This is a genomic window from Marinomonas sp. SBI8L (assembly GCF_001624705.1).
GTDB lineage: Bacteria > Pseudomonadota > Gammaproteobacteria > Pseudomonadales > Marinomonadaceae > Marinomonas.
Genome location: NZ_JSEO01000004.1, coordinates 346,028 through 403,255, shown reverse-complemented (window position 1 = coordinate 403,255; position 57,228 = coordinate 346,028). Strand labels below are relative to the sequence as shown.

The 57,228-nt window shown below is 40.8% G+C and carries 58 protein-coding genes (2 of these 58 only partly in view); 33 read left to right on the top strand and 25 right to left on the bottom strand.

The genetic code is table 11. The features are described 5' to 3' along the window. Window positions 1–473, top strand: the 3' end of a protein-coding gene (locus OA91_RS08140; RefSeq protein WP_063337537.1) for an aminotransferase class III-fold pyridoxal phosphate-dependent enzyme. It extends 2,542 nt beyond the left edge of the window; 473 of the gene's 3,015 nt are visible here — the last part of the coding sequence; its start codon lies off the left edge, out of view; it ends in the stop codon at window positions 471–473. A 245-nt stretch (window positions 474–718) separates the two neighbouring features. Here OA91_RS08140 and OA91_RS08135 read toward each other — a convergent pair whose 3' ends face one another. Next, on the bottom strand, window positions 719–1,684 hold the full coding sequence (locus tag OA91_RS08135) for a carbohydrate porin (RefSeq protein WP_063337536.1): 966 nt from the start codon (window positions 1,682–1,684) through the stop codon (window positions 719–721). Between the two features lie 557 nt (window positions 1,685–2,241). Continuing rightward, window positions 2,242–2,565 (bottom strand): N(4)-acetylcytidine aminohydrolase, encoded by a 324-nt coding sequence (gene yqfB, locus OA91_RS08130; RefSeq protein ID WP_197477770.1) that lies wholly within the window; start codon window positions 2,563–2,565, stop codon window positions 2,242–2,244. Window positions 2,566–2,686: 121 nt separating this feature from the next. On the opposite strand from yqfB, the gene OA91_RS08125 reads away from it, so the two are divergent. The 7 genes from OA91_RS08125 (at window position 2,687) to hpt (ending at window position 6,439) form a co-directional block, all read left to right on the top strand. After that, window positions 2,687–3,133, top strand: coding sequence for a GNAT family N-acetyltransferase (locus OA91_RS08125; protein ID WP_063337535.1), 447 nt, complete (start codon window positions 2,687–2,689; stop codon window positions 3,131–3,133). Between the two features lie 152 nt (window positions 3,134–3,285). Beyond that, on the top strand, window positions 3,286–3,747 hold the full coding sequence (locus OA91_RS08120; RefSeq protein WP_063337534.1) for a hypothetical protein: 462 nt from the start codon (window positions 3,286–3,288) through the stop codon (window positions 3,745–3,747). Between the two features lie 28 nt (window positions 3,748–3,775). Beyond that, entirely contained in the window at window positions 3,776–3,970 is a 195-nt protein-coding gene (locus tag OA91_RS08115) for a hypothetical protein (RefSeq protein WP_052702153.1), read from the top strand. A gap of 2 nt (window positions 3,971–3,972) precedes the next feature. After that, a complete protein-coding gene (sodN, locus tag OA91_RS08110; protein ID WP_063337533.1) occupies window positions 3,973–4,479 on the top strand; it encodes a superoxide dismutase, Ni in 507 nt (168 codons plus the stop codon). Between the two features lie 15 nt (window positions 4,480–4,494). Beyond that, on the top strand, window positions 4,495–4,788 hold the full coding sequence (locus OA91_RS08105; RefSeq protein WP_082827828.1) for a S24/S26 family peptidase: 294 nt from the start codon (window positions 4,495–4,497) through the stop codon (window positions 4,786–4,788). A gap of 433 nt (window positions 4,789–5,221) precedes the next feature. Next, entirely contained in the window at window positions 5,222–5,704 is a 483-nt protein-coding gene (locus OA91_RS08100) for a GNAT family N-acetyltransferase (RefSeq protein WP_063337532.1), read from the top strand. Between the two features lie 201 nt (window positions 5,705–5,905). Beyond that, entirely contained in the window at window positions 5,906–6,439 is a 534-nt protein-coding gene (hpt, locus tag OA91_RS08095) for a hypoxanthine phosphoribosyltransferase (protein ID WP_046017550.1), read from the top strand. 75 nt (window positions 6,440–6,514) lie between these two features. Here the strand turns inward: hpt and maiA are convergent, their stop codons facing one another. The 5 genes from maiA to OA91_RS08070 form a co-directional block, all read right to left on the bottom strand. After that, a complete protein-coding gene (gene maiA, locus OA91_RS08090; RefSeq protein ID WP_063337531.1) occupies window positions 6,515–7,156 on the bottom strand; it encodes a maleylacetoacetate isomerase in 642 nt (213 codons plus the stop codon). Between the two features lie 88 nt (window positions 7,157–7,244). Further along, on the bottom strand, window positions 7,245–8,237 hold the full coding sequence (locus OA91_RS08085; protein ID WP_063337530.1) for a fumarylacetoacetate hydrolase family protein: 993 nt from the start codon (window positions 8,235–8,237) through the stop codon (window positions 7,245–7,247). 87 nt (window positions 8,238–8,324) lie between these two features. Further along, window positions 8,325–9,452, bottom strand: a complete 1,128-nt coding sequence (locus OA91_RS08080; RefSeq protein WP_063337529.1) for a homogentisate 1,2-dioxygenase — start codon at window positions 9,450–9,452, stop codon at window positions 8,325–8,327. Continuing rightward, entirely contained in the window at window positions 9,445–10,536 is a 1,092-nt protein-coding gene (gene hppD / locus OA91_RS08075) for a 4-hydroxyphenylpyruvate dioxygenase (RefSeq protein WP_063337528.1), read from the bottom strand. The genes OA91_RS08080 and hppD overlap by 8 nt, the downstream gene beginning before the upstream one ends. 367 nt (window positions 10,537–10,903) lie before the next feature. Continuing rightward, entirely contained in the window at window positions 10,904–12,448 is a 1,545-nt protein-coding gene (locus tag OA91_RS08070) for a sigma 54-interacting transcriptional regulator (RefSeq protein WP_063337527.1), read from the bottom strand. Between the two features lie 301 nt (window positions 12,449–12,749). Here OA91_RS08070 and OA91_RS08065 point away from each other — a divergent pair, with 301 nt between their 5' ends. Further along, on the top strand, window positions 12,750–14,351 hold the full coding sequence (locus OA91_RS08065; RefSeq protein ID WP_063337526.1) for a methyl-accepting chemotaxis protein: 1,602 nt from the start codon (window positions 12,750–12,752) through the stop codon (window positions 14,349–14,351). Window positions 14,352–14,416: 65 nt separating this feature from the next. Here OA91_RS08065 and OA91_RS08060 read toward each other — a convergent pair whose 3' ends face one another. Continuing rightward, window positions 14,417–15,211, bottom strand: coding sequence for a crotonase/enoyl-CoA hydratase family protein (locus tag OA91_RS08060; protein WP_063337525.1), 795 nt, complete (start codon window positions 15,209–15,211; stop codon window positions 14,417–14,419). Window positions 15,212–15,936: 725 nt separating this feature from the next. On the opposite strand from OA91_RS08060, the gene OA91_RS08055 reads away from it, so the two are divergent. Beyond that, window positions 15,937–16,707 (top strand): siderophore-interacting protein, encoded by a 771-nt coding sequence (locus OA91_RS08055; protein WP_063337524.1) that lies wholly within the window; start codon window positions 15,937–15,939, stop codon window positions 16,705–16,707. Window positions 16,708–16,831: 124 nt separating this feature from the next. Here OA91_RS08055 and OA91_RS08050 read toward each other — a convergent pair whose 3' ends face one another. From OA91_RS08050 to OA91_RS08040, 3 genes are all read right to left on the bottom strand, one after another. Continuing rightward, window positions 16,832–17,755 carry a DUF2608 domain-containing protein gene (locus OA91_RS08050; protein ID WP_063337523.1) on the bottom strand — a complete coding sequence of 308 codons (924 nt, stop codon included), beginning with the start codon at window positions 17,753–17,755 and terminating at the stop codon, window positions 16,832–16,834. Between the two features lie 93 nt (window positions 17,756–17,848). Next, window positions 17,849–19,585 (bottom strand): GMC oxidoreductase, encoded by a 1,737-nt coding sequence (locus OA91_RS08045; RefSeq protein WP_063337522.1) that lies wholly within the window; start codon window positions 19,583–19,585, stop codon window positions 17,849–17,851. A 302-nt stretch (window positions 19,586–19,887) separates the two neighbouring features. Further along, the gene (locus tag OA91_RS08040; protein ID WP_063337521.1) at window positions 19,888–20,580 is read right to left on the bottom strand and encodes an SDR family oxidoreductase; all 693 of its coding nucleotides are present in this window, start codon (window positions 20,578–20,580) and stop codon (window positions 19,888–19,890) included. A gap of 290 nt (window positions 20,581–20,870) precedes the next feature. Between OA91_RS08040 and OA91_RS08035 the strand changes: the two genes are divergently transcribed. From OA91_RS08035 to OA91_RS08025, 3 genes are all read left to right on the top strand, one after another. After that, the gene (locus tag OA91_RS08035; RefSeq protein WP_063337520.1) at window positions 20,871–22,880 is read left to right on the top strand and encodes a DUF294 nucleotidyltransferase-like domain-containing protein; all 2,010 of its coding nucleotides are present in this window, start codon (window positions 20,871–20,873) and stop codon (window positions 22,878–22,880) included. Then, the gene (locus OA91_RS08030) at window positions 22,880–23,566 is read left to right on the top strand and encodes a 3'-5' exonuclease (protein WP_063337519.1); all 687 of its coding nucleotides are present in this window, start codon (window positions 22,880–22,882) and stop codon (window positions 23,564–23,566) included. Before OA91_RS08035 ends, OA91_RS08030 begins: the two co-directional genes overlap by 1 nt. A 148-nt stretch (window positions 23,567–23,714) precedes the next feature. Further along, window positions 23,715–24,449 carry a substrate-binding periplasmic protein gene (locus OA91_RS08025; RefSeq protein ID WP_063337518.1) on the top strand — a complete coding sequence of 245 codons (735 nt, stop codon included), beginning with the start codon at window positions 23,715–23,717 and terminating at the stop codon, window positions 24,447–24,449. A gap of 18 nt (window positions 24,450–24,467) precedes the next feature. On the opposite strand, the gene OA91_RS08020 is transcribed toward OA91_RS08025, so the two are convergent. After that, the gene (locus tag OA91_RS08020; RefSeq protein WP_082827827.1) at window positions 24,468–25,748 is read right to left on the bottom strand and encodes an MFS transporter; all 1,281 of its coding nucleotides are present in this window, start codon (window positions 25,746–25,748) and stop codon (window positions 24,468–24,470) included. Between the two features lie 158 nt (window positions 25,749–25,906). Between OA91_RS08020 and OA91_RS08015 the strand changes: the two genes are divergently transcribed. The 6 genes from OA91_RS08015 (at window position 25,907) to OA91_RS07990 (ending at window position 29,699) form a co-directional block, all read left to right on the top strand. Continuing rightward, window positions 25,907–26,380 (top strand): methyltransferase family protein, encoded by a 474-nt coding sequence (locus OA91_RS08015; protein WP_063337517.1) that lies wholly within the window; start codon window positions 25,907–25,909, stop codon window positions 26,378–26,380. A 4-nt stretch (window positions 26,381–26,384) separates the two neighbouring features. Continuing rightward, window positions 26,385–26,789: a hypothetical protein gene (locus OA91_RS08010; protein ID WP_063337516.1), complete on the top strand. Its 405-nt coding sequence runs from the start codon at window positions 26,385–26,387 to the stop codon at window positions 26,787–26,789. 205 nt (window positions 26,790–26,994) lie between these two features. Then, window positions 26,995–27,258 carry a hypothetical protein gene (locus OA91_RS08005; protein WP_063337515.1) on the top strand — a complete coding sequence of 88 codons (264 nt, stop codon included), beginning with the start codon at window positions 26,995–26,997 and terminating at the stop codon, window positions 27,256–27,258. A gap of 220 nt (window positions 27,259–27,478) precedes the next feature. Next, window positions 27,479–28,843 carry a dicarboxylate/amino acid:cation symporter gene (locus tag OA91_RS08000; RefSeq protein ID WP_063337514.1) on the top strand — a complete coding sequence of 455 codons (1,365 nt, stop codon included), beginning with the start codon at window positions 27,479–27,481 and terminating at the stop codon, window positions 28,841–28,843. 101 nt (window positions 28,844–28,944) lie between these two features. Then, window positions 28,945–29,301, top strand: a complete 357-nt coding sequence (locus tag OA91_RS07995; protein WP_063337513.1) for a VOC family protein — start codon at window positions 28,945–28,947, stop codon at window positions 29,299–29,301. A 110-nt stretch (window positions 29,302–29,411) separates the two neighbouring features. Further along, the gene (locus OA91_RS07990; RefSeq protein ID WP_063337512.1) at window positions 29,412–29,699 is read left to right on the top strand and encodes a hypothetical protein; all 288 of its coding nucleotides are present in this window, start codon (window positions 29,412–29,414) and stop codon (window positions 29,697–29,699) included. Window positions 29,700–29,910: 211 nt separating this feature from the next. On the opposite strand, the gene fdhA is transcribed toward OA91_RS07990, so the two are convergent. Continuing rightward, the gene (gene fdhA, locus OA91_RS07985; RefSeq protein WP_046017531.1) at window positions 29,911–31,107 is read right to left on the bottom strand and encodes a formaldehyde dehydrogenase, glutathione-independent; all 1,197 of its coding nucleotides are present in this window, start codon (window positions 31,105–31,107) and stop codon (window positions 29,911–29,913) included. A gap of 182 nt (window positions 31,108–31,289) precedes the next feature. Then, window positions 31,290–32,207, bottom strand: a complete 918-nt coding sequence (locus OA91_RS07980; protein WP_063337511.1) for an EamA family transporter — start codon at window positions 32,205–32,207, stop codon at window positions 31,290–31,292. 161 nt (window positions 32,208–32,368) lie between these two features. On the opposite strand from OA91_RS07980, the gene OA91_RS07975 reads away from it, so the two are divergent. Continuing rightward, the gene (locus OA91_RS07975; protein ID WP_063337510.1) at window positions 32,369–33,793 is read left to right on the top strand and encodes an aminotransferase-like domain-containing protein; all 1,425 of its coding nucleotides are present in this window, start codon (window positions 32,369–32,371) and stop codon (window positions 33,791–33,793) included. A gap of 282 nt (window positions 33,794–34,075) precedes the next feature. Here the strand turns inward: OA91_RS07975 and OA91_RS07970 are convergent, their stop codons facing one another. Further along, on the bottom strand, window positions 34,076–34,945 hold the full coding sequence (locus tag OA91_RS07970) for a LysR family transcriptional regulator (RefSeq protein ID WP_063337509.1): 870 nt from the start codon (window positions 34,943–34,945) through the stop codon (window positions 34,076–34,078). A gap of 145 nt (window positions 34,946–35,090) precedes the next feature. On the opposite strand from OA91_RS07970, the gene astA reads away from it, so the two are divergent. Both astA and ctlX read left to right on the top strand, forming a co-directional pair. Next, window positions 35,091–36,140 carry an arginine N-succinyltransferase gene (gene astA / locus OA91_RS07965; RefSeq protein WP_063337508.1) on the top strand — a complete coding sequence of 350 codons (1,050 nt, stop codon included), beginning with the start codon at window positions 35,091–35,093 and terminating at the stop codon, window positions 36,138–36,140. Next, window positions 36,137–37,117 (top strand): citrulline utilization hydrolase CtlX, encoded by a 981-nt coding sequence (gene ctlX, locus OA91_RS07960; protein WP_063337507.1) that lies wholly within the window; start codon window positions 36,137–36,139, stop codon window positions 37,115–37,117. Before astA ends, ctlX begins: the two co-directional genes overlap by 4 nt. A gap of 107 nt (window positions 37,118–37,224) precedes the next feature. Here ctlX and OA91_RS07955 read toward each other — a convergent pair whose 3' ends face one another. Then, on the bottom strand, window positions 37,225–37,695 hold the full coding sequence (locus OA91_RS07955) for an acyl-CoA thioesterase (RefSeq protein ID WP_082827826.1): 471 nt from the start codon (window positions 37,693–37,695) through the stop codon (window positions 37,225–37,227). A gap of 165 nt (window positions 37,696–37,860) precedes the next feature. Between OA91_RS07955 and OA91_RS07950 the strand changes: the two genes are divergently transcribed. Next, the gene (locus OA91_RS07950; RefSeq protein WP_231870338.1) at window positions 37,861–38,811 is read left to right on the top strand and encodes an AEC family transporter; all 951 of its coding nucleotides are present in this window, start codon (window positions 37,861–37,863) and stop codon (window positions 38,809–38,811) included. Between the two features lie 29 nt (window positions 38,812–38,840). Here OA91_RS07950 and OA91_RS07945 read toward each other — a convergent pair whose 3' ends face one another. Continuing rightward, entirely contained in the window at window positions 38,841–39,782 is a 942-nt protein-coding gene (locus OA91_RS07945) for a LysR family transcriptional regulator (protein WP_063337506.1), read from the bottom strand. 160 nt (window positions 39,783–39,942) lie between these two features. Here OA91_RS07945 and OA91_RS07940 point away from each other — a divergent pair, with 160 nt between their 5' ends. Then, the gene (locus OA91_RS07940; RefSeq protein WP_063337505.1) at window positions 39,943–40,803 is read left to right on the top strand and encodes a DMT family transporter; all 861 of its coding nucleotides are present in this window, start codon (window positions 39,943–39,945) and stop codon (window positions 40,801–40,803) included. 82 nt (window positions 40,804–40,885) lie between these two features. Here the strand turns inward: OA91_RS07940 and OA91_RS07935 are convergent, their stop codons facing one another. Beyond that, on the bottom strand, window positions 40,886–41,488 hold the full coding sequence (locus OA91_RS07935) for a TetR/AcrR family transcriptional regulator (protein WP_046017524.1): 603 nt from the start codon (window positions 41,486–41,488) through the stop codon (window positions 40,886–40,888). Window positions 41,489–41,637: 149 nt separating this feature from the next. Between OA91_RS07935 and OA91_RS07930 the strand changes: the two genes are divergently transcribed. Beyond that, entirely contained in the window at window positions 41,638–43,674 is a 2,037-nt protein-coding gene (locus tag OA91_RS07930) for an oxidoreductase (RefSeq protein ID WP_063337504.1), read from the top strand. A gap of 123 nt (window positions 43,675–43,797) precedes the next feature. Here the strand turns inward: OA91_RS07930 and OA91_RS07925 are convergent, their stop codons facing one another. From OA91_RS07925 to OA91_RS07915, 3 genes are all read right to left on the bottom strand, one after another. Next, a complete protein-coding gene (locus OA91_RS07925; protein WP_063337503.1) occupies window positions 43,798–44,340 on the bottom strand; it encodes a hypothetical protein in 543 nt (180 codons plus the stop codon). Between the two features lie 285 nt (window positions 44,341–44,625). After that, complete coding sequence (locus OA91_RS07920; RefSeq protein ID WP_063337502.1) at window positions 44,626–45,180, bottom strand: hypothetical protein; 555 nt, start codon at window positions 45,178–45,180, stop codon at window positions 44,626–44,628. Between the two features lie 534 nt (window positions 45,181–45,714). Beyond that, window positions 45,715–46,281: a hypothetical protein gene (locus OA91_RS07915; protein WP_052702146.1), complete on the bottom strand. Its 567-nt coding sequence runs from the start codon at window positions 46,279–46,281 to the stop codon at window positions 45,715–45,717. A 410-nt stretch (window positions 46,282–46,691) separates the two neighbouring features. On the opposite strand from OA91_RS07915, the gene OA91_RS07910 reads away from it, so the two are divergent. Then, a complete protein-coding gene (locus OA91_RS07910; protein ID WP_197477769.1) occupies window positions 46,692–47,561 on the top strand; it encodes a LysR family transcriptional regulator in 870 nt (289 codons plus the stop codon). A 66-nt stretch (window positions 47,562–47,627) separates the two neighbouring features. On the opposite strand, the gene OA91_RS07905 is transcribed toward OA91_RS07910, so the two are convergent. From OA91_RS07905 to kynA, 4 genes are all read right to left on the bottom strand, one after another. Further along, window positions 47,628–47,954 carry an Lrp/AsnC ligand binding domain-containing protein gene (locus OA91_RS07905; RefSeq protein WP_231870337.1) on the bottom strand — a complete coding sequence of 109 codons (327 nt, stop codon included), beginning with the start codon at window positions 47,952–47,954 and terminating at the stop codon, window positions 47,628–47,630. 68 nt (window positions 47,955–48,022) lie between these two features. Then, a complete protein-coding gene (kynU, locus tag OA91_RS07900) occupies window positions 48,023–49,291 on the bottom strand; it encodes a kynureninase (protein WP_063337499.1) in 1,269 nt (422 codons plus the stop codon). A 13-nt stretch (window positions 49,292–49,304) separates the two neighbouring features. Further along, window positions 49,305–50,000, bottom strand: coding sequence for an arylformamidase (kynB, locus tag OA91_RS07895; protein ID WP_063337498.1), 696 nt, complete (start codon window positions 49,998–50,000; stop codon window positions 49,305–49,307). 1 nt (window position 50,001) lies between these two features. Further along, a complete protein-coding gene (gene kynA, locus OA91_RS07890) occupies window positions 50,002–50,850 on the bottom strand; it encodes a tryptophan 2,3-dioxygenase (RefSeq protein WP_063337497.1) in 849 nt (282 codons plus the stop codon). Between the two features lie 298 nt (window positions 50,851–51,148). Between kynA and iscR the strand changes: the two genes are divergently transcribed. The 7 genes from iscR to sufT form a co-directional block, all read left to right on the top strand. After that, window positions 51,149–51,646, top strand: a complete 498-nt coding sequence (iscR, locus tag OA91_RS07885) for a Fe-S cluster assembly transcriptional regulator IscR (protein WP_046017515.1) — start codon at window positions 51,149–51,151, stop codon at window positions 51,644–51,646. 112 nt (window positions 51,647–51,758) lie between these two features. Further along, window positions 51,759–53,195 (top strand): Fe-S cluster assembly protein SufB, encoded by a 1,437-nt coding sequence (gene sufB / locus OA91_RS07880; protein ID WP_009832352.1) that lies wholly within the window; start codon window positions 51,759–51,761, stop codon window positions 53,193–53,195. Between the two features lie 12 nt (window positions 53,196–53,207). Then, entirely contained in the window at window positions 53,208–54,005 is a 798-nt protein-coding gene (sufC, locus tag OA91_RS07875) for a Fe-S cluster assembly ATPase SufC (RefSeq protein WP_063337496.1), read from the top strand. Then, on the top strand, window positions 54,002–55,264 hold the full coding sequence (sufD, locus tag OA91_RS07870) for a Fe-S cluster assembly protein SufD (RefSeq protein WP_063337495.1): 1,263 nt from the start codon (window positions 54,002–54,004) through the stop codon (window positions 55,262–55,264). The genes sufC and sufD overlap by 4 nt, the downstream gene beginning before the upstream one ends. Window positions 55,265–55,273: 9 nt before the next feature. Then, window positions 55,274–56,491: an aminotransferase class V-fold PLP-dependent enzyme gene (locus OA91_RS07865; protein WP_063337494.1), complete on the top strand. Its 1,218-nt coding sequence runs from the start codon at window positions 55,274–55,276 to the stop codon at window positions 56,489–56,491. Window positions 56,492–56,500: 9 nt separating this feature from the next. Continuing rightward, the gene (locus OA91_RS07860) at window positions 56,501–56,866 is read left to right on the top strand and encodes a HesB/IscA family protein (RefSeq protein ID WP_046017511.1); all 366 of its coding nucleotides are present in this window, start codon (window positions 56,501–56,503) and stop codon (window positions 56,864–56,866) included. 47 nt (window positions 56,867–56,913) lie between these two features. Continuing rightward, window positions 56,914–57,228 carry the 5' portion of a putative Fe-S cluster assembly protein SufT gene (sufT, locus tag OA91_RS07855; RefSeq protein WP_063337493.1) on the top strand. 216 nt of this gene lie beyond the right edge of the window, so the window shows 315 of its 531 coding nt (coding positions 1–315); it begins with the start codon at window positions 56,914–56,916; the stop codon falls past the right edge of the window.

Here is a 57,228-nt window from a genome sequence, read left to right as displayed (position 1 = left end):
CCATTGGTGTTTTGGTAACTCGCCGTGATATCGCAGAAAGTTTTGCAAAAGGACCGGAGTATTTTTCAACATTTGGTGGATCTAATCTGTCTTGCCGTATTGGTAAGGAAGTGCTGGATATCGTTGATGATGAGGGGTTAATGGAGAATGCGAGACTCATGGGGAATGCGTTGATTAATGGCCTTAAAGGTTTGCAAGAAAAACATGCGTTAATAGGTGATGTTAGAGGGTGTGGTTTGTTTATCGGCTTGGATCTGGTGACCGACCGAGAAACACGAGAGCCTGCAACACAAGTGGCTGATTATGTTAAAAATCGCATGCGAGAAGAGCGAATCTTAATGGGGACGGAGGGGGCTGCTGATAACATCTTAAAAATTAGACCGCCTTTGACGATAGAGGCTTTAGATGTAGAGATGATTCTAACCGTCATGGATCAGGTGTTAGATGAGGCGCAATCTTTGTTGTCTCACTAAACGCTAAAGTAGAAGGCTTCGGTTGCTTTGAGTTAATGCATGTTTTGGGTTGATAGTTCTTTAGTTGAGAAGCTTTTAGTTAATCGCTATTTAGTTTAAACAAGCTCAGTATCTGGCCAAAAGGGGTAAGGCCAGATACTGCTCTTACGCGTTCTATGTATTGCTTATACAAATTCAAATAACAGCGTGTTAAGGTGCGAAAACGTCAATGGTTTTTTACGCTTTAACAGTGCTGCTAAGAATACTTAGAAGGCATAGTTGAAACGAACCCTTGTTGCTAGCGTTGTGTCATTTGTACCTGAAGAAACATCGCTTGCTTTAGAGTAGGAGCCTGCCAAAGTAACGCTGGCATCATCAATATCAAATACTGGCAGAGTGTAGGCAAGGTAGGTTGTTAGTACGCTAGGGTCGTTGCCAGTAGCATTGTCTTCATCTGATGCAATAACACCAATACCAAAGTCGTCTTGAGTTAGGTTGGCTGAATATGAGGTAACAGTTTGATTTGACTCATCGTCATCCATGTTAGCGAAAGAAACATTGATATCAGCATCGCCCAGTTCAAAAGCAGCAGTGACAGATACGCCTGACTTGTTCACATCAGATGCTGTTGTCGTGCCATCGTATTTTACCTGCTCAAAACCTGCGGATAGGATAACGCTTTCTGTTTCATAAGTTACTGTTGGGCGAATGCCAGAGAAAGCTGTCTTGTTATCACCGTTAGAGTCATCATCGCCGTAAATGGTGTTTATTTGAAAAGATAATGCTTCGCTTGATGTAATGTTTATTGCGATTTGTCCACCGTCATCACCCGCGCGGCCTCTAGCCATGCTACCTTGGTAAACGCTCACATCACCAGCATGTTCTACTATCGTGTCTTTCCCTAGAGGAAAGAGGTTGATTGCTTCGAAACGACCCACTTGAATGTCGTAAGTGCTATTACCTATTTGTATGTAAGAATCATCAACAGAGATGGTGCCATCGGTTGAGAGAAGTACTGCGCCTTTGGCACTAATGAAGTTCTCACCAGATGTTTTTGAGTCAGATACATAGAGAGCAACTCGACCGTTTTGGTCAAAAGTAGTGCCACCAGTGTCGGCGTTCACTCGGTCTGTATCTATCTCGATATCGGCGTCGAATGTAGGGGCTGCGGATGCATATCCAAAAGTTAATAAGCAGCTAGCGACAGCAAGATTAAGGGCAGTTTTTTTCATTTCTATGTTACCTCGGTATGTATTTTTATTATGTTTTATTGGTTGTTATTATTTTTCTAGCAACCTGCCCTTATTAAATTTACATAATGAAAATTCTTAAACAATCTTATTTATTACTTATTTTCTTCTTAATTTTTCCTTTTAAATTAAAGGCTTACCTTAATTGCTTCTTAACTGTATAATTTCCAAAGATAATTTATGAGCTTGATTCAGTATTTTGAGATGTCTATTTTGTTGTAAAATTACTACTTAATTTTCTCTTAACTTGCTTTTTTATTTTTTAGATGGGGTTTTGAGCTATATCTGAGTAAGTTTCAGGTTGGATAAAATCAATTTAAATAAAGCGAATAAAAACAGAGGGGAATATAGGTAGATACGGATTTAAAGCGTGAAGAATAAGTAAGTTAGCGACAGCAAGAATAGGCTTATGTTCGTGAACTTAATAAAGAGAGTAGGTTAAGAGGAGAAAGAATACATTTACCACAAAGCGCCTTGATGAATGGCGCTACCGGTCGCGATAATAGTTATCAATTTATCGAATTAAATTGTGCTTTTGCTTAAGCTTCTAGTTGATAACTAATCATATAAAGCTGACTAATACCTGGGTAAATATCTTGGATAACGGATTTAAGTTGATCCAACGACATGTTTTCTTGATTAGCATGGAAATCACTTAGTTCGTCAAAAAGCACAGGCGTTACTTCTAGAATATGTAATCTGCAAAAGTAACGACCCTCTTCTAATGTCTTAACATTCACTATGCTGTTAACTTGATAGTCGGATTCAGACTCATCTCTTAATGTGATAGTTTTTTTGCCTGAGAGGATATCAGCTTCAAAACGTTCAAAAAAAGTCATTTCTGTTGGTATATTTGTGTTCATGTTAATTTTCCCTAATTAAAAAATACTGATATATCTTAATCTGAATACTTCAAATTATTAATATAAAACAATAGTTTAAAGTGATTGTAAAACAAGCAAACGCAAGGAGCAAAAGACCAGAATGAGCATTAGGACTCAAGTTGTAAAAGAAAGTGAGTTCCAGCAGGTTTTCTTAAGCGTCAAACAAGCTTTGTTTGACTATGTTGAGGCTGTCTATGGTTGGGATGATGACTTTCAGCAAGACCGTTTACGAAATGATTATGATCCAGTTTGGTATCATTGGTTGTATGAAAAGCACACTAGAATCGGCCTAGTTTGTTATCGTAAAAAAGAGAACAGTTTACACCTACATTTGATGATTATTTTTCCTCAATTTCAAGGCAATGGAATGGGGCGTCATGCTATGGATTTTTTAATTCACGAAGCTCGGCGTATGGCTTGTGACCAAATCTCATTATCTAGTTTTACCCAAAATAAAAGAGCCTTAGCTTTTTATAATAGCCTTGGTTTTATAATTGATTCTTTAGAAGATCATTTTATAAATATGTCGTTAGAAATTAATCTTTAGGTTAGTGAATAAACAGTATTAGTTTTTATTCTTTTAGTGTAACGAAATAGCTGAACTTAAGTGCTTTCCTTATATTCATCAATTTGAATCTTGTACTTGCTAGTATTATATATAATAATGATTCTCGTTATCATTTGTTTTGGTGAGTTGTTATGGATGTACCTATTACCCATTGGGAAGAGCTAATGCGACATGCTAGAAGGGCATTTCAAGAGAGTGCTTATCGAGAAGCGCTTGATTTAAATACCTCAGCATTACTTTTTTCAAAGCGACATTTTAATCAGCTATTTGAACTAGATGCAGATAGAGCCATAGCGGCGGTGTTAGTGAGTTATTTTAATGCGATAGATAACCATCTCGCACTGTATGATTTTATTAAAGCAAGGGAGTGTTTTGATAATGCATTGAGCTTTTTGATTTCGGCGAATGCCAAACCCCAGATATCAGAAAAGCAAACCCATGCCATTTTACATGGCGCATCTCATCTACATAACGAATGGTGCCGCTTTTTGGAAGCGAATCAAAATGAAGTATCTGATCTTAAATTGTCAGCATTTCAGGCGTCATTAGCGGCTTTGTCCGCTCAAAATCATCATGGAATGTCACTTCATTAATTATCAAACACTCTAAAGGAGTTCTATTTTGCGTACTAAATTGATCGCGCTTGCTGCGTTAGTTTCTTCCAGTGCTTTTGCTCATCCTGGCCATGATCATAGCCATTGGTTAAGTGATCCTATTCATGTATTGACTGTAGTTGCCATTCTTGGTGTCGCGGCTGTTGGCGTATTTTTGTCTGTTAAGAATAAATTTTCACAATCTAATAAAAAGGAAGACTAGTTATGTTGCATACCATTACTAAAAAGCTAGTGGGTAAGGCAAAAGTTGCAACTGTCTCTGCCCATTGTGATATCCCTTGTAAAATTTATGATCCAGCGACAGCGCAAATTGCGGCATTAACTGTGATTCGTATGGTTGATCTAATCAATGAGTTGGACGCAAAAGAGAGTTTATCCATCAAGGATCAAGCTCAGCTGATTCGCCTAGTAAATGAAAAAGAAGCACATGGCCTTAAAGTGAAAGAAGAGGTTCGTGTCATTTGGGGTGACTATTTTAAGCAACCTCAATTTGATCAAGTGCCGAATACCCATGAGTTAGTTCATAAAATCATGCTGCAGGCTTCTAAAGCAAAACAAGGTGTGTCTCGTGATGATGCTCTGGGTTTGCTTGAGTTAGTCAATGAGTTTGCCGAAGCATTTTGGTTAACTAAAGGCGTGGCAACTTATAAAGCGATCGCGCCTTATTTACCTTCTGAAGCTGTTGTTTATCCTAAGTTAGATGCAATTTAAGCCGAATTGTATCTAATGGGCATATTCTGCTTCCATAAAGTCGAGGGTGACAGCATGTTTCCCTCGTTACGCTCTGGTGACTTTGTTATCGCCACTCGTCTATATATTTCTATTTCTGTGAACGACATTATTCTGGTGAGGCATCCAGAATATGGCTATATAATAAAACGCGTTACTCAACTGTGTTTAGAGAAAGGGGCTTGGTTAGTGGGTGATGGCCAGCGTAGTGTGTCATCCGAACAAATGGGTTGGATAAGCCTCGACCTCATCGATGCGAAAGTTATTTTCTCTATTAAGCGCAAAGCTTAAGGAGCCTTCGATTAAGTCACCTGTTCTCAGTCTGCTCTTCTAAGATATATGGGAAAAATTATCACACAGACTTTGACGCTTTTTTCCGATAAGAGCTATAGGTACCTTTCAAAAAGTCACAACGGGTGAGGACTTTTTTCCTGTAAGACCCGTAGGGCGTGGCCTAAAAGCCCTATCTTTATGTTGAGGCGCTGATCAATAGAATAACTATTAAGTTGCGCACCTCGCCTTCAATCTAGGTTACTTTTATCCACCCGCTGAGGCGGGTGGACTTATTCGCAGGTTCCTTAACTCTGTCATTTTAGTTACTTCTTTTCTCCATCTCTTTCCTAAAGAGGCGATTTACCTCTCTTTTACTCTTCATTTATTGAGTCTTTATTCTTAGCTAACGTACACTTAAAAGCTGACATATGACTATAAAAGGAGGTTGATTATGGAGTATCGGCTAGCCAAAGAAAGTGATCTCGACTCTTTATCTAAGCTATTTCACGAATACCGTAGTACATCTATTAGTTTACAAAATCTGGCAGAGCTAGCAGATAGTCAGGCTTGGATTAAGGCGAGATATGATCACCAAGATGCGGTATTTATCTTGGCAATAGAAGACGAAAAAATAGAGGCTTTTATTACCCTTTATCAGGGCTTTAGCTCAGTGTCCTTGCAGAAATATTGGATTCTGAATGACCTTTATGTGCGAATGTCTGCCAGAGGAAAAGGCTGTGCAAAGGAACTTATGGTGTTTGCACATGATTATGCGGTGACAACCGGTGCTAAAGGTATAGAGCTGGAGACGGGTGAGCATAATATGATAGCGCAGAACTTGTACTCAGCTTTAGGCTATGAAGAAAACACCCACTATAAGCATTATTTCTGGCATGCACAGAGACCTAAAATAGACGAAGATACAGAGGGTTAGCTGTTAGATTTAGAGTGATTTTCATTTTAAAAACTTACATGATGAAATTTATTGCTCATGAAATTCCCATTTAACAAAAACAAACCCGCTTGGTGATGTTAGAATGGTGAGGATTCGAACAAGTGGACAGACTTTTCGTATTTTCCTAAGACAGTGATACACAAATTAATGATGGCCAGCCTCGTTATCAGTGGAGAAGCAATGAAACACCGCGTAGATGTGATGATTTCTGAACAGGAAGTTCAGCAAAGAATTAATGAATTAGGTAAGGAAATTAGTGAGTACTATAAAGACAGCAGCAACCTCGTCATGGTGGGTTTGCTACGTGGATCTTTTGTTTTTATGGCGGATTTAGCTCGCGCAATTGATGTTCCTCACCAGATCGATTTCATGACTGCTTCAAGTTATGGCAATGATATGACCACATCTCATGATGTTCGTATCCTTAAAGACTTGGATGATGATATTAAAGGTAAGGATGTTTTCCTTGTCGAAGATATTATCGATACAGGTAATACCCTGAATAAGGTCTGCGAGATTCTTTCCATTCGTGAACCTAACTCTATCAATATCTGTACATTATTAGATAAGCCATCACGCCGTGAAGTGGAAGTAGATGTTAAGTGGGTTGGCTTCCCTATCCCTGATGAGTTTGTAGTGGGTGTCGGTATTGATTACGCTCAAAATTATCGTCACTTACCTTACATTGGTAAGGTTGTTCCATTAGAAGACTAAACTGTCTTTAAAGGAATAAAAAAACCGCCACTCATGAGTGGCGGTTTTTTTTGTATCTTGCCAAACATTAAAACGCTAATTTGCGTCTTCTTGTTGCTCTGGCGCTGCTTTGAAAAACGCTTCTAACGACAAGCAATTCTCATAAACGTCTAGAATTTTAGGGTAAGCTTTCATATCTAATTGATACCTGATGGCATTATAAACTTGAGGCACAAGTACTAGATCCGCCATTGAGATTTGATCAGCGAAACAATACTTGCCACCATGAGATGCTAAACGTGTTTCTAATGTATCAAAGCCTATTTTTAGCCAGTGTCTATACCAATTTTCGGTTTCTTCTTGAGTGTGCCCCAACGAAGATTTTAAATGCTGTAATACTCTTAAATTATTAATTGGGTGCATCTCACAGGCAATATCTGATGCGAAGGCTAAAATCTTGGCTTTCTGTATTTTATCCTCAGGCAGAAGGGAATACTGAGGATAAACATCGTCTAAATATTGCAAGATAGCCATAGACTGATTTAGCACAAATTCGCCATCAACTAAGGTTGGGACAAGCTCTGAGGGGTTAAGCGATTGATAGCTTTCTGAATGTTGCTGGCCACCGTCTTTTACAAGATGAACAGATTCAGAGTGATACTCCAAACCTTTAAGGTTAAGGGCAATTCTGACGCGATATGCCGCTGAACTGCGCCAATAACCATAGAGAGTTAGCATGCTTTTCCCTTGTATTTATTCGTTTTGTTTTAATGAAAATAGGTCTAAATAAAAGGGCCCAATTAAATAGGCCCTAATCGTCAAAGTGCTAAGGTGCTGGCTTGTAAGCCACAACATTCTGCTCGATAGCGCTAAAAATGCTCTTACCTTCTGGGTCAAACATCTCAATGCGTACCTTATCACCAACCTTCATAAAGGCGGTTTCAGGCTTGCCCAGTTCGATTGTTTCTAACATGCGTTTTTCCGCAAGGCAGCTAGAACCTAAACTACGATCATAGTTTGATACTGTGCCAGAGCCGATAATGCAACCTGCACCTAGAGGGCGACTTTTTGCTGCATGGCTAACCAAAGTAGGGAAGTCGAAAGTCATATCAACACCGGCTTCAGGTTTGCCGAATAATTCGCCATTTAAATGGGTCACTAAAGGAAGGTGAAGTTTCTTACCATCCCAAGCTTCGCCCAGCTCATCTGGCGTAACTGCAACTGGAGAAAACGCACTAGAAGGCTTGCTCTGGAAAAAGCCAAAGCCTTTTGCTAACTCACCTGGAATCAGGTTACGCAGAGACACGTCGTTGACTAACATGAATAAACAAATACTTTCCGAAGCAGCTTGAGTGTTCGCGCCCATGGCAAGATCTTGAGTGACAACTGCGATTTCAGATTCGAAATCTAATCCCCAAGCTTCATCGGTTAATTGGATATCGTCGTATGGGCCAATAAATTGGTCGCTGCCACCTTGGTACATCAGTGGGTCATGCCAAAAAGTTTCTGGCATCTCAGCATTTCTTGCTTTTCGTACTAATTCCACGTGGTTAACATAGGCGCTGCCATCGGCCCATTGATAAGCTCTTGGTAGAGGAGATTCGCAAGCTGTTGCATCAAAGGCAAAACTGTTTGGTGCTTCGCCTTGGCAAAGAGCAACATATCTGTGCTCTAGTCTAGGTTTTATTTCATTCCAATTATCAATGGCTGCTTGCAGGGTTGGGGCAATATCACTGGCATCAACCGCAGCGCTAAGGTCACGGCTAACAATAATAAGTTTACCATCGCGGCTGTTATTTTTTAATGTGGCTAGTTTCATAGGATTAACCTTTATTCTCTGACCTAGACCAAAAGTTTGGTCTAGGTCTTTTTCTCTATAGGGTCTTTGATCGTTTGTAATATCTGGCTATTTCTCTTGCCAGCTATAAACATAATTAGGGTTTTCTACTTGATGAGCTATCTCACCAATTTCTAGAGAATCCCTTGTATCTATCATGACTGCGACTTCATCAGTAAATTTCTTCTTATGCTCACGGCCTGCTTTAAATGCCTTGGGATGAGGGCCATGGGTAAAGCCTGCAGGATGAAATGTCATCATGCCTGCATCGATATTGTCACGGCTGAAGAAATCTCCCGCATGGTAGAAAAGCACTTCATCATAATCATCATTGTTATGATAAAAAGGTACTTTCAATGCACCAGGGTCACTTTCAATAGGGCGAGGTGCAAAGGTACAAATAACAAAGCGTTCAGCCACAAAAGTTGTATGGGCAGATGGGGGTAAGTGATATCTATGACTCATTAATGGACGAATCTCACGCCAGTTAATAGCTAATACACTTAAATCACCATGCCAGCCTTGGGCATCTAGTGGATTAAAAGGATAGGTAATCGTTGAAACCTGATTGTGTCGTTTGATCTCAACCTGCCAAGTATTCTCATCTTGCTGATCTAAAAAGGCTTGGTTGATCGCAGGAATACGAAGGGCTGCAGGATCAAAAATAGCATGGTTACCCACTAGACCTTTTTCAGGTAGTTGATAGCTATCATTAGTCGCTTCAATCATTAAGATATGTGCTGCTTCTTCTAGTTCTAAACGCCATTTAGTTGAGCGTGGGATGACAATGTAATCCCCTTCGCTGAAAGTGAGGTGGCCATAATCACTCCAGATAATGCCTTGTCCTTGGTGAATAAATAGCAACTCATCACCGTCGGCATTACTGACTAAATAATCCATGCTAGACGCAAGTTGCCACATACGCATTTTACAGTGGACATTACTAAGAACAGGCTTTTGCTGCCAAGGATTAGCACTGCTGAGATCCAACTTATTTAGATCAAATGCTCTGGGCTTTAGTGGCCCAGTCCACTCACTCCAACCTGTTGGCGCATGTTTATGATGGAATTGAGTAGCAGGGCCAAAAAAGCCACTGCGACCTGCTTCTCTCTCATAAATCGCCTCTTCTGGGAAGTCCGCATGGGCCTGATTTGAAGTAATACCTTCCTTGTGGGGAAAGCTCGCAGGTTTACGCATCGTTTAATACCCCGCGACGAATTTGGTCTTCTTCGATACTTTCAAACAAGGCCTTAAAGTTACCTTCGCCAAAGCCTTCGTTACCTTTACGTTGAATGATTTCAAAGAAGACAGGGCCAATTACAGTATCAGTAAAGATCTGCAGCAAGGTACCATCTTTAAGTGGTGCCCCATCGATCAAAATATTTAAATCTTGTAGGTCTGCAAGGTTTTCACCATGACCTACCACTCTGTCATTTACTTTTGCGTAGTAAGTATCTGGTGTGCTCATGAACTTAAGGCCACCTGCTTTAAGCTGACGAACTGTTTCATAGATATCAGAGCTAGACATGGCGATGTGTTGAATGCCTTCGCCATTGTACTGGTTTAGGAACTCTTCAATTTGAGATTTATCGTCTGAAGACTCATTGATGGGAATACGGATTTTACCGCAAGGGCTAGTCATAGCGCGGCTAACTAGTCCTGTTAGTTTGCCTTCAATATCAAAGTAACGAATTTCGCGGAAGTTACCGATATTTTCATAGAAGTCAGCCCAGTGGTCCATATTGCCACGCATGACGTTATGGGTAAGGTGATCTACTTCATACAAGCCAGCTTGGTGAGATAGCATTTTTTCTTGATAGTCATCGTAGAAGTTAAAGTCCACGTCATAAATGCTCTTATCACCGTAGCGATCGATAAAGTACAGAGTACTTTCGCCAATACCATATACAGCGGGTAGTTTTAGCTCCATTGCACCTAGGTTGCCGCTAAACTCTTTTGCGCCATTAGCAAGGGCGTGTTGCATGGCTACTGTTGCATCTTTCACTCTAAATGCCATGCCACAAACACTTGGCCCATGGATACGAGCAAAAGCTTCTGATTGAGAGTTTGGTTCAGAGTTAACGATAAAGTTGATATCGTTTTGACGGTATAACCAAACTTCTTTGGATCTATGTTTGGCCACTTCAGTAAAACCAAGGGAAACAAATAGGGCTTTAAGGTCAGCAATGCCTTTTTCATCTGCTGCTGTGTACTCAACAAATTCAAATCCATCTGTGCCTAGTGGGTTGATGCTGTAATCAATTTTTAAAGCCGTGTTCATGTCTATCTCCTGCAATATTTTGTTTTTGTTTTTTGTAGTTGTTTTTAAATAAACCGAATTTATGAGTAAAAAAAAAGTAATGGCTAGGAGGTGGATACAGGGTGAAAAAGTACTTGGTTGTAAGCTTGGCTTTACGCTTGGTTGAATTTTAATCAAGTTACTTTAAAAGGTGAGTGAAGAGTGAATAAAAACTAAGATGAAAACTGAGTTTGAATCAGGAAATTTGAGCTGAGTCAGTTTATTAAAGGCGTTAATATAACTGTAAGCTTAAGTTTACAAATGCTGTAAATTAGAAAGTACACACCTAAATGTTGACCTATTTAAGGTGTGCTTCTTTTTTGATATCAGGTATTAAACTGGGAGATGTTTAAGAAAGCTTACCTTTAGTAATACCATGCTCTTTTAGTTTATTTGCGATGGCAGTATGACTAAGGCCTAATTTCTTAGCGAGCAGGCGTGAACTGGGGTAACTTGGGTATAAACTTTTTAATAGTTGGCTTTCAAACTGTTTCATAGCTTGTTCTAGGCTACCTTCGAATTCAGCTAGTTCTAAGGCCTGCATTTGAGTTGCTTGCTGATACTGAGGTAAGGCAAGATCTTCAAGCTCAATCTGTTCATGATCGAGCATACTGATAGCACGCAACAGGGTGTTTTTAAGTTGGCGTACATTACCTGGCCAAGGGTAAGTTAAGATTGCTGATTCACATTCTTTAGTTAGTGTTAGTAAGGGCTTTCCTTGTTCAGAACAAATAGATTCAATGAAATGTCTGGCCAGTGATAAAACCTCATTGTCACGTTCTCTTAATGGTGGAATGGTTACGCTTAATACATTAAGGCGGTAATATAAGTCCTCTCTAAATTCGCCACTTTCTACCTTTTTGAAGAGGTCATGTTGAGTGGCGCAAATGATACGTACATCCACTTCAATTTCTTTTTCATCTGCAATGCGGCGAAACTTACCTTGCTCTAAAAAACGTAGCAGTTTGACTTGCAGAACCGCCGACATATCACCTACTTCATCTAAGAATAGAGTGCCTTTATCCGCAAGTTGTAGCAGACCTTTTTTACCCTCGCTATCTTCATTCGAAAAAGCAAAAGGGGCATGACCAAAGAGCTCATTCTCAGCCACATTATCTGGCAGGGTAGCGCAGCTTAATACTAAAAAAGCTTGATCTTTTCTTGGGCCTTGTTTGTGGCTCATATTCGCTAGAAGGTCTTTACCTGTCCCTGTTTCACCACTGATTAATAACGGCGCTTCTGACTGTGTGGCTACATCAATCACTTTTAGTAACTTACGCATTCTTAGGCTGTTAACTAGAAAATTATCTTCTGAAATAGGCGTCGAATGTGAGTGACTGAGAAGGTTAGTTAATTGCTTGGGATGGTATAAACGTACTAGGTAATGGCTATCTAAATGGCTTTTATTAATGAGTCTTACGTCAGCTAAAAAAGCACTCTGTTTAATTTGAATATTTTCAAAATTTGGTTGATTTACCTGATGAGGGAGGGTTTTTAATACAAGGTGATCTTGGCAATTAATAATCTGTTTATTCTTTTCTGTATGCCAATTAAATAGCAAGTTAGCAGCCTGATTACTCATAACTAATTTGAAGTCTAGATCCATGCTGAAAACTGGCTCAGTCAGCTGATCCATTATGTTATGCAATTCGTTTAAGCTGTGGCTCATGGGGAGATAGGAGGTTGTTTTTACATCTTTCACTCCTTCTACTTTACGTATTTCTGCCATGACTAGCTGCAGGCTAGGTAGTTCAACCTGCATGGTGCTTAAAAAGAAACCATCGTCTTGGTGGTTAATCTCAATACCTGTCAGATCTATTTCATGGTGAGCTAAAACGTCTAGCACATCCTGTGCAATCCCTATTCTATCCGTACAGGATATGGCTAGTTGCATTCTGTCTTCCTTATTATTTTTGCAGCTATCTCATTAGATAAATGATGATGAATATTTAGTTAATTTTACACTTGTGAGGTGATGTGTGAATAAAAAAGTATAAATACAAATATTTGAGAAATGTCATAGCCTTAATAAAACCTTAAGGTTTGGCTAATAGATTTTACAAATACTAAAGGAGACAAAAGTGAATGGCTTCACACTTCTTAAGTGAAGTTTACACAAGCTTAGCTTAACGGATGTAAAAACTTTGTCTTATATGAATAAAATTTCTAAAAACATTTTCTGAGTAGGTTTAGGTATGACAATTAATCGGTTGATTAGTATCGTGATCATAGTCGTTTTGATTTCGTTAGTGACATTATTTTCCATTACCGAAAAAGGGCTAGAACGAAATGAAAATGTGATGAGGCAACAAGCCCTCATTTCTGAGTCGGTCGGAAAAATAAAAGATGCTCGTTATTATGTTGTGCAAGTACAACAGTTTCTGACTGACATAGGTGCAACGCGAAGCGATGAGGCCCTAGCAGAAGCGGATGAGAGTAAAGCGGGTGCTATTGAATGCTTTGATGCATTAGAGCAAATGTTGCCAGAGCGTGCTCAAGAAATTCAGGCCTTGAAAAACCAGCTTGATATTATGCATGCAGCCGGTGTGAAAATGGCTTACACCTACATAGAAGATGGCACCGAAGCGGGTAATGCTTTAATGAAAGGGGCTGGTGGTTTTGATGATAAATCTGCTCAATTAGCTGACTCCCTTGATGCTATAGCATCAGAGTTAGTAACTGCTTTGGTAGAAGGGGATCAAGAAGTTATCGCCGTAAATGAAAGCACTCACTCTCTTGCGCTTATGAGCAGCTTAATTTGTGGCGTGGTAATTGTGGGCTCTATTCTCTTCTTACGTCGTCGTATTTTACCTGCTCTACATGAACTTGATCAGTCTTTAAGTAATATTGCTGATGGTGCTAAAGATTTAACTTTGCGATTATCCGAAGAGGGTAAAGATGAGTTATCGGACATTTCTCGTAGTTTTAACCGCTTTATTGCAGGCATTCATAATTTCATCATAGAGACAAATGACAAAGCGATTCAGCTCTCTAGTGAAGGTAAGCAGATGACCTATGCCTCTATTGAAACCAGTAAAGGTATGGAGCAATTACAATCACAAACCGACAATATCACTCAAGCAATTTCTGAAATGCAGTCAACAGTAAAAGATGTCGCTAACCATGCAGAAAGCGCAGCCCTTGCTGCTAAACAATCTGATGATGATGCTAAGCAAGTTGAGCAAGTCGTAAACGAAAGTAAGATGTCGATTAATAGCTTGGCAAAAGGGGTGAGTGAAGCTTCAGATGCTTTAGTTTCTCTTGAGCAAAATACTGAGAATGTTGGCAGTATTCTAGATGTAATCCGAGGCATTGCAGAGCAAACTAACTTGCTAGCGCTTAATGCTGCGATTGAAGCGGCACGTGCTGGTGAGCAAGGTCGAGGTTTTGCCGTTGTGGCCGATGAGGTGAGAACCTTGGCTGGAAGAACACAAGAGTCGACAGAGCAAATCCAAAATATGATTACTGAGCTACAAAAAGGGTCGAATGCGGCTGTTAGTGTGATGGCGCAAAGTCGTGAACAAGCGGATGCGAGTGTGGCACATGCTGAACAAGCCAGTGAAGCACTTTCTCGTATTGCTGGCTCTATCAGTAATATTTCGAATATGGCAACTCAGATCGCCTCTTCAATGGATCAACAGGCAGAAGTGAGCGATGATATTACTTCGAGTATCAGTAATATTTCTGACGCTGCGCAAAGTACCAGTAGCAATGCAGAGCAATCTCATCTGGCCAGTAAACAAGTGTTAGGTCATGCTCAAACTTTAACGGAAACAATGGGTGACTTTAAAGTTTAAACAAGCCTGAAAGAATAAAAAGGATCACCTAATGAGTGGTCCTTTTTATTGTCTAAATTAAGGGTTTATTTATTGTCTTCAAAGTTAGCTTGGCGTTTAGCAAAGTTAGCTTGAACCGCTTCCATCTGGTTTTTACTGCCAATAATCGTCCTTTGTATCTTTTCTTCTAGAGCAAGTGAAGCTTGCCTTTCCTGCTGCCAAGCTTGGTTGAGTAAGGTTTTAGCGCCTTGTATTGCATCTGGATTTTTATTTACGATTTGCTGGGCAAGCTCAGTTGCTCCTGTAATCGGATCTTCATCTAAGCGAGTCACTAAACCATAGGCTAGGCCTTCTTCGGCGTTAAACTTTTTACCTGTAAAAGTAAGCTCTTTAATCACATCTTGGCGTGCAAAATGAGGGGTAGTAGCTGTAAGAGACATATCAGGAATCAGCCCCCATTTAATTTCCATGATGGACATCAAGGTGTCTTTTTGCGCGATACGTATATCTGCAGCCATGGCGATTTGTAGTCCTGCACCGTAAACATGTCCCTGTAATGCTGCGATAACTGGGATGTTTAAGTCATGCCAATCAAGGGCACAACGTTGGGCTAAGTTTGCGTCATAGTCTTCTTCTGTTGTCAGCAATTTAGGGATGTTATCCGGTTGCGCCATAATGCTAGGAATATCTAACCCAGAACAAAAAGAGGGGCCATTGCCTGCTATCACAACCGCTCTGATATTTTTTTGCTGTTTAATTTTGGCTGCTGCTTCGATTAATCCATAAATCATATTCATATCGACAGCATTAAGCTTATCAGCTCGGTTTAATCTCACTTGAGCGATATGGTTAGTAATTTCTATTGTTATACGGTCTGACATAAGTTTCCCTTTTAGTGTCTTTGATGCTCTCACTGAATTTGCTTTAACTTATTTCGGAGCTAAATAAAGTAAAGAATTTTAAGATGACAAAAGCATGAAACTTTGTAGTAAAGAACAGCTATTTTTATCTTAATAAATTAAGGAAGCTGCGAATAAGTCCTCCCGCCTCAGCGTGTGGATAAAAGCAACTAGATTTATGGCGAGGAGCGCAACTTAATAGTTATTCTATTGATAAGATCCTCAACTTAAAGGTAGTGCTTTTAGACCACGCCCTTAGGGTCTTTGAAGAATACCTAAACGGCATTTCAAAAAAAGTATCACCCTGTGTTGTCACATCTCGAAAGGTACCTACAGCTCTTATCAGAAAAAAGCGGCAAAGTGACGCCTTGATTGATACTTTTTCTGAGAAGACTGAGAAGAGGTGACTTAATCGCAGTTTCCTTAACCATGAAGTAATAAGTCATGTTTTTCTATGTTCAACATCATGTATAACAGATATCAATTAGAAGGAGGTTTGTAAGCTGAACATTTGATTTCTTATTTGATTCTCATTCTTATTTGGGGTTTTATGTATACTAGCTTTAATCGGAAGACGCAGCCCTTTCTTATGCTGTGTTATTTTAGTTGCCATTGATGGCTAGGGAACCTACTTTCACCTAGAGGGATAAAACGATAGCCTTTTGTCTTCTTTACTGATTTTTAAGCATTTTTACTTAGGAGATTTTATGTCTACGCGAACAACTCGTCTTTTGACCGTAAATGCAAAAACGCAACTTAGCCCTAATATGATTCGAATTCAGCTACAAGGTGAAGCCCTTAGTGATTTTCCTATGGGCGCTGAAGGCGGCTATGTAAAGTTGCTATTTCCACAGCCAACGGAAACGGGTGTTGAAAGTGATAGTAAGCCGAGAATGCGTTCATACACTGTGCGTTATTTTGATGAAAAAGCCTTAACCTTAGACCTAGATTTTGTCGCCCATGGTGACAATGGACCTGCTTCTACTTGGGCATTATCTTGTTCACTTGGAGATCAAATTTCTTTGCTTGGTCCAGGGTTGGTGAAATTGCCAGACATGGATTCAGATTGGTTTTTCTTAGTTGGGGATATGACAGCCTTACCCGCTCTTAGTGTCATTGCTGAGCGTTTGCCTAAAGATGCTAAGGGTTATTTAGTTGTTGAGCTTTTATCCATAGAAGATAAACCTAATTTGGATTTGCCTGCAGGGGTAGAGCTTGTTTGTGTGGTTAACCCTGATCAGGAAATTATTAATACCTTATTAGTCGACAAGGTGCTTAGTCTGCCATGGCTTGAAGGTAAAGGTTTTGTTTGGAGTGCTTGTGAAATGAATTCAATGCGTCCATTAAGAGATTATTTCTTAAAAGAGAAGTCAGTACCTAAAAGCCAGATCTACATAAGTAGTTATTGGAAAATGGGGGTGAGTGATGAAGGTCATAAATTGGCAAAAAAGCAGGAAGCGGAGCAGCAGTCTTCTTAACCATCAGCAGAGCCTTCGGTCAGTTGAAGGCTCTTTTTCGCTGAGGACTCTCGTTAGCTGAAGGCTCTTTTTCGCTGGGGGCTCTCATTAGCTGAAGGCTCTTTTTAAGCTAAGGGCTTTTAAATCACAGTATTGGCTTTTTCAATTCTGACTGTAAAACATCTTTAATGATGTTCCATTTGTCAGTCGCATTCTGCTGATGCTGGTTAGCATACTTACCTTTTCTAAGTGCCGCTTTGTGCTTTTCTAAGGCCGTAAAATGCAAAGCCTTCACTTGGTAATTAGGGCTGTTTTTAAAGGCTTTATAAACGCTGATGACATTGGCTAGGGTGTCATCAATAAAGATAATTTGAGTGAGCTTAGTGGCACTCTGTTGCTGATTAAACTCATCTAATAGACACTTTAAGTTGATGCCTTTATCTTGCCCTGATAGATACATAGCCCCATTTCTATAGCTAATTGTATTCATGGTACTGATATCGCAGGGAATGTAGGGGCTTGCTTTACTGCTTTTATCATCAAAGAGTAATGAGTTCTGGCTGAGATGAGTTGCAAAGGTTTTGTTTTTACTTATGGGAAGTCTAGCAAACTGCTGTTCCGTGGCAGAAATATCAGTATTGCCTCTGGCGGTTTCGACTAATAGCCTGACGCCAGACTTAGTCAATTTTTTGAGTACCTTAGGAACTTCTTGCTGACTATAAACCATAGTGTTCAAGTTAAATAATAAGGTTGAAGCCACCAATAAGTCTTCAAATTTATCGGCCACTCTTGGATATAGGTTCTTTTTGATCTGATCTTGTTGCCAACTAAACCAAGCTGGGCCACCAAGGTACTGACAGTCTGCAGGGTCTGTGTTATCTGGACAAGGCATCATACTAATCGTATCGTCATCATCCATCACTAATAGTGTGTTGTAGGGCTTATCTATCTCTTCACTTAATTTAATCAAGTCATTAAACGAAGCAATGGCACCATGGCTAGATTCAGCACTAACTAGCTGGCTGAAACATACTGATACCATTGCAAAGACTAAGTAGATAAATTTCATGGCAAACTCCTTGAGCCAAAAAAGTGAGTAGTTTGAATAATAAGAAAGCCATCGCTTTTAAGGTAAAAGCGTTGGCTTTCTTGGGCTAAGTGTTTATTTCCTTACAAGGTTATCTGCGAGGTTTTGAGCCAGTGCTACCATTGTCATGGTTGGATTCCAAGAGCCCCCTTGAGGCCATAAGCAACCCCCTGTGATATAGACATTATTTGTGCCTCTTAATTTGTAGTCCGTATCGACAGGTGCATCTTGGGTTTCACCAAGAAAGAGAGTAGAAGACTCATGCACTAGGGCATCTACACGACGTTCTTCAGGGCTTGGTTGAGAGCTCGCCCACTCTCCAGAATCTGGGTCACCATGCCAGTATTCGACTTTGTCTTTACCTTGTGGTGAAAGGACATCTTCGAGAACACTAAAAGTTGCTTTGTCCATGGCATTCCAAGTTTCATAATCACTCTGATTTTCCACGACTTGTAAAAGCGAGTTAGTGGTAATGTTTTTATCTTGTTGATAATGCTTAAACCAGTTCTCTTTGTTGTCATAATCTAGTTCACCTAAAACCGCACAAACAAAGACAACATAATCTTCAGAACTTTCAAGCTGAGCCATGGAGGCTGTAGATACGACATCTGGCATATAGCGTAGTGCTGTACCAGCGTTCTTCACAGGGTCTTGGTTACTGATAGAGGTTAACTGGATATGAAACTGCTGATCGTAATTGTTGCCAATACCCGCTACATAACAGGCTCCCATTTCCAGAGGGTTATCTGAGCATAAGCCAAGATCTGCTTTAGGGACTCTGGCTGTAATCGCACTGATAAAATGGGCCGAAAAACGCTCACCAATATGGTTAAGTTCTGGGAAGGAGTTTTGTACTAGGGTTGTTGGCGGTAAGGTGCCCATCGCTAAAATGAGTTTAGCGCCATTTATCGGCATCACGCCACGGGATGTTTGTAGAGCTGAGGCTGTGCCATCTTGGTTATAAATTCTTTCGACCACACATTGAGTGACAATGTCTAAGGTACTGCCTTTGCCTTCTTTCGCGAGAGTTTGTTGTTGGCTGACAAGTTCTAATAAAGGCCCCGGGGTGGAGTATTTTTGAAAATCGATGTCATCGACTTCTTTACCATCGCAGGCAAGCGGTGCGGCTTGTGTACGATATACCCCAGGGATACTGCCTGTTTCATTGGCATTGTTGAGGAGTGTTTGTACCTTGTGCTGTAGTTCGCCATAAACAGGGCGTTGCTGTCCGATTAACCGCGTTAAGATGGGGTCACGGTTTGCGTCGATCTGATCAGCATTTTGTACTCTTAATAGCTTCTCTGCACTAGCAAAGTATTCTTTTGCTGTGGCAATGGTTTTCTTCGGCCACCCCTTCATTTCGTCTGTGTTTGGTCTTGGACACCATGCACTCCATAGTGTTGAGCGACCGCCAACAAAGGGCACCATGCCGTGTTGCCAGCGTACTGGGCCACCACGACCTGTTGCGGTTTCTTGAGACAAGGTCCAAGGGAAAGTTTCTGATAATCCACCTAAAGTATTCACAAAGGGAAGGGGAAGGTTTTGAAAGTGCTCAGGTAAAAAGAAAGGGCCTCTTTCTATCATGAGAATGCGACAGTGGGGGTCATTTTCTAAAGCACGTTCTGCTGTTGCATAGGCGCAAAAGCCAGTACCTATAATAACTAAATCATATTGGCCATTTTCTCTGGCATTTTTCCACTGTCCCTCTGTAAGAAAGAAAACATGGTCCATGACATTTTGGCCTGTTGGTGATTGGGGGCCAGGGGTTGGATAACCATGATGAAGGTTTTCAGTCGACGCGAAATTTCCCATAACAAAGTCCTTATGTATCAAAAAAATGAATTTATTGATTTGGGTGTTTTTTATTATTTTGTGACGAAAGCTAGGAGGCTGAATGTGAGTGATATGACTTATACGCTTTCCTTAGCTTAAGCCAATCAAAAGCTAGCAGGTTTTTGAGGTTTCACCAGCAAGAAGGTTAGCTTAAGTATAAAATCCATTTTTTAAAGACGTATTGCGACAAGAAGTCGCTAAGGTAATCATCTCTGTATTACCTTAGCTCGGTTTATCTAGGGTTAGTTTGGATGGACAGTTTAGAGGGGTAACTTAGAAGTTTACCAAGCTATTTCAGAACCATCATAGTTATAGAAGTGGCCTGTTTTTATTTCTGATGTCATCACACTTTTTAAGCCTGTCACGCTCTCAGTGGTATCAATTAAGCCATTAGGGCCGCCCATTTCAGTTCTCACCCAGCCTGGATGTAGAGCAATGACTTGAATTCCTTGAGGTGAAAGGTCGATAGATAAGCTTTTAATGACTTGGTTAAGCGCTGTTTTTGAACTGCGATAAATATAAGCTGAACCACTTTGGTTATCACTGATACTACCCATCTTACTGCTTAGTACAGCAATTCTTTTGCCCTCACTTGCGGCGACATGAGGGGTAAAAGCTTGTATCAATTTTAATGGTGCTATGGTGTTGGTTTCGAAAACCTGACGCCAAGCCTCTATATCTAGGTTATCTAAGCTTGAACCTTTTGGTCCATAAATGCCTGCGTTATTAATGAGAAGATCAAAGCTAATGCCTTTAAGTTCGTCCGCTAAATTGGTAACGGCTTGATAGTCAGTTACATCTAATGCATAAAGTTTTATGTCAGTGTTCTCTTGAGCCAAAGCAGTTAGTTCAGTCGCCGTTGCTGGATTACGGTAACAAGCACTGATTTTCCAATTGGATTGTGCAAATTGTTTAACCATTTCTAGACCAATACCGCGATTAGCCCCTGTGATAAATAGATGAGGTTTTGACATTAGGCTTCCTTGTAAAGAGGTGAGTTATAAAGTTTTTATCAGCTCATCTTTGGCAAAACAAGCGTGTCTTAAAGAAAACCTTATTTGTTGGATGATTGAGTGTTTTATATAGCAGAGGTGATGCCAATAATCTTCTTTGAAAATAGCTTTTTATGAGATTTAACTTTATGAAAAATAAAGATAAATTATTTTAATCTTAATCCTTCTGAGCTTAGACTTTAGTCTTAAACTATTGATGTTTAAAAACCTTGGGCACATGCTTTATCTAAGCTTTGATAAAGGATGTACTCATGTCTGCCATAGACGTTCAAGAAGTTGTGAAGTTTTTACAAGGAACTGTGCCATTTGACTCTTTAGCCGAGCCAGATTTAAGGCGTTTAGTAGAAGCTCTAGAAGTAATTTACATAAGGCAAAAACAAAGCATGTCATTAGGCTCTCAGGCACCTAATGTCTTACCTCTTAACGATTTGCATATTATTCGACGAGGAGCCTTTGAGATCCAATGTAAAAAAGGGGGCTTGGTCGATAAGCTTGCCGACGGTGAATGCTTTGGTGTCTCTAGTGTTTTGGATAATAACCCAGAAGGCCTATATGTTGTTGCCCTTGAAGATAGCCTCGTCTTTCGACTTGATAAGGAGAGTTTTTTAGCGCTTACCAAAGCGAATACTGACTTTGCGTTATTTTTTGCCAATACCAGAGTCAAGCGCCTTAGCTTATTGTCGAAAAGTTTACAGCAAGATAATGGGAATCAAGCATCAATAGAATCGAGCCAGCATCAGCTTGAGAGTCACCAAGTTTCTAGTCTTACTGAGTTTGTTCAGAGTGAATTAGCGTGTAATAAAGAGGACGATAGGCAAGCTCAAAATAGGGCTGATCCTGCTATGCAGCTTTCTTTGCCAGTACATAAGATAATGTCTAGACAGTTAGTGAAAGCCGAGGCCGATACTAGTATCAGAATGGCTGCCTTACAGATGACTGGCGCTAGGGTTAGCTCCTTGTTAATTGTTGAGGGAGAAACTCTCATTGGTATTATTACCGATAGGGATTTACGTTCTAGAGTGCTAGCTAAAGGCGTATCTACCGATTTACCTGTTTCAAGTATTATGACTCGAAAACCCACCTATCTTGATGAGTCTAGTCTTTGTATTCACGCTCAACTTATTATGAGTGAACGCAATATTCATCATCTTCCCATTGTTGATGACGCACTAAAACCTGTAGGCATACTCACTGCGACGGATGTTCTAAAAAACCAGCAAACTAGCCCTCTATTAATGGTTTCTGAGATAAATCGACAAAAGAGTGTGGCGGCATTAGCAGAGGTTTGTCAGCGCCTTCCTCGTCTTATTATCAACCTAGTGGCAGGAGACATTAACCCTGCGGACATGGGTGAAGTTCTAGCTAGCATTACGGATAACCTGACGAGGCGCCTGATCGAACTTGCTGTGTCTGAATTAGGCGTGCCTCCCATGCAGTTTAATTTCTTAGTCTTTGGTTCTCAGGCGCGTAAAGAGCAATCTCTTGGTAGTGATCAAGATAATGGCATTATGTTAGAACGAGAAGGTGATGACAGAGAGATGGAATACTTTAAACATCTGTCTGAATTTGTCTGTCAGGGGCTAAATGAATGTGGCATTCCACTGTGTCCTGGTAACATCATGTCGAGCAATCCTGATTGTCGTTTGACCAAGTCTCAATGGTTGAAAAAAATTGCTTATTGGGTACAAAGTAATTCTCCTCAAGCTCTGTTAAATGCCAGCATCTTTTTTGATATGCGTAGTATCTATGGGCCCGAAGAATCACTGCAAGAACTGACAGATTTGTTGCAAGAGAAGGCTGTGAAGAACAGCATCTTTATGGCGACATTAACCAAAAATGCGATTTCCTCTCGTCCGCCTTTAGGCTTCTTTCGTGACTTTGTATTGGAGCATTCCGGTGAGCATAAAAACAAGTTAGATCTTAAGCACCAAGGGCTAGCTCTAATCAATGACCTTGCTCGTTTATATAGCTTTGCCACGAGTAAGTATCAGGTCTCAACGCTTAAACGCCTAGATTGGATCGCTAAAGAAGGTTTATTGAGCCAAGACTATGTGAGCAACTTACAAGATGCTTGGGAGTATTTGTCTGGTTTAAGGCTAGAAGCTCAGCAAGCAAGCTGGCAAAAAACCGGAAGTGCCAGTGCATTTTTAGACCCATCATCTTTAAGTCCATTAGAAAGAAAACACTTAAAACTCACTTTTAAAACTATTTTGCAGGCACAGGACGTGGCGCAAAATAAGTTTGCTAAAGGGCTAGGCTAATGGCGAGCCTGTTAAAGCATTTACGCCAAACCAAGGAAGAATGGAAGCTTAGGTTTGGGCAAAGCCTAAGACCAAACAAAGCCTATAAAAAACCTTGGATAGAGCATGAGTATCTAGTATTGGATATGGAAACCACAGGGCTAGATGGGGGTCAAGATAGAGCTATCAGCCTAGGTTGGGTGCTGATTAAAAATGGGGCGATAAAGCTCGCGAGCGCTCGTCATATTTTGCTTGATAATGGCCCAATCGATGAGAAAACAATCGCCATACATATGATTACCGACCAGGATATTGCCGAGCTCGGCCGTAATCCCAGTGTTGCTATGCGCTATCTAAGGCAATTGTTATTAGATAAGGTCTTGGTTGTACATCATGCACCCATAGAAAAAGCATTTCTTGATACCCTTTGGCGTGCTCATAAGTTAAAACCTCTTACCTTGGTCATGTTAGACACCTTGGCGATGGAAAGGGAAGTGCAAGGGCGAAAACAAGCTATGCTCTCAAATGATGCTTTTCGTTTAGGGGAGTGTCGTAAGCGATATGGACTACCTGATTATCAAGGTCATGATGCGCTTGGGGATGCCCAAGCGACAGCCGAACTCCTTTTAGCTCAGCTTCATCATGCTGGTGCAGACTGTAATCTTAAAGATCTAATACAAAAAGGAGGAAAACTAGTACGATTTTGATATCTTAAAGAGATTAGGTGTTAAAATGCTACGCGATAATTCGTGCAAACACATTTAGCCGATTGTGCTAAGGAAAGGCCATTATTAAAAGCCTGCCGAATATTGGTTGGTTTAAGTAATTAGATTTGTTTATTCTTGAGGCCTTTTAGTGAAACTCTCTTCTTTATTGCTTTTCACAGCTTTCTTATCTCTTCCTTCTATGGCTCAAGCCAATTGTCTAAGCGCGGGTGTAATAGAGAATAAACCAATTGGTTATTTGGACTCCCAAGGTAATGCTACTGGTGTCCATTGGGATTTTCTTGAAGAAATTAGCCGAGAGTCCGGCCTTTGCATAGAAAAAGAACTTATGCCTTTTGCCAGAGTCTGGTTGGGTTTAGAAGTCGGACGACATGATCTTGTTGTGGGTTTCGCATCACCTAGCCGAGATGAAAAGGTAATCAAAGTTGGCCTAATAAGAGAACTTAAAACCATAGTGGTTGGCGCTAAGGGCATTAATGTTCGATATTATGAAGACCTTGTCAGCCTTGAAATAGGTAAAACACGTTCGACTAAATTAGATAATCGTTTTGATAAAGATGCCCAACTCAACATCAACGAACTGAATGATTATGAGCAAGCAGTAACTATGCTTCTAGTAGGTAGAATAGATGCCTTAGCAGGTAGTTATAAAGCGATTAAATATCAGTTAGAGCAAAGTAACCAGTCTAACTATTTAGATCGCAATGGCTTCCATGTACTGGGTGTAAGGCAGCAGTGGTTGCATATGTCTAAGCAATCCGAATTCAAATCTGAGATTCCTAAACTCATAGCTGCCGTTGAAAAGCTACAGGCCACAGGCACTCTTGCTAAGTTGGTGAAAAAACATTACGAAGCCAGTAACTAGAGTGCTAACAAGATAGAGTTAATCTTTGGGTTGATAGTAGTTAGCCAGTAATGTAATACCTAGACCGCAAGCACATAACAATAAGATAAGCATTAACATACCTTGATTAGAATAGTGTGCCAGCATAAAAGCAAAAGCGGGTGGACCCATACTTGCCCCTAGGTTCCCTAGTTGAGCAATAGCTCCATTACTTTGGGCTTGGTCATTAGGTGTTCTGGCAAGATAAGGCACCATAGCAAAAGATGACCCTGCTATAAGGCCTGAAAAAACTAATAAACAAGAGGCGAATATTAAAAATAAATTTGGAATATCGATATTGTAAAAGGTTAGTCCAGTAAACACCGCAACGCCGATATAAGCAAAGCTGCCTAACTTTTGAGGGGCGATATAGTATTGAGCGAGAATGCCCGCTAAAAAAGTACCGCCAATACTGATGAGTGGTAAAAGTATAAAAAGCTGATTTTTAATACTCTCATCATGACTAATTCTAGGAACGAAGGTTAAAAGGGCAACAAACATCCCTGTGTGAAATAGAAAGACTAGTCCTGGTAATAGGGTTCTCATATTTTGATAAAGCTTTATTAAGTCGTGAAAAAAACCGAATAAAATTGCTTTATGGGACAATTGATTTTGTACTTGGACGCTTTTCTTTGAAGTTAAAGAAAACGTTAAATAAATAAAAATAGGTAAGCATAATACTGAGTGGAATTGATATAACTGAGCTAGTCCGCCTTCGGCTAAAATTTGAGTCCCTATCCAGCCCATCAAGGCAAATGCCACCCCAAAAAAAGTTCCCCATACGCCCATAGTAATTGCTTGATGTCTTGGCTCACTCAGGCTGATCATCAAGGTTGGAGCGGCAACAACGACTCCTAAATGAGAGAAGCCTTCTAAAATACGAGTGAATAGCAAAAACTCAATACTAGGTAAAAGTGACTGAGTAAAAGATAGAATACCGCCAAGGAGTAAGCTCGCTAACAGCACTTGCTTATGGCCTAACTTGCCACTTAAAACGCCTGCTATGGTGCCAAATATAAGCCCCATAATACCAACCGAAGATAAAGCCATACTTATGGTTGTCGTGCTAGTTTGATAATGCAGTAATAGCATATCGTATGAGGTGGAGAACTTGGCAAATTGCATTGCAGCGTACACACCGGCTAACCATAATATGAAAATGGTTAACCATTGAGTTGAGACTTGCTTTTTATTAACCTCTTGGCTAAGAGTTCCTTTGTTAGCGCTAGAAGTACTTTGATGCAAATTAGGTTTAGAAGGGGTGCTAGTGTCTGAACTCACGAACCTATCCTTGGTTGAATGTTATTAACTGAAGTATGATTATTTTAAAGATACTAGCGCTAGCTGACAATCAAACGATAGGCTTACAAGTTGGTCTGCACTGTTTTATAAATGAAAGAATTAGTACTTTTATCACAAATCATTGAAAAGGAGATTTCATGTCATTTCTTGAGTTAAAGCTACCGCCTGTTTTGCTTGTCTTGGCTTTTGCTTTGCTTATGTGGGGCGTTAGCCAATTAGGTGTCTTGTCTTTCTTACAGCTGGATTTGGGTTTTATCGTGCGATTTTCTATCCTGTTGTTTGGCATTATTGCTGGGAGCCTGATTGCTCTTCTGGGAGTGAAAGCTTTCAAAGACGCTAGTACCACGGTTAATCCAACTAAGCCTGAATCAGCCTCTTCATTAGTGACTTCTGGTATCTATCAATATACCCGTAACCCTATGTATTTAGGTATGCTGCTTTGTGTGATTGCATGGAGTGGTTTCTTAGCCCATTTTGGTGCTTTGGCGCTTACGCCATTTTTTGTTTTATATATGTCACGTTTTCAAATTGAGCCAGAAGAACGAGCACTTGAAACCTTGTTTGGTAATGAGGTGTTAGAGTATCGAACTCAAGTTAGGCGCTGGTGTTAAGCTTATGAATCTATGGAATTTATTACCAGACTTTCTATTGTTTTCTAGTGTTGTGCTATATCTGCCGCTACTGATTTTGCCTTGTTACCTTATCTGTTTAGCGATTTATGTTCGTATTAATAAAAAACATGAAAATGCTCGAAAAAAAGAATCTCTCCCTTTTTATACTTTTCTATTGCTTAGTTTAATTGCCAGTACTGTGATGTTAAAAAGCCTAGGGCCGCAGATTGGCGTGGTGATTCCTCCTTTACTCTTATTGAGTAACCTTATTCTTCCACTCGTCTTTCTCTTTCTAAGTTTAATAAAGACATCAGATCGCTCGGTTGCTCTATGGGGGTGGTCAAGTTTGGCTGGTGGTATCCATGCACTTAGTTGGAGTGTCTGGTTAATGGCGCTTGCTGGGAGCTAAATCGGTGTGAAAGCACATAGAACAGTGTTTGAAATGTGTAGTGATTATATAAACTGCTAATTGATAGATTTACATCAACTTAGACCACCTTCAATCAGAGTAAGTTTTCCCTCCATAGCTTAAATCACTCGCCAACTTTTAATCAGGTAAATCTTTAATTTGATTACAGCTAAGAAGTGGCTAAAACGACAAAGGGACATTATGAATGAGTAATGATGAGCTGGCTAAATTATACGAAACACTCGCGATGAAGTATGAAGAAGAATTTGCTGTTGAATGTGGATTCGCACAAGCAACAAAAGAGCGTATGGCAATGTTAGATAAAATACGTCGAGGCTCTCTTTCTAAGAAAGATATTCGAATTATTGAGCCTATTTTTTCCTACGGCAATATTGATATTTCTGCTTATATTCAGCCTAAAAAGCGTTTTATTTTTTCTAATTATTCATCCTTCATTTTTAATTTCTGAAGTAGAGATAGAGCCTGTATCTCTACTTTTAGTTTCTTTTATTTACATTGTTTTCTTTTATTTAGAGTGAACCAAGCTTAGTTTTTTGCTCCGATATGGGAGATATGTAAACTTAGCTCTCCAAGGTTGATCTGTGCCTTGTTCTGCCCTTTAATTGCTTGAACATACTCGCTAAAAACTCAGAATAAGCCAGATTAATTATGGATGAGTTTTTACGAATATGACTTCTTTAGCCCCTTGGTACCAACCTTTTGATAATCAGCTTAAGCAAATTTCGATGTTGCTTAAAAGTCAGTTATGGATGCAAATTATTGTGGCACTTATTTTAGGTGTGACTTTAGGTTTAATGTTATCGCCAACAGGCGGTGGCTTGGTAGAAGCAGACACAGCGACTGTCATTGCTCAGTGGGTAAAATTGCCGGGTACTGTTTTCCTCGCTTTGATTCAAATGGTGGTAGTACCACTTGTTCTGAGCTCAATCATGTTAGGCATAGCCACAGCGGGTGACCCTGAATATCTTAAAAAAATTGGTTTAAGAATTTTCCCCTATTTTGTGACCACAACCACTGTTGCCGTCATCATTGGTGCGAGCTTAGTATTATGGATTGAGCCTGGGCAATACATGCAGAGTCAAATGCAGGGTCAGAAAATAAGTAGTGAAATACTTGCTGATAAAGATGCAGTAGAGCCCATTGCTAGATTAGAAAGTTCCTCAGTGCCTGATAAAATTAGCGCTCTCATCCCCACGAATATGACAAAAGCGACTTTAGATAAAAGTATGCTTCAACTTGTGGTGTACGCCATGATAATGGGCGTTGCGCTGGTAGCCTTGCCACCGAAAAAATCCAAAGTACTGCTACAAGCTTTAGACAGTGTTCAAGCCATTGCTATGCAAGTAGTGAGTTGGGCCATGTTACTGGCACCTTTGGCGGTATTTGGGCTTTTATGTGAAATTACCATACGCATAGGTGTAGATGCGTTATTAGGTATGTCTATCTATGTACTGACCGTGATTTTTGGGCTGGTAGTTTTGTGGGTGTTTTACCTCATCATTATAAGGCTGGTGGCTTCAAGGTCAGTTTGGGACTTTTCAAAGGGCGTTCGTTCGGTACAACTATTGGCTTTTTCTACATCAAGCTCCGCCGCTGTTATGCCTTTATCCCTTCAAACTTCAGAGCAAACTCTAGGTGTAAAGCCTTCAGTAGGGCAGTTTGTGATTCCTTTAGGGGCGACAATCAATATGGATGGTACTGCCTTGTACCAAACCATCGCCGCAATCTTTTTAGTTCAGGCTTTTGGCGTAGAGATCACAACCAGCGAGCTCTTATTACTCATGTTAACCACGATAGGTGCGTCCATTGGCGCACCCAGTACACCGGGTGTTGGTATCGTTATTCTAGCGACACTGCTATCAAGTGTTGGTGTGCCCGCTGCAGGCATTGGTTTGATACTCGGCGTAGATAGGATATTGGATATGTGTCGGACCACTTTAAATGTGACGGGCGACCTAACCGCTTGTTGTGTGATGGATAAGTGGTTGCCAGATACGGGTGAACGAAAAGAGAGAGATTATTGGAAAAGTTAGATTGAATGACTGCTGACATGAGGTGTCAGTAGGGGGTGGATATACTGATTTTCATACTTTGTAAATCAAGATTAATTCACTACTCGTTAAGGCATTCAATAATGAAAATGGACTATTGCGTTCTTGGAACCAACAATATGGCAGCGGCAATCAACTTCTACGATTCACTGTTTGAGCAAACAGAACTTAATCAGGTGTTAGCAACCGATAGAATGACATTCTGGCAAGGTGCGGACTTTGCTTTTGCCATAGCGATTCCTTTTAATGAAGAACCTGCGACCAATGGTAATGGCACCATGATAGGCTTAAATGTGGGCTCGACTGAAGAAGTGGTTAGGCTTTATCAAAAAGCACTTGAATTAGGTGGAACTAGCGAAGGTGGGCCGGCTGATCGTGGACCAAGGTTTTCAGCTTATGTGAGAGATTTAGACAAAAACAAAATCGTTTTTTCGGTATAAAATTATCTAGTGCTAGAGGCGTAGCTCGTTTTAAATTTTAACCCATTTAGCTGGCTATATATGTTTCGATATTGCACCATATCTATACAATGTAGGTAGGTGCGGATTAGATGAAAAGGCCTGATAGATACTTTATGGTATGCAGTGATATTGGTAATCCTGTTGTCCTTACTCTCACAAGAGAAGACAAAAATGTGTACTTAAATATGGAATTTAGTGGTTTTGGTGGCCAGTTGAAGATGAGCTGTAACGCACTTGAACAAATGCATCAGGCTTTTCGTTTAGAGGGGCGTAAAAAGTCTAAAGCAAAATGGCGTCAAAACTTAATCCACTGGATATCAATTTCTGTGACTAATTATGGTGATGCTTGTCGTTGTCGAGTAATTCATTACGAATAGGCTTTCAAATATCATGGTTCGACATTGAAACTAAAAAGCTAGAAAAGTTTTCTAGTATGCTAACAGAAATTCAAGAAGATCTAATCAAGCAGGAGCTTGGGTAAGCATCCTAGGAAAAATAGTTTAAATACTATATAAAAAGCCCAATGCTGGTAGGAAGCATTGGGCTTTTTTGTGTGCGTTTAACGCCTTATAGCTTTAGCTAAAAGAATTAAGACACCATTCTGTGTGGATCGATAACGAATTTTTTCGCCGCACCACCATCAAAGTCTGCATAACCTTTTGGCGCGTCATCTAAACCTATCATTTGTACGTTAACCGCTTTAGCAATATCAATCTTATCGAACAAGATAGCTTGCATAAGTTGTCTGTGGTAACTCATTACTGGGCACTGGCCTGTGTGGAAAGAGTGAGATTTCGCCCAACCTAAACCAAAGCGCATAGAAAGCGCACCAATACGTGCTGCTTCGTCTACCGCACCTGGATCATCCGTTACGTAAAGACCTGGGATACCAATTTGGCCACCGGCACGGGTTAATTCCATTGCTGAGTTAAGCACAGTCGCTGGTGCCTCTTTACCATGGTTACAACCACAGCCGTGGGCTTCAAAACCAACGCAGTCAACAAAAGCATCTACTTCACGTTCGCCTGTGATTTGTTCTATCTTATCAGCCATTTCACCTTCTTGACGAAGGTCGATTGTCTCACAGCCAAAGCTACGTGCTTGATCTAGACGTTCTTGGATCATGTCACCTACAATGACACAAGCAGCACCTAATAGCTGTGCAGAAGCCGCTGCTGCAAGACCAACAGGGCCAGCCCCCGCGATATATACAATAGAGCCTGGGCCTACACCTGCGGTGACACAACCATGGTAACCTGTCGGTAGGATGTCAGAGAGTAGGGTGAGATCTTTGATCTTTTCGATGCCTTGATCACGATCTGGGAATTTAAGTAGGTTAAAGTCAGCATAAGGCACCATTACGTACTCAGCTTGACCGCCAACCCAGCCACCCATATCAACATAACCATAAGCAGCACCTGGGCGCGCTGGGTTTACGTTTAGGCAGATACCAGTACGGCCTTCTTTGCAGTTACGGCAACGACCGCAAGCAATGTTGAATGGCACAGAAACAAGATCGCCAACATTTAAAAATTCAACATCGCGGCCACATTCAATGATTTCACCTGTGATTTCATGGCCAAGTACTAGACCTTGTTCGGCTGTGGTTCTACCTCGAACCATGTGTTGGTCACTACCACAAATGTTGGTGGTAACAACCTTTAGAATGACACCGTGCTGACATAGGCGTTTATTCATTTCCAGTTTTGGAAAGTCAATGGTGTCGACCTGCACTACACCTGGACCTTGATAAACAACACCTCTGTTTGCGTGAGCTAAAGACATAGCTTTCTCCTTATTATTAGACGCTACACAGCAGTAAAAACTATCTGCGGGCAATCAGTATGGTGCTAGTTTGATCTAGGGTCATCGCCTTGAGGCTGTACATGTCGTGATCAGTTAGGTGGAGGTCGCTCTGCATTAGGATAGGCTAACTTTATGTAAAGCGACTCACTTTTTGTATTTAGTTACTTATTTCCTATCTTTTCTAAAGTGGCTTTTTTTGCCACTTTTTGGAATAAGGCAGGGCTTAAACTGACGGCTAATTGGCTGATAAAGAGACCGAGTAAAATGAAAATAGCCGCTAGTATTTGAGATAGAACAATGGCTTCCTGATAAAACCAATAACCACCTAAAATCGCAAACACAGGGACTAGTAAGGTCATGGGGGCGACACTGGAAAGCTCGTATTTGACTATCATTTTATTCCAAAACCAGTAGCCAAGTAGTGTAGTTGGGTAGGCCTGAAACAAGGCGGAAAAGATAACTGAGCTATTGATGTCTAAATGTAAGTTAGTAATTACTTCAGGTCCGTGGCTTACAGCGGCTAAAAGCAATAAGGGTAAGGGGGCAAAAAGCATGGCCCAGATATTAAAAGCAAAGATGGATCTTGTATTGGCCCGTTTTACGATTAGGCCATTAATACTCCAAAATAGGGATGCAGCTAATACCAGTATTAGGCCTTTCACTGTCACGCTACCACCTTGTTCCTGCATTATGATAAAGAGGCCAATTAAGGCAAGTATTGCGCCAAATAGTTTGTTAAAGGTTAATTTTTCATTTAAGAAAAAGTAGCCAATCAGTAAGCCTGAAACAACACTCATATCCAATAATAAGGATGCCATGCCTGATGAGGTTCCCGCATCAATCGCTAAGGTTGTTAGCCCCCAAACACCTATGCCAAAGGTCAAGCCATAGCTGATGAGATAGCGCCACTTTACATCGGGCTTCTTGATAAAAAAGATGAGTGGAAAAACCGCAAAGGTGAAACGCATAGCGGTGAGTACTAGCGGGTCTATATTATTAACCCCAAGTTTGATCACACTAAAGTTGAATCCCCAAAGTGCCATGAGAGCGGTGAGTAAACAAAGGTCGTGTTTTTTCATGGTCTGTCTCTTAATCCTATAGTGAAAGCATTGGCATAAGTATGTCCTTAAAGTAAAAAAGAGTGCAGACTCAATTTTTAATAAAAAATAGAGTACAATTTATGAGTGCTTGAGTATGAAAGCTTAAAAAACTTTGTGTGATGCAGTTTGGAGATACTGGTATGACCTTGTATGAAACCTTGGCAAATGAATATATCGATGCGATCAAGAGTCAGCGTTTGCCCTTTGGTAGTCGCCTGCCTGCTTTGAGAGTGTTGGCCAAGCAGCATAAGGTGAGCTTAACAACAGCGACTAAAACCTATGAGTATTTACAGCAACATGGTTGGATTTACCCAAGACCACAGGCCGGATATTTTGTTGCTAATAATCTAGAAGAAGAAAGTTTTCCATGTTTAACCTCGCTTCAAAATCAAGGGCGTGATCCTAAGAACTACTCACCAGTTTTAGGTTATAACGCTGGCGCTGAGTTTTTTAATCCTTTAGGCACCTCTATGATTGCGCCAGAATTACAGCCTACAAAAGCGCTACAAAGGTGTATTAAGCGAGTGGCCTCACGCAGCCAGCAAAGCTTATTTTCTTATCCTAACCCCCAAGGTGAAGTGGGTTTGAGGCAAGCCCTTAGCGAACATTTTCGAGTGGATCATTTTGCCTTTTCAGCTAAAGATTTAGTGATCACCAATGGTTGCATAGATTCAGTTCGTATTGCGATTGAAACCCTAACAAAAGAAGGGGACACCTTAGCGATTAGCTCACCTTGTTTTAGTGGGCTACTAGACTTGCTTGTTGCGCTTTCTCGTAAAATTATTGAGATACCCTGTACGGAAGAAGGTTTGGATTTAGACTTTTATGAAGCCTGTTTAAAACAAGGCAATATTAAAGCTAGCTTATTTAGTACCTCTCATATGAACCCAAGCGGTCGTACTTTATCGAATGAGCAAAAGCAGGCGTTAGCAAAACTCGCCCAAGACTATCAAACCCCCATGATAGAAGATGATGTTTATATTGAGTTATCCCATCAGGGTAAACCGCCTTTACCGACCAAATATTGGGATAAGGAAGGTTATGTTATCTGGTGTGGTTCTTTCTCTAAAACCTTAGCCGCTGGGCTTAGGTTAGGTTGGTGCTTACCTGGACGTTATTTGGATGCTTATATAAAACAACACTCTCAAACTCGTTTTGGCATAAACGGCTTGATGCAACTCAGTTTGGCTGAATTTATTCATTCAGGAGAGTATGGCAGCCATGTTAATCGTATTCGTACACAGCTAAACCAACAGGTTTATGGTTATCGTAACTTCTTGATTGAAAACTTACCTTTGAATACTAAGATAAGTGTGCCTGATGGCGGACTTGTTCTCTGGCTTCAATTGCCAGACATAGATGCCAAAGCGTTGGAATTAGCAGCCAATGAAGAGGGTGTTGATATTCGAAGTGGTGCTTGTTTTAGCACTCATGATGCCTACGGTGATTGTATTCGTATCAATTGTGGTTGGCCTATTTTGATTGCTGACACCAGTGATGAGGATAAAAGCAGTGCTTATCAACAGTTATTACGCTTGTGTCAGTTAGTGAAGTCTTTTAAATAGCGCTAAATTATAATGTTAAGGAACCTGCGAATAAATCCTCCCGCCTCAGCGTGTGAATAAAAGCCGCTAGATTTATGGCGAGGAGCGTAACTTAATAGTTATTCTATTGATAAGCTCCTTAACATAGAGATAGGGCTTTTAGACCACGCCCTTCGGGTCTTTCAGAAAAAGTCACACCCTGTGTTGTTACTTCTCGAAAGGTGCCTACATTACGTCAAAGTAACGCCTTGTGTGATACTTTTTCTGATAAGACTGAGAAGAGGTGACTTAATCGCAGGTTCCTTAATCATAGCTTTGCAATAACTTGATAAAAGCGCTAGCGGCATTAGATTCTGTCCTATCTTGGTGGATTAAACAGCCAATTTGGCGTTTTAAAGGGCTATTATCTAAGTCTAAGATTTTCAGATTATCATCGATTAAAGCGTCTGGTAACACACTCCAGCCAAGGCCTGCGGTAACCAGCATCTTTATCGCTTCAAGATAGTTGGAAGCCGCCCTTGGAATAATGCTTAGATTTGCTTGCTCAAAAATATCGTCGATAACACGTCGGGTAAAGCTAGATGCATCAGGCAATATGCCCTGGACACTGCTTAAGTCCTTGAGGCTTATGCTATTAAGGCTTGCTAGGTGGTGATCTTTAGCACACACAAATTTAAGCTTTTCTGTCCATAAAGGAATAAAACGTAATTGCTCATCCATTAGGGTTGGCTCTGTGATAACCGCGAGTTCTAGCTTGCCCTGTAATACATCTGCATAGGCTTGCTTGGAGGTTAAAAAATCCAAGTTAAAGGCCACTTCTTCATATTCAATAATGTAACGTTTAACTGGCTGAGCAAGATGGTGCAAGCCTATGTGTTGGGTGGTGGCGATAGATAAAAAGCCGTCAATGGTATGGGATAAATTACGCACGGCGTTAAGCCCACTTTGCGCATCTTGTAGCATTTTATAAGCATGGGGTAAAAAGGTTTTACCCGCTTCTGTGAGCTGAATTCGACGACCAATACGATCAAATAGACGACAACCAAGTAGGTCTTCGAGAGAGACAATACGTTTACTGATGCCGGGTTGAGTAAGGTGTAACTTCTCGGCAGCTAAGGAAAAAGAGTTCTCTTCTGCTGCTGTGGTAAAGGCCGCTAGAGCAAGTGTATTCATTCGATATTCCAGAAAGTAAACTTAACATCAATTTATTCTAATTAGTTATCGATAGGATAACAAATTGAGTTTTGTGTTATTTGAATTGCCTCTTATGATGAGCCTTAATTAATACATCAAACCTATTTTTTGTGAGCTCAATCGAATGATGATCATACGCCCTATTGTAGAGAAAGATTTAAATGCACTTAAACGTATGGCAGAAAATGCCGGTGTTGGTTTTACTTCTCTACCTGCAAACTTAGATTTGTTAAAAGCCCGGATTGCTGATGCAGAAGCGGCTTTTTCTTCTTCTCCTGAAAGTGAAGAGAATCAAAGTTATTTATTTGTCTTAGAAGAAACAAGCACAGGTGACATTGCTGGTGTGTGTGGCATTGAGTCCGCGTTGGGGCTACAAACACCTTGGTATAACTATCACCTAGGTACCCTTGTTCATGCTTCACCGACATTAGGAGTGTATGAGAAGAGTAATACTTTGACTCTAAGTAATGATCACACTGGCTGCTCTGAATTATGTACTTTGTTCTTGGATAAGGATTTTCGTCACAGTAAAAATGGCAGTCTATTGTCTAAGTGCCGTTTCATGTTCATGGCGAATGCTCCAGCACGCTTCAACGAGCGTGTTATCGCTGAGATGCGTGGTGTGAGCGATGCAGAAGGCAATTCTCCTTTCTGGGATGGTCTAGGTACTCACTTTTTTGCCATGCCTTTTGCTAAAGCTGACTACCTTTCAGGGTTAGGTAATAAAGCCTTTATTGCTGAGCTTATGCCTAAGCTACCTATCTATATCAACCTACTTAATGACAAAGCGAGAGCGGTGATTGGCAAGGTGCATGACAATACCTTACCAGCGCTTCGTATGCTTGAAGGGGAAGGGTTTGAGAATCTAGGTTATGTGGATATTTTTGATGGTGGTCCCACAATTGAGGCCAATATCCGTCATATTCGAGCGATTTCAAATAGCAGGACCGTCGCGGTTGAGATAGGCGACGCTAGCCCAGAAGAAGAGGCTTATCCTTGCTTGATTTCTAACTTAGGTATTAAAGATTATCGCTGCACCTTGATAAATACATCTATCTCAAAAGCCCAAAGCGCAGGTGTGATTAGATTAGATCAAGCAAGTGCCGATGCTTTAAAAGTGGCAGCGGGTGACAGTGTACGAATTGTGGCATTAAGTGCGAGGCAAGCTGCATGAGTTTAATGAAAGAGATAAAGCTTAATCAAAATACAGGTAAAGCCGTTCAATTGGCGCAAGCTGTGGTTATGGTAAGACCAGTTGATTTTGGTTTTAATGAAGAAACGGCTTTGGATAATGAATTCCAACAAAAGCTTGATGATAGTGCCAAGGTGACTGAGCAAGCTCTTGTTGAGTTTGAGCGCATGGTTAAGCGTATAAAAGCGGCCGGTATTGATGTGTTGGTACTAGAAAAAGCCGACACTGATTATGTTACACCTGATGCTGTGTTTCCAAATAATTGGTTCTCCACCAGTCAAGATGGCACCTTAACTATTTACCCTATGTTTGCTGAAAATCGCCGCCAAGAAAGACGTATCGATGACTTAATTGATTTGTTAAAGAGAGAAGGCTACCAAGTTGGGCCTGTTGAGCAATTGGCTGACATGGATGAAAAGCTTGAGATACTAGAAGGCACTGGTGCCTTGGTGATAGATCATAAAAATAGTGTCTTATACGCAAGCCAATCTGAGCGTTGCCATGAAGCGCAATTTAAGCGTTTTGCTGAGCAAAAAGGTTATCAAGCAAGCTATTTATTTGATACTGCTAGTGATAATGGCAAATCTATTTATCACACGAATGTGATGATGAGTGTCGGTGAAGGATTCGCTGTGATTTGCGCGGACTGCTTTGTGGACGAAAAAGAGTACGCAGAGGTTAAAGCAAGCCTATCACTTGCTAATGAGGTCATTGAAATTAGCAAAGAGCAAATGGAAAAGCATTTTTGTGGCAACATTTTACATGTGAAAAATGCAGATCAAGTTGCTTTTATTATCATGTCGAAAAGTGCTTTTAATGGATTTACCCAAGCGCAAAAGCAGCAGTTAGAGCAATATGGCCAATTATTGGTGAATGATATTGATACTATCGAAGCCGTTGGCGGAGGCAGTGCACGCTGCATGGTGGCAGAGGTTTTCTTCGATAAAGCCAAGCCTTAGACCTAATGCTACTTTTCTCGCTTATCACAGGCTCCTTAGACAATTAACCCTTCCCCCGCTGGCACTGGATTTTTTAGTGCCAGCTTTTTTATGTCTGTCAGAAATTATTAGGATTTCACTTTAAGACGTGAAGATACGTTCGCTATAGCCAATTCTGGTGAGATCACGCCTGCTTTACTAACCACGCAGCCCTTCGATGTACCTTGAGCTATGATGCGTCCTTTGCGTTCGAAGGTATGTACAAGGTAGAAATATTTCTCGTCCCAGTGAGTGACTTCTGCTTTCACATAGTATCGTTGAAATAAATTAAGAGGCTTTTTATAGGTCATAGTATGTTCGGCTATGACAGGTTGCCATTTCTGTTTTAGCATGGCCTTTGCTAAGCCACTGCGAATAAAAATATCGACTCTTGATAGATCACAGATGGTAAGATAACGGCCATTGTTCATGTGCATATTCAGATCTAAATCATTAGGCAATACTCGCATAGATAAATGGCTAGATAGGTTATCAGGTGTCAGCTTTGGTTTAAAATAGCTGCCAATGAGTACCCTTAACATGCGAAAAATGAGATTCATGACTTGCCTGTTTTCGTTAAATATAGTGTTTTGGAAAAGTTCAGAATTAAACACTATGACGACCAGTTGATGCAAATTAACTACATTTATAACAGATATCCGGTATTTTGATCCTATTCTTCTCGTTAGCGATTAGTACGATTTAACTTTTAAAAGGAGATTTAAGTGTTAACGCTTTCCCTGACCGTTTTGCCTATTTTCATGCTTTTACTATTTGGTGCTCTGTTACAGCGAAAACGTTTTCCGGTTGAAGGTTTTTGGCCTGGTGTAGATAAACTTGTCTACTGGGTAATGTTCCCAGCCATGTTGTTTTATCAAACCTCTAGAGTAGATCTATCTAGCCCAGTGTTACCTAGTTATGCCAGTGTTCTTGCCTTTGCTTTAGTTAGCGTGTCTCTTTTTGTGTTGGCTGTCTGCTACTTTTCTAAAGTGGATAAACCAACAGGTACCTCAGTGCTACAAGCCGGCGTAAGGTTTAATACCTTTATTTCACTTGCAGTGGCGAGTGCGCTTTATGGAGAAGAAGGGCTGATACTGGCGACCTTAGGGGCGGCGATTTTGATTCCGACGATTAATGTCTTTTTAGTTATTAGCATGGTGAGCTTACATGGCCAACAAGATGCCTCGAAACCTGCTAAATCTTTGCCTAGTTTATTAGTGAAAGAGCTTTTTAAGAACCCATTAATTTTGGCAATCATGGCAGGTATTAGTGTTAACCTTCTGGGTATTGAAAAGGTGTTTTTGCTAACGGATATTACAGGAATCTTAGCAAGAGCCACCTTGCCTCTGGTGTTACTCGCCGTAGGGGCCAGCTTAAGGATGCAGGCTTTTAAAGATGCTGGCAGCTTATTAATTTGGTCATCTTTAGCTCGATTATTAGTCTTCCCTTTCTGTATTGCCCTAGCTTGTACTTATCTAGAGCTTGATCCATTGGCTGCTTGTGTCGCTATTTTGTTTGGCGCCGTGCCTACTGCCACTTCTGGTTATGCCTTAGCGAAACAGCTTGGCGGTAACGCACCTATTATGTCTGTATTTATTAATGTGCAAACAGGATTAAGCGTGGTTACCTTGCCGTTAACCATGTGGCTGGCTCAAATCTGGTTTGGGCTAGCATAGGGAGAAGTTCTACTTCGCTTCACCCCTTCTTATGGCTTACCTAGCTGTTGACTTTGAGTTTTGATCCAGCTGCGAATAGCGCGGATTTCAGGTTCATGACGGCGGCTATTTTTATAAGAAAAGTAAAAATCACAATTAGAATTAACATGATGACAGGGCAAGCGAACTAAAGAAGGAATGCTGTCATCTTCGTTAATCATATAGTCGTTAATGAGCGCAATGCCATAATGGTGAAGGGCGGCTTCTTTTCCTAATAATAGATGGCTAAAGTTATGAAACTTCACTTCTCCCGGTAGCTTCTTATTGATAGCGGCAAACCAGAGGCGCCAATCTTCTGCGTATTTGTTAAAGATACTATGCGTCGTGACAAGCGGGAATTGGGTGATCCACTCTGGGTGCTTTTTTAGATGAGTCTCAAGGTCATCATCTGTGACCTGAATAAGCTCTGCTTCTATCTGTGAATAAAACTTAGGACTACACACAGGGAATAAGCGCTCACTATAGAGATGCTCAAAGGTAAAACCTCGTTTATTGTTTTCTACCGTAATAAAGCAATCCCCAACCCTGTCTGATAAGTCTGGATTGGAGTTAAGCATTTCAATTGACACTTCAGTATGTGGGTAACGCCTTTGTAAGTCGCTTAATCTAGGAATCAGCCAATAAACAGCGAAAGAGCTATAAACCGCAATACGCAAATGGCTATTCTGTAAACCCTTTAGATGGTTGCTGGCTCTTTCTATTTGAGAAAGGGAAGCGCTGACATTATCTAAATAATGTTTACCTTCACTGCTTAAGCTAAGTTGTCGACCTTGCCTGATAAAAAGTGCTTCCCCTAAATAGTCCTCTAAAAGCCTAATTTGGTGGCTTATTGCGCTTTGACTGACATTTAGCTCTTCTGCGGCTTTGGAAAAGCTATTTAGGCGAGCAACGGCTTCAAATACAGGCAGTGATTTTAGGGGAGGTAAGGACATTTTGGCTCAATAAAATTTATTATCTAAAAAACTAATACTAACTTAATAAATGTCATTGTACATAATACTTAGTGCTCACTAAACTGCACGAAATCGGTAAAGGTTCACTTTTCATTATTTACTGAGTATTAATTTTTTGTAGTTTGTTTTAGAGGTAGAAATGACAGGAAAAACAGTAACGAGCGCAGTATTGCTATTAATCATGGGCAACCTTGTCGCGACCTTCTGTGATGCGTTTATTAAGGCGGCTGGACAGGATATTCCTGTGTTCCAGTTTATCTTTATTCGTGCGGTTTTTACCTTTTTAATCCTGATTCCTTTCTTCCGATTTGTTGATTGGAAAGCACCATTAAGAGGAGCTAAGTTGCATTTATTAAGAGGCAATCTTTGGATTCTGTCATCTTTGCTTCTTATTATCTCTTTACAAGTCTTGCCTTTGGCAACTGCGAACGCGATTTTTTACACCGCGCCAATCATGATAGTGGTGTTATCGACTCTGATTATGAAAGAGCGTTTAACTAGCATGATAGTACTCGCAGTAGCAGGTGGCTTTGCTGGTATCTTAATTATTTTAAGACCGAGTGAGTTTGATTGGGGCATCCTAAGTGCCTTGGCCTTCTCTTTTGTATTGGCGATTAATAGTTTATTGATTAGAAAACTGCCTCAGGGTCAAACCTTGTTACATGGTTTGTTATTAACTCAGCTATTTGCTTTGCCTTTCAGTTTTGCTCTTTGTATTTGGGAAGGCGCCGCTTGGAATATGGACATGGTGGGTTATGCCATAGGCTCTGCGGTTTGTTCGATTGGTTACAGTGTCGCTGTTATGTTGGCTTATCGTTATGTGGCGGCAAGTAAGGTTGCCAGTGCTGAATATACAGGGCTTCTTTTTGCTGTATTAGTGGGTTGGTTAGTTTTTAATGAAACACCCGATTTATGGTTAGGCCTAGGCGCACTATTTATCATTATTCCGATTGTGCTGATGGGTAGAGCAGAACGAAAGAACAATTTAGCCAGTGCGTAAGCTATCTCCTTTTACCCCTTTTATCTCCCAGTTAGCCGCGATTAATCGCGGCTTTTTTTTACCTTAAAAAAGTCGTGGCAACTTAGTTTTGCTTATTGAGGATGATTTTGATGGTTTGCTTTGCCATGTCGTCTAGATCATCACGGTTGATATAGATGCCATCTATTAATAATCTGCATAAGCCGTGAAGCGTTGCCCAAGTGGTTTGGCCGACTCTTAAAGCGCTACTTACATCCGTTAAAATACCTTGTGCTTGTAGCTCTTCTACCCAATTTAACCATTGTCGAAAACTGGCTTTGGATATTTCAAGTAAGGGCTCTGTTGGCGTACCAGACTTCCATATATCTCTACCAAACATAAGATCGTAGGTTTCTGGGTGCTGGTCAGCAAATTCGATGTAAGTTAGTACATACTTCTCAAAGCTGTCCTGTTTTGCCTCTTTGTTATGGCTTTCTATAATGGCTTCAACTGATTGCCATTGTTGTTTAAAGCCAGCTTCTGCTATCGCACACAAAAGGGCATTCTTGTCTTTAAAGTGGTGATAAGGTGCGGTGCGTGATACGCCGACTTTATCTGCCAGTTTTCTCATCGACAGACCTTCGACGCCAGTTTCTCTCAATATTTCTGTAGCTGCTAATAGCAGGGTTTCACCTAGGTCCCCATGGTGATAAGGCTTTTTGGTCATATGAGTTATTCCAATGTTGGTAGGGGCAATTTAACAACCAATCTTGACACTGTCAAAATTTAACTTTATCTTGACAGTGTCCAGATGTGGTGGGCAAACCACATTACTCTCTAATAAAAAGATTTTTTGAATAAAAGAGACCAGTCATTATGAATGTTAACGCAGAAAAACATGCTCAATATCCGCATTTATTTGAACCCCTAGACCTTGGTTTTACTCAGCTGAAAAACCGTGTACTTATGGGATCTATGCACCTTGGATTGGAAGAAAAGAAAGGTGGTTTTGAACGTATGGCTGCGTTTTACGCTGAACGTGCCAAAGGTGGCGTTGCCTTGATTGTGACAGGGGGTATTGGCCCTAATCAGGAAGGGGCGGTACACATGGGTGCAGCATTGATGGCGACAGATAAAGATGTGGCGAATCATCAAATGATCACAGAAGCTGTACATGCTGAAGGCGGTAAAATTTGTATGCAAATCTTGCATACAGGTCGTTATGCTTACAACCCTAAATCGGTTGCGCCATCTCCTATTCAAGCGCCAATTAATCCATTTCCACCAAAAGAGTTAAGCGAAGAAGGCATTGATGAGCAGATTGAAGACTTTGTTCGTTGTTCTGCTTTAGCGAAAGAAGCTGGCTATGATGGTGTTGAAATCATGGGTTCTGAAGGTTATTTGATTAACCAGTTTATTGCGGCACGCACCAATAGCCGTGATGATGAATGGGGTGGTGAATATGAACAACGTATTCGTTTCCCTATTGAAGTTGTACGTCGTGTGCGTGAAAAAGTAGGCGAGAACTTTATTATTATTTACCGTCTTTCTATGTTGGATTTGGTTGAAGGTGGTAGCTCCTTCGAAGAAATCGTTCAACTAGGTAAAGAGATTGAAAAAGCCGGTGTAACTATTATTAATACTGGCATTGGTTGGCATGAAGCGCGTGTACCAACTATCGCGACTAAAGTGCCAAGAGCCGCTTTTACTTGGGTAACGGCAAAAGTACGTAAAGAGCTGTCTGTACCACTAATTACCTCTAACCGTATTAATATGCCTGATGTGGCAGAAGAGGTTTTATCTCGTGGTGATGCTGACATGGTGTCTATGGCGCGTCCATTCTTAGCAGACCCTGAGTTTGTGGTAAAAGCTGATGAGAATCGTGCTGATGAAATTAATACCTGTATTGGTTGTAACCAAGCCTGCCTTGATCATATTTTTCAGAATAAGCTGACATCTTGCCTAGTTAACCCTAGAGCTTGTCATGAGACAGAAATGATTCTGACGCCAACAGATAAAGCGAAAACAATTGCGGTTGTAGGTGCTGGCCCTGCGGGATTAGGGTTTGCTACCACTGCTGCAAAACGTGGCCATAAGGTGGTATTGATTGATGCTACCGATCAGATTGGTGGACAGTTTAATGTGGCTAAGCGTATTCCTGGTAAAGAAGAGTTTTATGAGACCTTAAGGTACTTCAAGAAACAGGTTGAGCTAACAGGTGTTGAGTTAAGGTTAAATACGAAAGTAAGTGCTGCTGATTTAAACTCAGATGAGTTTGACGAAGTGGTACTAGCGACTGGTATTACACCAAGGCTGCCTGAGATTGAAGGGATTGAACACGCTAAGGTGCTAAATTATCTAGATGTCATGCATGGTGCTGATGTGGGTAAGAAGGTTGCGATTATTGGCGCTGGTGGTATTGGTTTTGATATCGGTGAAGTCCTATCCCATGCGGGTGAATCAACAAGTCAAAATGTCCCTGAGTTTATGAAACAGTGGGGTGTCGACATGACTATGCAGGCCCGTGGCGGCATTGAAAATGTTAAGCCTGTTGAGCACGCTTCTCCACGTGAAATATTCTTATTACAACGTAAAAAGACCAAAGTAGGTGCTCAACTGGGTAAAACAACCGGTTGGATTCACAGAGCGGGTCTGGTGAAAAAAGGGGTGAACATGTTGTCTAGTTGTGAATACCACAAAATAGATGACCAAGGCCTTCACATGTCTGTTAAAGGGGAAGATACCTTGTTAGATGTTGATAATGTGATTATCTGTGCAGGCCAAGAGCCTTGTCGTGAATTGGTTGAAGGGTTAGATAAAACCTACCACTTAATCGGCGGGGCTGATGTGGCATCTGAACTGGATGCTAAACGCGCGATTAATCAAGGTACTCGCTTAGCCTTAGAGATTTAATCTCGCTAATAGGTTAAAAAAACCGAGCTAATTTGCTCGGTTTTTTTGTCTTAAAGGCTCTAAAATTAAATATGCCTTTTTACTTAATCACATATGCTAAGAACAAAAGAAGAGTTTGTTAAATTAATCCTGCTGGTAAGTATCAGTTTGAATCATGCTTAGTAATGTATGGCGCCTAAAGCTATGTTTTTCTGCCAAGTTAATTTTCTCACTATAGTCCTGATACCATTTATCTCCGTTGGGTAAGTCTCCTGATAATGACTGCATACCTTGCTTTAAAGACTGTAGGAACAACTGAAAGTTTTGCTCTTGATCCATAAGAATATGTTTTAGCGCTGTGACATTGTCGCTATTGAGCTCTTGTTTAACTAGAAGTTGCTCCTGTTTAAACTCCTGATAGTTTTGTATTAATTGAGTTTGCTCGGATTTGATTTCATTCAAACTATTGGATAACAGCATAACCGCTTTCGTAGAGGGCGCCGGTGCTGGTGTCACCAAAAGTGAAATGGCAATTGAAACCAAGGTTGAGATCAAAAAGCACAGGAATAAGAATAAGCTAAAGCAGAATACCTTATTCGCGTTGATAAATTGGGACAAGCTGTTTTCAGGAAACCCTTCTTCTTGTACTTCTACTTCCAAGAAGCCGAGTTTATTTGGTTTGTTCATTTTAGACTCCGTCTTAATGCATATGTAATGAAACGTATGTTAAGAGGAAATTGTGCATTCTTTATAAAGAAAAAAACCTTATTTTAAGAGGTACTAACATTAGGTGGCTTTCAAAAAAATGCTTATTTATCGTTAAAATAAAAGCGTATTGAGGTTAAAATCTTCGAAATTCTTATAAGTTTGATTTTTACGTTTTGTTACTCAATGTGGAGTTGTACATTTTCTCAATTCTTTTTTAGAAAAAACGAGAGAATCAGGCTCTAATTTTTTCTGTTTGCCTAAATATTAGTTGCTAGTTGCCTCAACTTCGCCTGTTTTTAAAAGCCTTAGTAGCTCTTCTCTTTGCATACTGAGTCTTTGTACCTGACTTAGCTTGGCACCATAATTTTGATACCAATCTTCACCTTCAGGAATCTCAACAGCTAACTCACGCATACTCGCATTCAAGATAGTTAACATTTTCTGAATATTCTTTTCTTGATCAATCAAGATATTCTTTAGTGCTTTGGCGCTTGAGTGCCTTAAGTGAACCTGAAGCAACTCGAAGTCCTGCTTGAATTTTTCAGTATGGCCTGCACTTACTTCTAGCTGCTCTTCAATTGCAACCAGATGTAGGGAGAGAGATTCAACACTAGATTTAGTGGCTAGATTCTCAGGGTCCTTTGCTAAAAGCAGACTTAAGCTTACTGAAATAGTCACAATTAAACAGACTAAGAAAAAGCCAATGAGTCCATAAATAAGATTACGTACTAGGTTTGGATTTGCTTTTGTAGATTTCTTTTCTTCTTTTGCATCTATATCAATGTCTAGAAGTCGGCTAGATGAGTCAAGTGCGGCCATATGTAATCCTCTAGTTAGTTTTTGTAAATATATTGTAGCCGTAAAAAGTGCATTTTTTGTAGAGGTTTTGAAAATGTTGCACTTTTTAAGTGGTGAAATTGCTTCTTACTAAACATTTTAGTCAATTTTATAAGTGGATTAATTTATATAAGTTATTGTTTTTATTTTAATTAATATTATTTTATTGATTGTTTTCTAAATTAGCATGGAGAATATTATTTTTGATGAATTGAGGGCGCTTTCTGATGGGTTTTTATCGTTCTTTATTTCTCTTAGTGTAATTTTATGTGTTTTTCAGGGGAGGGGGGCAGACAAATAGTGTTAATTTAGTAGTTTCTCTTGACCAATTAAGACAAAAGGAAAAGGGGGTAAGCAAGCACGTGATTAGGCACAAGTGAAGGTTAAGGCTAAAAGCTAGGATTGTGAGCGGAGGTGGAACGAATGGACGCTAGAAAGTCTTATTTCATGAAGTAAGCTTTTTGATCATTAAACCTTATGAGTGCAAGATTTAATGATCATAAAATAGAAACTTGGTTAAGGTGTTGCTTCAGGGCTTGCTATTGCCTCTGTGCTTTCTTCTGGCACTGCGCCTGTTTTGAGTAAACTTAAAAGCTCTTGTCTTTGTTGACTGCGCTTAAGTGCTTTTTGCATTTGGTCGCCGTAGTCATCGTACCAATCTGCCCCATTCGGCACTTCTACAGATAGGTCTCGCATACCTGCTCTGAGAACATGTAAAAAGCTTTGGAAGTTTTTCTCTTGATCTATCAATATGTTCTTAAGGGTTGTTGAACTGGTATGCCTTAAATGAGTTTGTAGTACTTCATACCTAGCAACGTTTTGATCAAGTTTTAGGTTTTGTTCTGCAATGCTGTTTTCCATTGATTGCACACTTTCAACAAGCTCGCCTAAACGAGCTTCTAGCTCTAACGTTGAGGCGGGCTTAGGAGTGAGTAGAAGACTTAAGGTGACTGAAATGATGACGGATATACACAGGGCAAAAAAGACTAATATGCCGACAAAGAGCTTTTTGTGTACTTCGAAAAAGTCACCCTTTGGTGCTGATTTCTTCTCATCGATATCAAGGTTTTCTTTAGCAGCCATACTAGATCCTTTATGAAGTTAGTTGTTTTAAACCCTTTGTATTGGCCTTTTGAAGGCATTCATCTGTGTTTAGGTTTGTTTATAAACTAGTCAATTCATTTTTACAGGCTAACAGAAGTAAGGTGGATTTCATATTTTTAGCCCTTACATGCAGGTTTCAAAGGATTGACTCATTTGTTCTGCCGTATTCTATTGAAAAAAATGAGTCTTAGTTGAACTCAGGTGAGTTTGCGTTAACTTTCTCTTATAGATTCTGACTTTCTCTGATGTGTATCAAATATCTTTCTTTTCTACTAAGGAGATGAACTGTTTGATTAAAAGTTATTACATTCGCCTTTTAAAGGCTTAAAATAGTTGGCTTATTAGACTTTGATGAGCCTTATTAAATGCCTCGAATAGGAATGAGACATTTGCAGATGGTGCAAATGATTACACAAACAGGCAATGTTTCTGATGCTGCTGCAATCTTGGGGATAACCCAATCAGCTTTGAGCCATAGAATTCGAGAGGCTGAGCGTCTTCTGAGTGCACCACTATTTATTCGACGTAATAAAAAGCTGGCCCCAACGAGTGCCGGTGAGCGTTTGTTGCATTCGGCTAACATTATTTTAAATGAAGTGGAGTTGGCTGAATTTGATATTGCCAAGTATTCAGCTGGTATAGAGCAAACACTTAGATTAGGGGTTGATCATAGGGTAGGGAGTCATTGGTTGCCTGATCTTTATCAGAGTTTTAATGACAAAGTCCCTCAAGCTGAAGTTGAGCTGGTCAGTGACCCTCACCCAGATGCTTTATATTGTCTTAGAAATGGGCGTTTAGATGTCTGTATCATGTCTGGTGCTAAAGCGCAGGCGGGCTTTAAAAGCCAGTTTCTTTTACGAGATGAGTTGGTAGTGGTATTTTTGCCAGACCATGAGTTTGCCCATAAAGCCTTGATCGAAGTGGAAGACTTTAATGATCAAGTCTATATCACAGATACGACGACGCCCGAATATCACAGGGAGTACGAACAAGTATTTAGCCCAAATAATACCTTTCCTAAACAAGTGGTACGTGTTGGTAGAACCGATAATATTATTGCCTTTATTAAGGCGGGTAAGGGGATCAGTATTTTACCTAAATGGACTTTGCAACCTTATCTAGAAAACTCAAATTTAAAGTATAAATCTATAGGCCCAGAAGGCTTTTATATAGACTGGTATGCCTTCTCGCGTAAGGATGAAAAAGAGGGGTCTTCCTGTCAGCAGCTGGCTGACTCTTTAATTGGTATATTTAGCTAAATTGAGTAAGCCTTTCTCTCATTTGATTATTGCAATTTTCAAAGAAGAGAAAGGCTGGCAAACTAGTTAGTTACCAATTGAAAACATGGTATCTAGGTCATGTTTAGAGAAGGTTTGGAAAGAGATAAGGGTTTCAGTTTTGCTGATGCGAAGGTCATTTGCCATAGCTACATTGACGAGATCCGCGAGCTGCTCATTATTGCTAACGCGACAAAGAGCAACAAGGTCGAAGCGACCACCCACAGAAAAAACCTCGGTAATACCTTTAACTTCAGCTAAAGACTTCGCCACTTCGTTCGTTTTAGATCTTTCTACATTAATTAAAATAATACCTGTGACCATAGTGTTATCCTCGTTATAAATTGCCTCGTAGGCTGTTAACTTGTTATCCATTTTGGCTATCTGATTTTAGTATTTACCTAAGTAGCCGCTTTTATTTCACTTAAGCTTATGGCTTAAGATTAAGTAACCTTGTTCTTCGCTCTAAATTGCGCTTGGTCCCAGCTGCTGCTTTGCATGATTTTTTCTAATGCTTCTACTGTATGCCACAGATCGATAAAGCGCACATAAAGCGGAGCGAAACCAAAGCGCAAAATATTAGGTGCTCTAAAGTCGCCAATGATGTTTTGGGCAATCAAAGCTTGCATGATCGCGTAGCCTTCTGGGTGAGTGTATGACACCTGACTGCCTCTTATACTTTGCTCCTTTGGTGTCACAAGCTCAAAACCATAAGTCTCACAAAGCGGTTCCATTAGGCGCATAAAATACTCAGTTAAGGCGAGAGACTTATCTCTTAATTGTTGAGGGTCAACTTTAGTCATGATGTCGACACCTACTTCTAAAGCAGACGCGCCTAATACAGGTGTTGTGCCACAAAGTGTTTTTTCTATCCCTGGCGCTGCTTCAAAATCATCGCTCATGGCAAAGGCATTGGCGTGGCCAAACCAACCTGATAAAGGCTGCTCTAGGACTGGTAAATGTTTTTCTGCTACATATAAAAATGCTGGGGCACCAGGGCCACCATTTAGGTACTTATAACCGCAGCCGACAGCAAGGTCTGCATTAGCTTCGTTTAATGCTAGGGGAACGGCACCTGTACTATGGCTTAAGTCCCACATCATTAGAGCGCCTTTAGCATGGGCCGCAGCAGTAATCTCTTTCATATTTAGCATGATGCCTGACTTATAGTGCACATGGGTTAGACACACTAATGCGGTATCTTCATCTATATGTTGCATCACTTCTTGGCTTGGCACGGTAACTATCTCAATCTCTTGCCCTATGAAGTTTTTAACACCATTTAATATGTATAAATCTGTTGGGAAATTGCCTGGCTCTGTGACGATTTTAGTGCGATTTGGACGTAACTTAACCGCTGCAGCGGCTAACTTGAATAAGTTCACTGAGGTTGAATCAGCCACGATCACTTCTTTATCTTGGGCACCAATAATACCTGCAAGTTTTGTCCCTATGCGCTGAGGAAGGTTGATCCAATTATAGGTGTTCCAGCTTCTTATTAGCCCTTGTCCCCACTCTTTTTCTATTACCTCAGTCATACGTGCTTTGGCTGCTTTGGGTAATACGCCCAAAGAGTTGCCATTTAGGTAGATTAAGTCTTGGTCTAACTCAAACTCCTCCCTTAAGTGGGCTAGAGGGTCTTGTTTGTCTAAATCATGAAAGTCAGTTTGATTGACTATCAATTCTGGTGAAGCTGTTGTTGATGGCGTCATGAGAGTAATCCTGTTAAGGCGCTAAAGGGCGTAAAATAGCTCGAACTGGAGAGGCGTCTAAGTCGGCAAGTTTTAAGGGCAAGGCTATGAGCTCATATTTTCCTGCTGCTACTTGATCGAAGACTAGGCCTTCTAGAATGGCCATGCCTTGCTCTTTAATGGCTTTATGGGCCGCTAAGTTTTTTGAATTTTGTGGGTCTAGGGAAGGGCTATCTATGCCAACTAAAATGCACCCAGCTTGGCCTAACCAACTGATCACCTCTTGGCTAATGCTAACGAAGTTCTCGTCCCATTCATTCACAGGGAAGTTTTGATAGGTTTTAAATAAAACCCGTTTTATCGCATCCGTTTGGGTGTTGATAAGGGCTTGGCAATCGTCGAGTCTGATGCTTTTTCCTTCGATACCTTGGCCCTTGGTATCAAGTTGGGTTAGGTCAATAACCTGACACTCTCCGATATAAGCATCTAACGCTACCTGAGCCATTACTTTTCCATCTTGGTCATAATGATAAGGAGCATCAGCATGGGTACCTGTATGAGTTGAGCAATGCAGCCAAGATACATTGACTGGGCATTGCTCATCTATGTGCCAAATAGTTTCACTTTGATATTGAGTATCACCAGGCCACACAGGAATGCCTGCGCGTAATGTCTGACTAATATCGATAAGAGCCGATGAGTCTTGCTTATTTAGATTGGCAGTAGACATGTTAGATCTCCGTTCTGACAGACCAAAGCTCAGGGAAGAACTTAAGGTCTAAGGCTTTGCTCAAATAACTTACGCCACCAGTACCACCTGTGCCTTTTTTATAGCCTATGATGCGTTCAACTGTTTTCATATGATTGAAGCGCCAGCGCTGGAAGTTGAACTCAAGGTCTACTAATTTTTCCGCTAGTTCGTATAGGTCCCAATGTGTCTGGGTGTCCTGATATATGCTTGCCCATGCAGCTTCTACTTTATCATTGTGTTGATAAGGCAAAGACCAATCGCGCTCTACAATTTCACTTGGAATATCAAATCCACGGCTAGCCAGTAGTTTCAAGCACACATCGTAAAGACTAGGTTGGCGAAGTACGCTATTAAGGTAATCAAACTGCTCAGGGTTATTTTTATGAGCATTGATCATGTCTTGATTCTTGTTACCTAGAAGGAATTCAAGTTCGCGGTATTGGTAAGATTGAAAACCTGAGCTTTGGCCAAGATCATCTCGAAAACTGGCATAGTCTGCTGGCGTCATAGTGACAAGGACTTCCCACGCCTTGATTAATTGCTCTTGAATACGGGCAACTCGAGTTAGCATTTTAAAAGCAGGGCTTAGTTGGCCTGCTAAAATGCTTTTTGCTGCACCATGAGCTTCATGTAGGCAGAGCTTCATCCAGAGTTCAGATACCTGATGAATGACGATAAAAAGCATTTCATCATGCTTGTCTGAGCGCGGGTTTTGGCATTTAAGTACGGCATCAAGATCAAGGTATTGGCCGTAACTAATATCTTGATCCCAGTGAACGCCTTCATCACTTAGATCAACGTGTGAGGCTTGGTAAGGGCATTGTGACATGAAGTATCTCGCTAAGGAGTTGTTTTTATTCGATCATGTAATCAGTCTAATATGTCAAAAGATAAAAATATAATTCATAAAAAGAGCTCTATTCATGAATTTATTTTGTATTTTGTGTTTGCCTAGCCTGATCTAGGTCAGATGGGTTTAGTTTTTATGTGACTAAGCGTAGAATACGTCGCACATTTTTATCGGTTAAATAACCTACTAAAGTACTGGGTTAAATACTTGACTATTTTACTTGGTTTTGGTTCTATACTTAGCTTTTAAATTCAGCACTTTTGAAGCGAGAAAATATATGCGCCTGACAACTAAAGGTCGTTACGCTGTAACTGCTATGTTGGACCTCGCTTTACACTCGGATAATGGCCCAGTTTCCTTGGCTGATATCTCCCAGCGTCAAGGTATTTCTTTGTCATATTTGGAGCAGTTGTTTGCCAAACTTCGCAAACAAACTTTGGTGTCAAGTGTGCGTGGACCGGGCGGTGGCTACAGATTGAGTCGTGCTAATGATCAGATCTTTGTAGCTCAGATTGTGGATGCCGTAAACGAATCTGTGGATGCGACCGGGTGTAAAGGTAAAAATGATTGCCAATCAGGCACAACTTGCCTGACTCACCATTTGTGGTGTGATCTTAGTGATCAAATTCATGACTTCTTAAGTCAAATTAGTTTGGCGCAATTAGTGTCACGTAAAGATGTGAGACTGGTCGCGCAAAGACAAGAAAACGAACAGTTAGTGCATACTGGTGAGATTGACCAGAGCAGTAAAATTAATGCGGAACTCTTGAATTAAGTCTAATTCAAAAAGGTGCATAATTTGGGTGTTAAGCCAATAGCGGCAGGGTTATTGGCTTAATGTCTTTGCTAAGCACTTCGCAATCTAGTTTAAGTGAGTGTTATTAGATATGACAGATCAGATTGATAAGGCGCTTGAGCGCGAATACGAAGCTGGATTTGTATCTGATGTGGAGTCAGATACTTTTGAGCCCGGCTTGGATGAGAATGTCATTCGTCGTATATCGACCATGAAAAATGAGCCAGAATGGATGCTAGAAGCGCGTTTGAAGGCATTCAAAGTATGGCAAGAAATGGAAGAGCCGGATTGGGCTCATGTGGATTACGAAAAAATTGATTTTCAAGCCATTTCCTATTTTTCTGCACCAAAAAGCATGAAGGATAAACCTAAGTCGCTTGATGAAGTTGATCCAGAACTGATTCGCACCTATGAAAAATTAGGTATTCCTCTGATTGAGCAGCAAATGCTAGCGGGTGTTGCGGTTGACGCTGTATTTGACTCTGTGTCAGTTGTGACAACTTTCCGTGAAAAACTGTCCGAAGCTGGGGTTATTTTCTGCCCTATCTCTGAAGCGATTCAAAACCACCCTGAGTTAGTTAAAAAGTACCTAGGCAGTGTGGTACCGACCAAAGATAACTATTATGCGGCACTAAACTGTGCAGTATTTACCGATGGTTCATTTGTTTATATTCCTAAAGGCACGCGTTGCCCGATGGAATTGTCAACTTACTTCCGAATCAATGAGCAAAATACTGGTCAATTTGAACGTACCTTGATTATTGCTGATGAAGGCAGTCATGTAAGTTACCTTGAAGGCTGTACAGCGCCTCAACGTGATGAAAACCAATTGCACGCAGCGGTAGTTGAACTTGTTGCTCTTGATGATGCCGAGATTAAATACTCAACTGTTCAAAACTGGTATCCAGGTGATGAGAACGGTAAAGGCGGCATTTATAACTTTGTGACCAAACGTGGCATATGTCATACCAATGCCAAAATTTCTTGGACACAGGTTGAAACAGGCTCAGCGGTTACTTGGAAATATCCAAGTTGTGTGTTGAAAGGTGATAATAGTGTTGGTGAGTTTTACTCAGTAGCACTTACTCGTGGCGCACAACAAGCTGATACTGGTACCAAGATGATTCACTTAGGTAAAAATACCAAGTCGACCATCATCTCTAAGGGGATCTCTGCTGGCCGTAGTAACAACAGCTACCGTGGCTTGGTCCGTATGAACCCAGGTGCTGATGGTGCACGTAACTTTACCCAATGTGACTCCCTGCTAATTGGGGATCAATGTGGTGCGCACACTTTCCCTTATGTTGAAAGTCGTAACCCTTCTGCCATTGTTGAGCATGAAGCGACAACCTCTAAGGTGAGCGATGACCAAATGTTCTTATGCCAACAACGTGGCTTAGATCCAGAGAAAGCAGTCTCTATGATAGTGAATGGCTTCTGTAAGGAAGTCTTTAAAGAATTACCAATGGAATTTGCCGTCGAAGCTGGCAAGTTGCTAGAAATTAGCCTTGAAGGCTCTGTAGGTTGAGGACACACGTACATGTCGAATACAAATACTAAAGATACAAGCAGCCTTTTAACCATAAAAGACTTACATGCCAGTGTCGAAGAGAAGAATATCCTTAAAGGCCTAAACCTAGAGGTTAAGCCTGGTGAAGTACATGCGATCATGGGTCCAAATGGTGCGGGTAAAAGTACCATGGGTTATGTCCTTTCAGGCCGTGAAGGTTATTCGGTAGAACAGGGCAGTGCCGTTCTTGATGGAGTTGATATTCTTGATCTTGAAGCAGAAGAGAGAGCACGTGCTGGCCTTTTCTTAGCTTTCCAATACCCAGTTGAGATTCCAGGTGTAAGTAACCTAGAGTTCTTAAAAGCATCTGTTGACGCTCAACGTGAAGCACGTGGTGAAGAGGCTGTTTCCTCTGCTGACTTCCTAAAATTGGCTAAAGCAGCTTGTAAACAAGTTAATCTACCGCTTGCTTTCTTAAAGCGTGGCGTTAACGAAGGTTTCTCTGGTGGTGAGAAAAAACGTAATGAAATCATGCAAATGCTTTTGTTGCAGCCTAAGGTTTGTATCCTTGATGAAACTGACTCTGGTCTTGATATTGATGCACTTCAAGTGGTTGCTGAAGGGGTAAATAGCCAGCGTTCTAATGATCGCAGCTTTGTTGTTGTTACCCACTATCAACGCCTACTTGATTATATTAAACCTGACTTCGTCCATGTTCTTGCAGACGGTAAGATAGTGAAAAGTGGTGATGCGTCTCTTGCTCTTGAGTTAGAAGCACAAGGTTATGCTTGGTTACAGCCAAGTGATGAAGAAGGACAAAACGCATGAGTGAATGGCTAAATCAAGCCATCACTCAAGCACAAGGTGTGAGTGATTGGCTTTCCCCTAAACGTGATTTGGCGCTAAGCGCCTTGGCTGATATACGCTGGCCAACACGTAAAACGGAAGCATGGAAATACACCTCTTTGCGTCCAGTTGAAAAGTTTAGCAAAGAAGCGCCAGCGGCTTTTACGTCAACTTCAACACTGACTCAAATACAAGGTTTTGAATGCCTAGATTTAGTGTTTGAAAATGGCCAGTTTGTGACTGATCTAGCTGCACTGACACTGCCTGAAGGTTTGTCTATTCAATTGGCAAGCCAAGCGGATGCAAGCAAACAAGCTGAAGTACTCGCTAAGTTTTCTAGTATTAAGCCTGAGCGTCATGTTTTTGGTTTGTTGAATGATGCCCTAGTGCAAGACGTACTTGTTATTGAAGTGGCTGACAATGTGAGCGTAGCGCCGGCTATACGCTTAACTTCAATACTCGGTTTAGCTGCACAAGCACATACTCGCGTTTTGGTTGTGTTGGGTGAGCATGCGAAGTTGACAGTCAGTGAACATTATCAAGGTAATGAAGAAAGTCTAAATACAGGTTTCGTTGAATACGAAATTGGTGCTGATGCTCGTCTTGAACATTATCGTTTTGCTTTGCAAACTGGTAAGGCTGTGAGCTTAGGTGGTAGTCATTTCCAACTAGCTGAACGTGCTGACTTAAATAGCACCTTAGTTGGCTTTGGTAGTGATTTATCTCGTGTTGATGTGGATATGGTGCATGCTGGCGAAAATGCTTTCGCTAAGATGAATGCTTTTTACTTATTAGACGGTAAAGAATTGTTCGATTTACATGCAACGGTTGAACACGCTGTGCCGCATGGTACGACAGAAGAAAATATTCGTATTATCGCAGCGGATCAGGCAAAAGCGGTTTTTAATGGTCGTATTCATATTCATCGTGATGCACAAAAGACATTGGCTGAACTGAATAACCGTAACCTTTTGATGTCTAATAAAGCAGAGATTAATACCAAGCCAGAGCTTGAGATTTATGCTGATGACGTACGTTGTGCTCATGGTGCAACGGTAGCTGAAATCGATAAGAAAGCTCTGTATTACATGCAATCTCGTGGCATTAGTCGTGCTAAAGCTCAAGTGATGTTGAACTTTGGCTTTATTAATGAGTTGATTGATCAGATGCCAAATCAAGAATTGGCAGAATGGCTACGTCCGCAAATGCGTGAGAAATTCTCGCAAATGGAAGTGAAATAGGCGATTAAAATGAGTTTTGATGTAACGGCAATACGCAAAGAGTTTCCTATCTTAGATCGTAAGATTGATGGTAAACCTCTTATCTATTTAGATAACGCGGCAACAACCCAAAAGCCGCAGTGTGTCATTGATGCGATAGTTGATTATTACACTCAATGTAATGCCAACGTTCACCGTGGTGCGCACCAATTGGCGGATGAGGCGACACGTCGCTTTGAAAATGCCCGTGACATCATTGCTCAATTTTTGAATGCAAAAGCACGTCACGAAGTGATTTGGACCAGTGGTACGACCGAGTCTATTAACATAGTGGCGCATGGTTTAACTAAACTTTTAAAAGCAGGTGATGAAGTTGTGGTAACCGCAATGGAGCATCACGCAAACTTGGTAACTTGGCAGCAAGCTTGTTTACAAGCTGGCGCGAGTTTACATGTTGCACCTATTTCAGACTTAGGTGAGTTAGACCTTGACGCTTTTGATGCCCTGTTAAATGAAAATACTAAGATGGTGGCATTTCCACACGTATCTAATGCCCTAGGCAGTGTTAATCCGATTAAGCGTTTAACTCAAAAAGCCAAAGAAGTAGGCGCTTGGGTATTGGTTGATGGCGCTCAAGGCGCTGCTCATGGCGACATAGATGTGCAGGACATTGGCTGTGATTTTTATGCTTTCTCTGCTCACAAAATATACGGCCCTATGGGGGTTGGTATTCTTTGGGGGCGTGAAGATGTTCTTGCTGATTGGCCTGTATGGCAAACGGGCGGTGAGATGATTTCACGCGTAAGTTATACAGAGTCGAGCTGGAATGTCTTGCCTTATCGTTTAGAGGCTGGCACACCAAATGTGGGTGATGCGATTGCAATGGGCGCAGCAATTAAGTGGTACAGCGAGCTAGATCAAGCTGCGGTTCAAGCCCATGAAAAAGCACTTATGTTAAGTGCAACAGAACAAGCTATGGCATTTGATGGTCTTCGCATTATTGGTAATGCAAATCATAAAGTCGGTGCGATAAGCTTTGTGATGGACTCGGGTCACCCTGCTGATATTGGTTTCTTGTTAGACAGACAAGGTATTGCGATACGTACAGGTGATCATTGTGCTCAGCCTTTGATGGACAGATTTCAAGTACCAGGTACAGCGAGAGCTTCATTTGCGGTTTACAATACATTAGAAGAAGTAGATGCTTTATTTGAAGCCCTACACAAAGTCAAAACTATGTTGGCTTAGGAGTGTTATATGACTGTTTCTAGTTTTAATCCAGCACAGGCCATTAGTCTAAGTGATGTGGCCAAAGCGTATTTTGCTAAAAAAATGCAGAACCAAGCAGGCAAGCTAATTCGTCTGACAACTAAAGTAAGCGGCTGTACTGGCTTTGCTTATGTTCTAGATTTAGCTGATAGCCCAGAAGCAGATGATAAAGTTTTTCAGTTTGACGAGTTAACCATCGCCGTTTCAGGTGAAGCATTAGGTTTAGTTGCTGGCACTGAAATTGATGTTGCTCAAGAAGGGCTTAATGAAGTTGTGAAGTTTAACAATCCAAATGTTGTGTCTGAGTGTGGTTGTGGTGAGAGCTTTAGTGTAACCGATCAGGGCGTCGTCTAATTCGACCTCAGCTCAAATAAATTGAGCCTTTAAAGAGAATTGATTTAATGCAAAAAATGGTCGTAACCCAAAGGCAATGTCCAGCACGAAGAGTGCCTAGTGGCGAGCCTACTATTATTGAAGAAGGCCAGTTTCTGACCATAAATCAAAGTTTAGGTGGGAATTACACAGTTACCTTTCAAGGTAATATGTTGCGTATTGATGGCACAGATGCTGATGCCATAGGACAAGAGCCTGAAGTACTAGAATTTACTGATTCTGGCACAGGTGAAATAGTTGAAGAGCAAGTTTGGCAGGCATTAGACAGTATTTTTGATCCAGAAATACCGATTAGCTTAGTCTCTCTTGGGCTCATTTATAAA

Coding starts and splice junctions, on each gene's coding strand:
- OA91_RS08030 (WP_063337519.1), top strand. CDS start 22,880: ATGGCGAGCCTGTTAAAGCATTTACGCCAAACCAAGGAAGAATGGAAG.
- fdhA (WP_046017531.1), bottom strand. CDS start 31,107: ATGTCTTTAGCTCACGCAAACAGAGGTGTTGTTTATCAAGGTCCAGGT.
- OA91_RS07995 (WP_063337513.1), top strand. CDS start 28,945: ATGAAAATGGACTATTGCGTTCTTGGAACCAACAATATGGCAGCGGCA.
- hpt (WP_046017550.1), top strand. CDS start 5,906: ATGAAACACCGCGTAGATGTGATGATTTCTGAACAGGAAGTTCAGCAA.
- OA91_RS07915 (WP_052702146.1), bottom strand. CDS start 46,281: ATGGCTGCTAAAGAAAACCTTGATATCGATGAGAAGAAATCAGCACCA.
- OA91_RS08005 (WP_063337515.1), top strand. CDS start 26,995: ATGAGTAATGATGAGCTGGCTAAATTATACGAAACACTCGCGATGAAG.
- OA91_RS07955 (WP_082827826.1), bottom strand. CDS start 37,695: ATGAATCTCATTTTTCGCATGTTAAGGGTACTCATTGGCAGCTATTTT.
- kynA (WP_063337497.1), bottom strand. CDS start 50,850: ATGTCACAATGCCCTTACCAAGCCTCACACGTTGATCTAAGTGATGAA.
- OA91_RS07905 (WP_231870337.1), bottom strand. CDS start 47,954: ATGGATAACAAGTTAACAGCCTACGAGGCAATTTATAACGAGGATAAC.
- OA91_RS07940 (WP_063337505.1), top strand. CDS start 39,943: ATGACAGGAAAAACAGTAACGAGCGCAGTATTGCTATTAATCATGGGC.
- OA91_RS08000 (WP_063337514.1), top strand. CDS start 27,479: ATGACTTCTTTAGCCCCTTGGTACCAACCTTTTGATAATCAGCTTAAG.
- kynU (WP_063337499.1), bottom strand. CDS start 49,291: ATGACGCCATCAACAACAGCTTCACCAGAATTGATAGTCAATCAAACT.
- OA91_RS08065 (WP_063337526.1), top strand. CDS start 12,750: ATGACAATTAATCGGTTGATTAGTATCGTGATCATAGTCGTTTTGATT.
- OA91_RS08045 (WP_063337522.1), bottom strand. CDS start 19,585: ATGGGAAATTTCGCGTCGACTGAAAACCTTCATCATGGTTATCCAACC.
- OA91_RS08080 (WP_063337529.1), bottom strand. CDS start 9,452: ATGCGTAAACCTGCGAGCTTTCCCCACAAGGAAGGTATTACTTCAAAT.
- OA91_RS08135 (WP_063337536.1), bottom strand. CDS start 1,684: ATGAAAAAAACTGCCCTTAATCTTGCTGTCGCTAGCTGCTTATTAACT.
- OA91_RS07920 (WP_063337502.1), bottom strand. CDS start 45,180: ATGGCCGCACTTGACTCATCTAGCCGACTTCTAGACATTGATATAGAT.
- OA91_RS07980 (WP_063337511.1), bottom strand. CDS start 32,207: ATGAAAAAACACGACCTTTGTTTACTCACCGCTCTCATGGCACTTTGG.
- sufC (WP_063337496.1), top strand. CDS start 53,208: ATGTCGAATACAAATACTAAAGATACAAGCAGCCTTTTAACCATAAAA.
- OA91_RS07860 (WP_046017511.1), top strand. CDS start 56,501: ATGACTGTTTCTAGTTTTAATCCAGCACAGGCCATTAGTCTAAGTGAT.
- OA91_RS08120 (WP_063337534.1), top strand. CDS start 3,286: ATGGATGTACCTATTACCCATTGGGAAGAGCTAATGCGACATGCTAGA.
- OA91_RS08010 (WP_063337516.1), top strand. CDS start 26,385: ATGAATCTATGGAATTTATTACCAGACTTTCTATTGTTTTCTAGTGTT.
- sufB (WP_009832352.1), top strand. CDS start 51,759: ATGACAGATCAGATTGATAAGGCGCTTGAGCGCGAATACGAAGCTGGA.
- OA91_RS07935 (WP_046017524.1), bottom strand. CDS start 41,488: ATGACCAAAAAGCCTTATCACCATGGGGACCTAGGTGAAACCCTGCTA.
- OA91_RS08035 (WP_063337520.1), top strand. CDS start 20,871: ATGTCTGCCATAGACGTTCAAGAAGTTGTGAAGTTTTTACAAGGAACT.
- OA91_RS07970 (WP_063337509.1), bottom strand. CDS start 34,945: ATGAATACACTTGCTCTAGCGGCCTTTACCACAGCAGCAGAAGAGAAC.
- OA91_RS07945 (WP_063337506.1), bottom strand. CDS start 39,782: ATGTCCTTACCTCCCCTAAAATCACTGCCTGTATTTGAAGCCGTTGCT.
- OA91_RS08050 (WP_063337523.1), bottom strand. CDS start 17,755: ATGAAATTTATCTACTTAGTCTTTGCAATGGTATCAGTATGTTTCAGC.
- maiA (WP_063337531.1), bottom strand. CDS start 7,156: ATGCTAACTCTCTATGGTTATTGGCGCAGTTCAGCGGCATATCGCGTC.
- OA91_RS07930 (WP_063337504.1), top strand. CDS start 41,638: ATGAATGTTAACGCAGAAAAACATGCTCAATATCCGCATTTATTTGAA.
- OA91_RS07975 (WP_063337510.1), top strand. CDS start 32,369: ATGACCTTGTATGAAACCTTGGCAAATGAATATATCGATGCGATCAAG.
- OA91_RS08015 (WP_063337517.1), top strand. CDS start 25,907: ATGTCATTTCTTGAGTTAAAGCTACCGCCTGTTTTGCTTGTCTTGGCT.
- OA91_RS08040 (WP_063337521.1), bottom strand. CDS start 20,580: ATGTCAAAACCTCATCTATTTATCACAGGGGCTAATCGCGGTATTGGT.
- iscR (WP_046017515.1), top strand. CDS start 51,149: ATGCGCCTGACAACTAAAGGTCGTTACGCTGTAACTGCTATGTTGGAC.
- OA91_RS08060 (WP_063337525.1), bottom strand. CDS start 15,211: ATGTCAGACCGTATAACAATAGAAATTACTAACCATATCGCTCAAGTG.
- kynB (WP_063337498.1), bottom strand. CDS start 50,000: ATGTCTACTGCCAATCTAAATAAGCAAGACTCATCGGCTCTTATCGAT.
- yqfB (WP_197477770.1), bottom strand. CDS start 2,565: ATGAACACAAATATACCAACAGAAATGACTTTTTTTGAACGTTTTGAA.
- OA91_RS08125 (WP_063337535.1), top strand. CDS start 2,687: ATGAGCATTAGGACTCAAGTTGTAAAAGAAAGTGAGTTCCAGCAGGTT.
- OA91_RS08055 (WP_063337524.1), top strand. CDS start 15,937: ATGTCTACGCGAACAACTCGTCTTTTGACCGTAAATGCAAAAACGCAA.
- OA91_RS07990 (WP_063337512.1), top strand. CDS start 29,412: ATGAAAAGGCCTGATAGATACTTTATGGTATGCAGTGATATTGGTAAT.
- OA91_RS08105 (WP_082827828.1), top strand. CDS start 4,495: ATGGGCATATTCTGCTTCCATAAAGTCGAGGGTGACAGCATGTTTCCC.
- ctlX (WP_063337507.1), top strand. CDS start 36,137: ATGAGTTTAATGAAAGAGATAAAGCTTAATCAAAATACAGGTAAAGCC.
- sodN (WP_063337533.1), top strand. CDS start 3,973: ATGTTGCATACCATTACTAAAAAGCTAGTGGGTAAGGCAAAAGTTGCA.
- OA91_RS07865 (WP_063337494.1), top strand. CDS start 55,274: ATGAGTTTTGATGTAACGGCAATACGCAAAGAGTTTCCTATCTTAGAT.
- sufD (WP_063337495.1), top strand. CDS start 54,002: ATGAGTGAATGGCTAAATCAAGCCATCACTCAAGCACAAGGTGTGAGT.
- hppD (WP_063337528.1), bottom strand. CDS start 10,536: ATGAACACGGCTTTAAAAATTGATTACAGCATCAACCCACTAGGCACA.
- astA (WP_063337508.1), top strand. CDS start 35,091: ATGATGATCATACGCCCTATTGTAGAGAAAGATTTAAATGCACTTAAA.
- OA91_RS08070 (WP_063337527.1), bottom strand. CDS start 12,448: ATGCAACTAGCCATATCCTGTACGGATAGAATAGGGATTGCACAGGAT.
- OA91_RS08100 (WP_063337532.1), top strand. CDS start 5,222: ATGGAGTATCGGCTAGCCAAAGAAAGTGATCTCGACTCTTTATCTAAG.
- OA91_RS08085 (WP_063337530.1), bottom strand. CDS start 8,237: ATGAAACTAGCCACATTAAAAAATAACAGCCGCGATGGTAAACTTATT.
- OA91_RS07925 (WP_063337503.1), bottom strand. CDS start 44,340: ATGAACAAACCAAATAAACTCGGCTTCTTGGAAGTAGAAGTACAAGAA.